General features: G+C 60.9%; 54 protein-coding genes (2 of these 54 only partly in view). 29 read left to right on the top strand and 25 right to left on the bottom strand.

The features are described from left to right. The 8 genes from J2W17_RS24645 to J2W17_RS24610 form a co-directional block, all read right to left on the bottom strand. On the bottom strand, positions 1-652 hold the 5' portion of the coding sequence (locus J2W17_RS24645) for a transporter substrate-binding domain-containing protein (protein WP_307340770.1). The gene continues 131 nt to the left of window position 1, outside the view; only the first 652 of its 783 coding nucleotides appear in the window; it begins with the start codon at positions 650-652; its stop codon lies beyond the left edge, outside the window. 316 nt (positions 653-968) lie between these two features. After that, positions 969-2,657: an ATP-dependent DNA ligase gene (locus tag J2W17_RS24640; RefSeq protein ID WP_307340767.1), complete on the bottom strand. Its 1,689-nt coding sequence runs from the start codon at positions 2,655-2,657 to the stop codon at positions 969-971. Further along, positions 2,654-3,691, bottom strand: coding sequence for a ligase-associated DNA damage response exonuclease (locus tag J2W17_RS24635; protein WP_307340765.1), 1,038 nt, complete (start codon positions 3,689-3,691; stop codon positions 2,654-2,656). The genes J2W17_RS24640 and J2W17_RS24635 overlap by 4 nt, the downstream gene beginning before the upstream one ends. Positions 3,692-3,882: 191 nt before the next feature. Then, positions 3,883-6,333, bottom strand: coding sequence for a penicillin acylase family protein (locus J2W17_RS24630; protein ID WP_307340762.1), 2,451 nt, complete (start codon positions 6,331-6,333; stop codon positions 3,883-3,885). Positions 6,334-6,598: 265 nt separating this feature from the next. Continuing rightward, on the bottom strand, positions 6,599-6,808 hold the full coding sequence (locus J2W17_RS24625; protein ID WP_064676164.1) for an SEC-C metal-binding domain-containing protein: 210 nt from the start codon (positions 6,806-6,808) through the stop codon (positions 6,599-6,601). Next, positions 6,805-7,299, bottom strand: a complete 495-nt coding sequence (locus J2W17_RS24620) for an LEA type 2 family protein (protein WP_307340755.1) — start codon at positions 7,297-7,299, stop codon at positions 6,805-6,807. The genes J2W17_RS24625 and J2W17_RS24620 overlap by 4 nt, the downstream gene beginning before the upstream one ends. A 34-nt stretch (positions 7,300-7,333) precedes the next feature. Beyond that, positions 7,334-7,810 carry a YchJ family protein gene (locus J2W17_RS24615; RefSeq protein ID WP_307340753.1) on the bottom strand — a complete coding sequence of 159 codons (477 nt, stop codon included), beginning with the start codon at positions 7,808-7,810 and terminating at the stop codon, positions 7,334-7,336. A gap of 4 nt (positions 7,811-7,814) precedes the next feature. Further along, on the bottom strand, positions 7,815-8,312 hold the full coding sequence (locus tag J2W17_RS24610) for a DUF6231 family protein (protein WP_307340751.1): 498 nt from the start codon (positions 8,310-8,312) through the stop codon (positions 7,815-7,817). 191 nt (positions 8,313-8,503) lie between these two features. On the opposite strand from J2W17_RS24610, the gene J2W17_RS24605 reads away from it, so the two are divergent. From J2W17_RS24605 to J2W17_RS24590, 4 genes are all read left to right on the top strand, one after another. Next, on the top strand, positions 8,504-9,199 hold the full coding sequence (locus J2W17_RS24605) for an OmpA family protein (RefSeq protein WP_307340748.1): 696 nt from the start codon (positions 8,504-8,506) through the stop codon (positions 9,197-9,199). A 90-nt stretch (positions 9,200-9,289) separates the two neighbouring features. After that, positions 9,290-10,003: an OmpA family protein gene (locus J2W17_RS24600; RefSeq protein ID WP_307340745.1), complete on the top strand. Its 714-nt coding sequence runs from the start codon at positions 9,290-9,292 to the stop codon at positions 10,001-10,003. A 145-nt stretch (positions 10,004-10,148) separates the two neighbouring features. After that, on the top strand, positions 10,149-10,427 hold the full coding sequence (locus J2W17_RS24595) for a DUF1145 domain-containing protein (RefSeq protein ID WP_307340742.1): 279 nt from the start codon (positions 10,149-10,151) through the stop codon (positions 10,425-10,427). Further along, positions 10,420-11,178 (top strand): collagen-like triple helix repeat-containing protein, encoded by a 759-nt coding sequence (locus J2W17_RS24590; protein WP_307340739.1) that lies wholly within the window; start codon positions 10,420-10,422, stop codon positions 11,176-11,178. Before J2W17_RS24595 ends, J2W17_RS24590 begins: the two co-directional genes overlap by 8 nt. Positions 11,179-11,268: 90 nt before the next feature. Here the strand turns inward: J2W17_RS24590 and J2W17_RS24585 are convergent, their stop codons facing one another. After that, positions 11,269-11,733, bottom strand: a complete 465-nt coding sequence (locus J2W17_RS24585; RefSeq protein WP_307340736.1) for a CopD family protein — start codon at positions 11,731-11,733, stop codon at positions 11,269-11,271. A gap of 99 nt (positions 11,734-11,832) precedes the next feature. On the opposite strand from J2W17_RS24585, the gene dinG reads away from it, so the two are divergent. From dinG to pdxH, 5 genes are all read left to right on the top strand, one after another. Further along, positions 11,833-13,977, top strand: a complete 2,145-nt coding sequence (gene dinG, locus J2W17_RS24580) for an ATP-dependent DNA helicase DinG (RefSeq protein ID WP_307340733.1) — start codon at positions 11,833-11,835, stop codon at positions 13,975-13,977. A gap of 95 nt (positions 13,978-14,072) precedes the next feature. Further along, positions 14,073-16,583, top strand: coding sequence for a beta-agarase (locus J2W17_RS24575; protein WP_307340730.1), 2,511 nt, complete (start codon positions 14,073-14,075; stop codon positions 16,581-16,583). A 237-nt stretch (positions 16,584-16,820) separates the two neighbouring features. Next, entirely contained in the window at positions 16,821-17,966 is a 1,146-nt protein-coding gene (locus J2W17_RS24570; RefSeq protein ID WP_307340728.1) for a serine hydrolase domain-containing protein, read from the top strand. A gap of 119 nt (positions 17,967-18,085) precedes the next feature. Further along, positions 18,086-19,177: an OmpA family protein gene (locus J2W17_RS24565; protein WP_307340726.1), complete on the top strand. Its 1,092-nt coding sequence runs from the start codon at positions 18,086-18,088 to the stop codon at positions 19,175-19,177. A gap of 24 nt (positions 19,178-19,201) precedes the next feature. After that, positions 19,202-19,849: a pyridoxamine 5'-phosphate oxidase gene (gene pdxH / locus J2W17_RS24560; protein WP_307340724.1), complete on the top strand. Its 648-nt coding sequence runs from the start codon at positions 19,202-19,204 to the stop codon at positions 19,847-19,849. A 5-nt stretch (positions 19,850-19,854) separates the two neighbouring features. On the opposite strand, the gene J2W17_RS24555 is transcribed toward pdxH, so the two are convergent. Continuing rightward, positions 19,855-20,091 (bottom strand): hypothetical protein, encoded by a 237-nt coding sequence (locus J2W17_RS24555; protein WP_307340722.1) that lies wholly within the window; start codon positions 20,089-20,091, stop codon positions 19,855-19,857. Between the two features lie 169 nt (positions 20,092-20,260). Here J2W17_RS24555 and J2W17_RS24550 point away from each other — a divergent pair, with 169 nt between their 5' ends. Next, positions 20,261-20,725: an outer membrane lipoprotein gene (locus tag J2W17_RS24550; RefSeq protein WP_064676178.1), complete on the top strand. Its 465-nt coding sequence runs from the start codon at positions 20,261-20,263 to the stop codon at positions 20,723-20,725. A 74-nt stretch (positions 20,726-20,799) separates the two neighbouring features. On the opposite strand, the gene nhaA is transcribed toward J2W17_RS24550, so the two are convergent. Then, the gene (gene nhaA, locus J2W17_RS24545; RefSeq protein WP_307340714.1) at positions 20,800-21,987 is read right to left on the bottom strand and encodes a Na+/H+ antiporter NhaA; all 1,188 of its coding nucleotides are present in this window, start codon (positions 21,985-21,987) and stop codon (positions 20,800-20,802) included. Between the two features lie 238 nt (positions 21,988-22,225). Here nhaA and J2W17_RS24540 point away from each other — a divergent pair, with 238 nt between their 5' ends. Further along, positions 22,226-23,320 carry a PLP-dependent cysteine synthase family protein gene (locus J2W17_RS24540; RefSeq protein ID WP_307340711.1) on the top strand — a complete coding sequence of 365 codons (1,095 nt, stop codon included), beginning with the start codon at positions 22,226-22,228 and terminating at the stop codon, positions 23,318-23,320. A gap of 134 nt (positions 23,321-23,454) precedes the next feature. On the opposite strand, the gene J2W17_RS24535 is transcribed toward J2W17_RS24540, so the two are convergent. Next, on the bottom strand, positions 23,455-25,068 hold the full coding sequence (locus tag J2W17_RS24535) for an NAD(P)/FAD-dependent oxidoreductase (protein ID WP_307340707.1): 1,614 nt from the start codon (positions 25,066-25,068) through the stop codon (positions 23,455-23,457). A gap of 95 nt (positions 25,069-25,163) precedes the next feature. Further along, positions 25,164-25,829 (bottom strand): COG3650 family protein, encoded by a 666-nt coding sequence (locus J2W17_RS24530; protein WP_307340706.1) that lies wholly within the window; start codon positions 25,827-25,829, stop codon positions 25,164-25,166. Positions 25,830-26,043: 214 nt separating this feature from the next. Here J2W17_RS24530 and J2W17_RS24525 point away from each other — a divergent pair, with 214 nt between their 5' ends. Next, complete coding sequence (locus J2W17_RS24525; protein WP_307340703.1) at positions 26,044-26,373, top strand: hypothetical protein; 330 nt, start codon at positions 26,044-26,046, stop codon at positions 26,371-26,373. 35 nt (positions 26,374-26,408) lie between these two features. Here the strand turns inward: J2W17_RS24525 and J2W17_RS24520 are convergent, their stop codons facing one another. After that, positions 26,409-27,008: a short chain dehydrogenase gene (locus tag J2W17_RS24520; RefSeq protein WP_307340700.1), complete on the bottom strand. Its 600-nt coding sequence runs from the start codon at positions 27,006-27,008 to the stop codon at positions 26,409-26,411. A gap of 104 nt (positions 27,009-27,112) precedes the next feature. Here J2W17_RS24520 and J2W17_RS24515 point away from each other — a divergent pair, with 104 nt between their 5' ends. Then, the gene (locus J2W17_RS24515; protein ID WP_307340696.1) at positions 27,113-28,021 is read left to right on the top strand and encodes a LysR family transcriptional regulator; all 909 of its coding nucleotides are present in this window, start codon (positions 27,113-27,115) and stop codon (positions 28,019-28,021) included. A 186-nt stretch (positions 28,022-28,207) separates the two neighbouring features. On the opposite strand, the gene J2W17_RS24510 is transcribed toward J2W17_RS24515, so the two are convergent. The 5 genes from J2W17_RS24510 to J2W17_RS24490 all read right to left on the bottom strand — a co-directional run bounded on the left by J2W17_RS24510 (position 28,208) and on the right by J2W17_RS24490 (position 33,210). After that, positions 28,208-28,909, bottom strand: coding sequence for an ABC transporter ATP-binding protein (locus J2W17_RS24510; RefSeq protein ID WP_064676186.1), 702 nt, complete (start codon positions 28,907-28,909; stop codon positions 28,208-28,210). Then, positions 28,910-29,677 (bottom strand): high-affinity branched-chain amino acid ABC transporter ATP-binding protein LivG, encoded by a 768-nt coding sequence (gene livG, locus J2W17_RS24505; RefSeq protein ID WP_064676187.1) that lies wholly within the window; start codon positions 29,675-29,677, stop codon positions 28,910-28,912. After that, complete coding sequence (locus J2W17_RS24500) at positions 29,674-30,930, bottom strand: high-affinity branched-chain amino acid ABC transporter permease LivM (RefSeq protein ID WP_307340688.1); 1,257 nt, start codon at positions 30,928-30,930, stop codon at positions 29,674-29,676. The genes livG and J2W17_RS24500 overlap by 4 nt, the downstream gene beginning before the upstream one ends. Then, on the bottom strand, positions 30,927-31,850 hold the full coding sequence (gene livH / locus J2W17_RS24495) for a high-affinity branched-chain amino acid ABC transporter permease LivH (RefSeq protein WP_307340685.1): 924 nt from the start codon (positions 31,848-31,850) through the stop codon (positions 30,927-30,929). The genes J2W17_RS24500 and livH overlap by 4 nt, the downstream gene beginning before the upstream one ends. 232 nt (positions 31,851-32,082) lie before the next feature. Further along, positions 32,083-33,210, bottom strand: coding sequence for a branched-chain amino acid ABC transporter substrate-binding protein (locus J2W17_RS24490; protein WP_307340682.1), 1,128 nt, complete (start codon positions 33,208-33,210; stop codon positions 32,083-32,085). A 339-nt stretch (positions 33,211-33,549) separates the two neighbouring features. Between J2W17_RS24490 and J2W17_RS24485 the strand changes: the two genes are divergently transcribed. The 3 genes from J2W17_RS24485 to J2W17_RS24475 all read left to right on the top strand — a co-directional run bounded on the left by J2W17_RS24485 (position 33,550) and on the right by J2W17_RS24475 (position 36,511). Beyond that, entirely contained in the window at positions 33,550-33,855 is a 306-nt protein-coding gene (locus tag J2W17_RS24485) for a DUF2288 domain-containing protein (protein ID WP_307340679.1), read from the top strand. 228 nt (positions 33,856-34,083) lie between these two features. Then, positions 34,084-34,980 carry an NAD(P)-dependent oxidoreductase gene (locus tag J2W17_RS24480; protein WP_307341021.1) on the top strand — a complete coding sequence of 299 codons (897 nt, stop codon included), beginning with the start codon at positions 34,084-34,086 and terminating at the stop codon, positions 34,978-34,980. Positions 34,981-35,161: 181 nt separating this feature from the next. Beyond that, complete coding sequence (locus J2W17_RS24475; RefSeq protein ID WP_307340676.1) at positions 35,162-36,511, top strand: spinster family MFS transporter; 1,350 nt, start codon at positions 35,162-35,164, stop codon at positions 36,509-36,511. A 193-nt stretch (positions 36,512-36,704) separates the two neighbouring features. Here the strand turns inward: J2W17_RS24475 and rapA are convergent, their stop codons facing one another. Continuing rightward, a complete protein-coding gene (gene rapA / locus J2W17_RS24470) occupies positions 36,705-39,551 on the bottom strand; it encodes an RNA polymerase-associated protein RapA (RefSeq protein WP_307340673.1) in 2,847 nt (948 codons plus the stop codon). Between the two features lie 216 nt (positions 39,552-39,767). Between rapA and J2W17_RS24465 the strand changes: the two genes are divergently transcribed. The 3 genes from J2W17_RS24465 to ccoM all read left to right on the top strand — a co-directional run bounded on the left by J2W17_RS24465 (position 39,768) and on the right by ccoM (position 40,600). After that, positions 39,768-40,109 (top strand): aspartate-semialdehyde dehydrogenase, encoded by a 342-nt coding sequence (locus J2W17_RS24465; protein ID WP_307340670.1) that lies wholly within the window; start codon positions 39,768-39,770, stop codon positions 40,107-40,109. Positions 40,110-40,127: 18 nt separating this feature from the next. Then, entirely contained in the window at positions 40,128-40,343 is a 216-nt protein-coding gene (locus J2W17_RS24460; protein ID WP_307341034.1) for a hypothetical protein, read from the top strand. 143 nt (positions 40,344-40,486) lie between these two features. Continuing rightward, positions 40,487-40,600, top strand: coding sequence for a cytochrome c oxidase subunit CcoM (ccoM, locus tag J2W17_RS24455; RefSeq protein WP_307340669.1), 114 nt, complete (start codon positions 40,487-40,489; stop codon positions 40,598-40,600). A 260-nt stretch (positions 40,601-40,860) separates the two neighbouring features. On the opposite strand, the gene J2W17_RS24450 is transcribed toward ccoM, so the two are convergent. Both J2W17_RS24450 and J2W17_RS24445 read right to left on the bottom strand, forming a co-directional pair. Further along, on the bottom strand, positions 40,861-42,336 hold the full coding sequence (locus J2W17_RS24450; RefSeq protein WP_307340665.1) for an inorganic phosphate transporter: 1,476 nt from the start codon (positions 42,334-42,336) through the stop codon (positions 40,861-40,863). Positions 42,337-42,714: 378 nt separating this feature from the next. Then, complete coding sequence (locus J2W17_RS24445) at positions 42,715-42,915, bottom strand: hypothetical protein (RefSeq protein ID WP_064676198.1); 201 nt, start codon at positions 42,913-42,915, stop codon at positions 42,715-42,717. Between the two features lie 644 nt (positions 42,916-43,559). On the opposite strand from J2W17_RS24445, the gene pcaR reads away from it, so the two are divergent. The 10 genes from pcaR (at position 43,560) to pcaC (ending at position 53,076) form a co-directional block, all read left to right on the top strand. Next, positions 43,560-44,402, top strand: a complete 843-nt coding sequence (pcaR, locus tag J2W17_RS24440; protein ID WP_307340660.1) for a pca regulon transcriptional regulator PcaR — start codon at positions 43,560-43,562, stop codon at positions 44,400-44,402. A gap of 394 nt (positions 44,403-44,796) precedes the next feature. Continuing rightward, the gene (locus tag J2W17_RS24435) at positions 44,797-45,654 is read left to right on the top strand and encodes a CoA transferase subunit A (protein WP_007947285.1); all 858 of its coding nucleotides are present in this window, start codon (positions 44,797-44,799) and stop codon (positions 45,652-45,654) included. Next, on the top strand, positions 45,654-46,433 hold the full coding sequence (locus J2W17_RS24430; RefSeq protein ID WP_150767097.1) for a CoA-transferase subunit beta: 780 nt from the start codon (positions 45,654-45,656) through the stop codon (positions 46,431-46,433). The genes J2W17_RS24435 and J2W17_RS24430 overlap by 1 nt, the downstream gene beginning before the upstream one ends. Beyond that, complete coding sequence (pcaF, locus tag J2W17_RS24425) at positions 46,430-47,635, top strand: 3-oxoadipyl-CoA thiolase (protein ID WP_307340655.1); 1,206 nt, start codon at positions 46,430-46,432, stop codon at positions 47,633-47,635. Before J2W17_RS24430 ends, pcaF begins: the two co-directional genes overlap by 4 nt. A gap of 36 nt (positions 47,636-47,671) precedes the next feature. Next, positions 47,672-48,376, top strand: coding sequence for a protocatechuate 3,4-dioxygenase subunit beta (pcaH, locus tag J2W17_RS24420; RefSeq protein ID WP_150797549.1), 705 nt, complete (start codon positions 47,672-47,674; stop codon positions 48,374-48,376). A gap of 1 nt (position 48,377) precedes the next feature. Next, entirely contained in the window at positions 48,378-48,944 is a 567-nt protein-coding gene (pcaG, locus tag J2W17_RS24415) for a protocatechuate 3,4-dioxygenase subunit alpha (RefSeq protein ID WP_307340650.1), read from the top strand. Between the two features lie 210 nt (positions 48,945-49,154). Next, entirely contained in the window at positions 49,155-50,459 is a 1,305-nt protein-coding gene (locus J2W17_RS24410; protein WP_307340648.1) for an MFS family transporter, read from the top strand. A 46-nt stretch (positions 50,460-50,505) separates the two neighbouring features. Beyond that, complete coding sequence (locus tag J2W17_RS24405; RefSeq protein WP_307340645.1) at positions 50,506-51,870, top strand: 3-carboxy-cis,cis-muconate cycloisomerase; 1,365 nt, start codon at positions 50,506-50,508, stop codon at positions 51,868-51,870. An 11-nt stretch (positions 51,871-51,881) separates the two neighbouring features. Then, complete coding sequence (gene pcaD / locus J2W17_RS24400; protein WP_307340642.1) at positions 51,882-52,673, top strand: 3-oxoadipate enol-lactonase; 792 nt, start codon at positions 51,882-51,884, stop codon at positions 52,671-52,673. Between the two features lie 10 nt (positions 52,674-52,683). Next, the gene (gene pcaC / locus J2W17_RS24395) at positions 52,684-53,076 is read left to right on the top strand and encodes a 4-carboxymuconolactone decarboxylase (protein WP_307340639.1); all 393 of its coding nucleotides are present in this window, start codon (positions 52,684-52,686) and stop codon (positions 53,074-53,076) included. A gap of 335 nt (positions 53,077-53,411) precedes the next feature. On the opposite strand, the gene J2W17_RS24390 is transcribed toward pcaC, so the two are convergent. The 3 genes from J2W17_RS24390 to emhB all read right to left on the bottom strand — a co-directional run. Then, on the bottom strand, positions 53,412-54,671 hold the full coding sequence (locus J2W17_RS24390; RefSeq protein WP_307340636.1) for an OprD family porin: 1,260 nt from the start codon (positions 54,669-54,671) through the stop codon (positions 53,412-53,414). Positions 54,672-55,052: 381 nt separating this feature from the next. Continuing rightward, complete coding sequence (gene emhC / locus J2W17_RS24385) at positions 55,053-56,513, bottom strand: efflux RND transporter outer membrane subunit EmhC (RefSeq protein ID WP_307340632.1); 1,461 nt, start codon at positions 56,511-56,513, stop codon at positions 55,053-55,055. Then, positions 56,513-56,841, bottom strand: partial view of an efflux RND transporter permease subunit EmhB gene (gene emhB, locus J2W17_RS24380; protein ID WP_307340628.1) — the 3' portion only. 2,833 nt of this gene lie beyond the right edge of the window; only the last 329 of its 3,162 coding nucleotides appear in the window; the start codon falls outside the window, past its right edge; the stop codon is at positions 56,513-56,515. The genes emhC and emhB overlap by 1 nt, the downstream gene beginning before the upstream one ends.

Genomic DNA, 56,841 nt, shown 5'->3' with positions numbered 1-56,841 from the left:
CGATCGCTGTTTTGGCTGGCAACAATTCGCTGTCAACCGGCTTGCTGACTTCGTAATCGGTGCCTTTTGGCGACTTCAGGAAGCCCAGTTCAGCTTGCAGCATGTCCTGGATAGCGCCGTCGAGACGGCCGGACATCAGGTCCGAATACACTTGGTCCTGGTTCTGATAAGCCTGGGTTTTCACCCCGGCCTTGTCCAGAACGGCCTTGGCATAGGCTTCCTGAATGGTGCCTTGCTCATAGCCGATGGTCTTGCCCTTCAGCGAAGCGACATCTTCGCTCAGGCCGGAACCTTTCTTGAATACATAGGCGGTTGGGCCGGAGAACAGCTCTTCGGAGAAGTCGATGACTTTTTCGCGAGCCGGGGTGACGGTCATCGAAGAGATCACACCGTCGAATTTATTAGCCTTCAGGCCCGGAATCATGCCGTCGAAATCGCTTTCGACCCATTTGCACTTGACCTTCAACTCGGCGCAGATGGCGTTGCCCAGATCAATGTCGAAGCCCACCAGGCTACCGTCCGCCGCTTTTGACTCGAACGGTGCATAGGAAGGGTCAACGCCAAAGCGCAATTCCTTGTATTCCTTGGCCAGCGTGGAGCCAGCTGCCATGCACAACGCCAGTGCAGAAAGGGTCAGCAATGCTTTTTTCATTCTTCAATCCCTAAAAACCAATATGAGCGCTTGTGGCGCAGAATTATTGTTACTGGAAAGCGTAAGACCCTATGGAAGTAGCAATTTCCGAACCAGAGTCCCGAACAAGCGTTTAAAAGGTAGCTCAAGAAATGTCGGGGAGGGATTTATGCACTAAAACGGGCGCCGGGAAAAGGCTGCACCAAGGGTGTTCATGGCTTGCTCTTCGTAGGAGCTGGCTTGCCAGCGAAAAACGTTAACGATGACAGGTTGTTGCTGGATTAACGCGGTGCTTTCAAGTGCTTCGCTGGCAAGCCAGCTCCTACAGGGGACCGCGTCAACTCAGTAGATCCTGCAGGGTGCCGAGGTGGTCCGCTTCTTCGACGGTCTTGTCCTGCCGCCAGCGCAACATCCGTGGAAACCGCACGGCAATGCCACTTTTATGACGCTTGGACAGGGCAATCCCCTCAAACCCCAACTCGAACACCAGGCTCGGTTTCACGCTGCTCACCGGCCCGAACTTCTCTATCGTGGTCTTGCGCACGATGCTGTCGACCTGGCGCATTTCTTCATCCGTCAGTCCCGAATAAGCCTTGGCGAAGGGCACCAGCGTGCGTTCGCTGGCATCGGCTGGGCCGTCCCAGACGGCGAAGGTGTAATCGCTGTAGAGACTGGCCCGGCGGCCATGGCCGCGCTGGGCATAGATCAGCACGGCATCGACGCTGAACGGGTCGACTTTCCATTTCCACCAGACGCCCATGTCCTTGGTCCGACCGACCCCATATAACGCATCCCGGGCCTTGAGCATCATGCCCTCGACACCCAGGCTGCGGGAGGCTTCCCGTTGCCGGGCGAGGTCGAACCAGTCTTCTCCCGTGAGCACGGGCGACGGCAGCAGGACGGGGTTGGCGCAGGCGCTGATCACCTGTTCCAGCTGAGTGCGACGTGTGACCTGAGGGTGATTGCGCCAATCTTCGCCTTGCCATTCCAGCAAGTCATAGGCGAGAACGACCACCGGCACCTCGTCGAGGATTTTCTTGCCGAGGGTCTTGCGACCGATCCGCTGTTGCAGCAGGGCGAACGGTTGCACCGCGGGTGCGGCTGGCGCCTGTGGATCGAAGGCGTCCTCGGTGCCTGGGCGTGCGCTTTTCCAGGCAACGATCTCGCCGTCGATCACCGTGCCGTCAGGCAGGCCGTGTGCCAGGTTCTCGAGTTCGGGAAAGCGCTCGGTGACCAATTCTTCACCACGGGACCAGATCCAGAGTCGACCGTCGCGCTTGACCACCTGGGCACGGATGCCATCCCATTTCCATTCCACTTGCCAGTGGCTGGCGGGTCCGAGCAGGGCTTCGAACTGTTCGACCGGCTGTGCCAGCGCATGGGCCAAAAAAAACGGATAGGGCTGGCCACCCCGTTGGGCGTGCTCATCGGCCGATTCGGCGGCGATCAGCTTCAAGTAGCTGGCCGCACTCGGACGGTGGGACAGGTCGGTATACCCCACCAGCCGCTGCGCCACGCGCTTGCTATCGAGGTGCGCCATGGAGGCCAGGGCCCGGGTCACCAGCAACTTGGAGACGCCGACCCGGAAGCTGCCAGTGATCAGTTTGATGCAGAGCATCAGGCTTGGGCGGTCCAGTTGCGACCAGAGTCCGGGAAGCCGTTCGGCGAGCACTTCCGGTGGCGCGCCACGCAGTGTCAACAATTTGTCTTCAATCCACACCGCCAATCCGTCTGTTGAGCTGTGGGACGTTTCTGGCAACACCAGCGAGATGGTTTCCGCCAGATCGCCGACGGCCTGATAACTTTCCTCGAACAGCCACACCGACAGACCGGAAAACGCCACCGCCACTTCGCGCAGGATACGCACCGGCACCAATTGCCTGGGGCGTCCACCGGACAAAAAGTAAACCGCCCAGGCTGCATCTTCCGGTGCAGCTTCAGCAAAATAATGTTGCATCGCCGCCAGTTTGGCGTTGCTCGATGTGGTGGCGTCGAGCTCGGCGTACAACAGGGCGAAGTCCTTCATGTCAGCACCTCGGCGATGTCCGGCTCCTCGATGACCGGGTTTTCTTCCTCGTCGTCGCCGTACTCGGTATTGAAGCTTTGCGCATCGAGTCCTAGCTCGCGCAGGTGGCGCACCAATACCCCGACCGAGCCGTGGGTGACCATGACCCGTTCGGCACCGGTTTGCTCGATGGCCCACAGCAGGCCGGGCCAGTCGGCGTGGTCGGACAAGACAAAGCCGCGGTCCACGCCGCGCCGCCGACGAGTACCGCGCAAGCGCATCCAACCGCTGGCAAAGCCGTCACTGTAGTCACCGAAGCGGCGCATCCAGGTGCTGCCGCCGGCAGACGGCGGGGCCAGCACCAACGCCTTGCGCATCATGGGGTCGCTCTTTTTCACCTCGCCGGCGTAGATCGTTGGCGGTAGATAAACACCGCTCTCGCGATACACCCGGTTCAATGGCTCTACCGCACCATGCACCAGTATGGGGCCAAGACTGGCGTCGATACCGTGGAGAATCCGTTGCGCCTTGCCGAAGGAGTAACAGAACAGCACGCTGGCCTTGTCGGCGGCGGCGTTGGCTTGCCACCACTGATTGATCTCGGCAAACACCTGCGCCTGGGGTTGCCAGCGATAGATCGGCAGGCCGAAGGTCGATTCGGTGATGAAGGTGTCGCAGCGTACGGGTTCGAACGGGGCGCAGGTGCCGTCAGGCTCGATCTTGTAATCCCCCGAGGCAACCCAGACTTCGCCGCCATATTCCAGCCGTACCTGGGCCGAACCGAGCACATGCCCTGCGGGGTGAAAACTCAGGGTCACGCCGTGGTGAGTCAGGGGCAGGCCGTAAGGCAGGGTTTGCAGATTGATATCCACCCCCAGGCGCGCGCGCAGGATGCCTTCGCCGGGAGCCGCCGCCAGATAGTGCTGGTTGCCGCCTTTGGCATGGTCGCCGTGGGCGTGGGTGATGACCGCCCGTTCGACCGGACGCCAGGGGTCGATGTAGAAATCCCCGGCGGGGCAGTACAGACCTTCGGGGCGGGCGATAACAAGGTCCATATTTGTTACCAAAAATGGGGGATTTGTTAGCTATGAGGTTGGCGCGAGGCGAGAAGTTCTATCGGGATTTAGTGGGCAAGTGACATTCCAATGTGGGAGCGGGCTTGCTCGCGAAAGCGGTGTGTCAGTCGACATCATTGGTGAATGTCGGACCGCATTCGCGAGCAAGCCCGCTCCCACATGGGATAGGGTTATTTACCCGGCGTCAGGGTCAACCGCTTGCTCCCATACACCTTGTCAAAGTTCTGCGGCTGCATCGGCAAGCTCATGTACTGGCCCTTGAGCCACGGATCGATGCTGTCCAGGTAATTGGGGCTCGCCGGGTTGCCGGACTGGCCTGTGCTGTTCTGCCCCATCAGCGGTTCGGCCTGGCCGAAGTCGACGATCAGGCGCACGGTCGGTGCCAGGGTGGTATTGAAATCCTGGCCCCAGGTGAACGCCGCCGTGTTGAGGGTGGTGTGATCGCCTCCAGCCGGCAGTGGGCCGCGCACGGTCTGGCCGCTGGCATTCTTCCATTCGTAGCGGTGCAATTTGCCCCACTGCCATGCTTTGTGATCGCCACCCAGCAGACTGTCGCCTGCGTTGATAGCTGCCGCGAGACTGCGAGCGAGGATCGCCGGTTTGTCTTCTTTGTGTGGCGTGCGAACGTCATCCCAGAATGGACTGTCCTCACGGCCCAACAGATGATCGGCCTGGGCGGCGTAGGACAACTTGCCATTGGCGATCAAGGCTTTCCACGCCGCGCTGCTGTCCGGGCCCAGTTCGTCGAGGAAGATCTGCCCGGTGCTTTCCTGGAGGAACAGTTCGTAGATCGCCGCGTCGGCGGAGCCGGGGCTGAGCTTGCCGTCGAATGCCATCAAGCGGGTGTACGCTTCGCGCGCCTTGCCCCGATCGGCCTCCGGCAGCGCGTCGATGGCTTGCTTGAGCGGTTGGGCCATGCCGGGCGCCTGGAACATTTTCTTCAGCTTGGCGGCGAAGGTGGTGGTCTGATCGTATTGCATGGCAATCGCGCTGCGGACATCGTGTTTGCCCGCGCCAGCCAGTTCGGCCATGCGTTCGCCGCGTTCCGGTGCCGCCCAGGAATTGGACAGTTGCATGCCGTAGCCGTGGGGAATGACTCGCTGGTTGGCGGTGCCGAGCCAGCCTTGGGCCGGGTCCTGGTCGTAGGGGTGCAGCATCGGATCCGCGTAACCGTCCCAATCGTAACGGCCTTCCCAGCCCGGGGAGGGCAGCAGGCCTTCGCCTTCGCGACGGTTCGGGTAGCGGCCGGTCACCTGCCAGCCAATATTGCGGGCGTCGGCAAAGACCAGGTTCAGCGTTATGGCGCGGATCTCCCGGCTGGCATCCGAGGCTTTTTCGACGTTCTGCGCCCGGGACAGGTCGAAAAACGCATCCAGGGTCTTGTCGTCGGTGAAGCTCGGCGTCTGCAAGGCCAGGCCGAAGCCGTTGGCCAGCGCGGAGCCTTGGGCGCTGTTGAGCAGCGGGCCATGGCGGGTTTCGTACACCGCCTCGCGAATCGAACGCTGGCCTTTGACGAAATAGCTCTCGTTGCGCACGATCACCGGCTGCCATTTGCCGCCGACCTCGTAGGCAAGACCATTGCCCTGGCGTTTGATTTTTTCCAGAAACAGATCCTGGTTATCGCCCATGACCGAGGCCATGCTCCAGGCCACCTTGCCGTTGTAACCGCCCAGCACCATCGGCAAGCCGGCGAGGGTGACGCCGGAAGCCTGATACTTGGGCGCGCGAATCTGTACGTAACTGAACAACGACGGCACGCCCAGCGATCCGTGGCTGTCGCTGGCCAGCAGGCTTTTACCGCTGCGGCTGCGTTGGGGGGCGATCGCCCAGTTGTTCGATGAAGTGGCGCCCAGCAGGTTCAGTTCGGACAGTTGGTGGGTGGCCTTGCTGATGTCAGCCAGGCCGGGAACCTGCCCGTTGAGCTTGATACCCTGCAGTTTTTCGGCTTCGGCCACCGGCAGTTTTTCATCGGGGGCGGAGGGTGTCAGCCAAGGCAGTTTGTCGGTGCTGACGGTCTGCGCCAGCATCAGCGAGGCAATTTCTTCCGGCAGGTTGGCCGATTGGCTGAAATTCAACAGGCAGAACATCAGCGCCGAGTCTTCCGGCTTCCAGTATTCCGGTTTGTAGCCGGTGGCGGCGAGGTCCGCCGGCAGCTTGTCGCGGTAGCGGAACAGGTAGGCGTTGACGCCACGGGCATAGACTTCGAAAAAGCGCTTGAGCCGCGGCGAAGACGCTTTGTAGAGCTCATCGGCGCTTTTCTTCAGATTGACCGCGCGCATGTAGCGGTCGGCGTCCAGCAGGTCCGGCCCGGACATCTCCGCCAGACGGCCCTGGGCCAGCAGGCGCAGGGTCACCATTTGAGCAACGCGGTCCGTGGCGTGTACATAACCGAGGGAAAACAGTGCGTCATGGAAACTGTTGCTTTCGATCAACGGCACGCCCATGGCATTGCGCCGCACCGAAACGTTCTGCGCCAGTCCTTTGAGCGGCTGTACTCCAACGGTCGGCGGGAGGGTGTCCCGGGTGTTTGTGGTCTGACAACCGGTCAGGCCCAAGACACCGGCCACTGCTGCGGCAACGCCGAACCGGGGAAGAAAATGTGAGAGGGCTGGCGAGGCCATGGCAAAGCTCCTGCGGGGGGTAGCGTCATTAAAGGCGCTACGTTAGTGAGCAGGAGGTGGGCGCGCAAGCAGCTTGTTTCAGGATTTATCTGCCAAACGCAAAGTGAGCAGCCCGCGGGATGTTGGCGTTCACTGAAGATCCCCTGTAGGAGCTGGCTTGCCAGCGAAGCGATCTGTCAGTCAACACCTCTACCGACTGTGCCAGCGTCTTCGCCGGCAAGCCGGCTCCTACACGGGATTGGCGGCGTTCACCGATCCGCTGTTCTCAAGCCCCGTGGCACTTCTTGAATTTCTTGCCGTTGCCGCAGGGGCAAGGGTCGTTGCGGCCAACGTCTTTCAGGGCGTTACGCACTGGTTCCTGGTGGGCGTGGCCGCAGTTCGGGCCGTGGACATGACCATGGTCGTGATCATGGTGCTCGTGATGGTCATGATCGTGGTTGCAGTCTGGGCCATGAACATGGGGTTGCTGGGTCATCGAAGTTGCTCCGGAATTAAATCGGCGGGGATTATCACGCCATTGCGCGCCAGGTGCACGTAGTGCGCGATGAATAAACCGGTTTCCATTTCACCTTCCAGTCGATAGGGGATGGGCTGATCGGGTTTCTTCAGCAATTTCACCACGTCCCGGACCTTGGGCCACAGGTTGGTGCGGATCGGCACCTTGAAGTACGCGCTGCGCTTGGGACCGACCGTAAACCAGTGTTCGTGCTCGCCTTCGGTCAGTAGCATGTCGCCCAGGTGAATCCGGTACTCGAGGCCGCGCACCGTCAGATCGCTGTCATTGCGGTTGTCGACGCGAAAGTACAGGAGGAATCGTTGCTGCATCAGTTTGGCCTGGACGACTTCGACCTTGACCAGATGCACCTCTGGCTCCGGTCCGTCGTCGCTGAACCATGACACGCAGCCGCCGAGCCCCGAAAACAGGAGCAGCGTAAATAGATAAAGTACGAGTCGTCGGGTGATCATGGTCGTGTTCTCCCTTGAACTCCAGTCTAGCCCCTCAAGTAGCGAAATACCCCGCGCAACACTTCTTGAACTTCTGCCCGCTGGCGCACGGGCAGGTATCGTTGCGCCCCGCCTTGAGTTGCACGGTGGGATCGATGAAGTACCAGCGGCCGGCGTTCTGCACGAACGACGAGCGTTCGCGGTGGCTGTGTTCGCCGCCGCCATCGTGCCAGCGCGCCGTGAAGGTGACGAATGCATGTTCCGGCTGGCCGCCCAGGACCTCGGCGCTTTCCACGTCCAGGCCCAGCCAGGTGCTTCGGGCGCTCCAGTCGCTGATGGACTGCCGATCAAGGCCTGCCTGTTGCGCGGGCAGGGTCGTCGCCACCAGGTAATCGATCAGGCCCAGCACATAGGCGCTGTAGCGCGAACGCATCAAGGCTTCGGCACAGGGCGCCGGATGCCCGGCATGGTAATGACCGCAGCAGGCATCAAGCAGGGTGCCGCTGCCGCAGGGGCAAATGGATGTACTCATTGCTTTACCACCAATATTTCCCGAAGTTTTCCGGATTGGCCCAAAACCTCGAATTGAGCCAGTCGGGGACTTGTTTGTAGTCCAGCAGATCATAAGTGAACAGGGTCAGCACCTGCTCGTCACGCTGGAAGCGTTCGCTGGCTTGCAGGGCCAGGGAGAAGAAGTCGGTCTCTTGCCAGCCGCTGGCCGGCAAGTCCGCCAGCACCGCGATGCGGCTGGCGTTGAGGTTGCGTATCCCGCCCAACAGGTTCAGGCCATCGCGCTTGGGCAAATGTTCCAGGCAATCGACCACCAGCGCCAGGTCAAACCGGCGAGCCGCCAGTTCGTCCGGCAAAGGGCCGGGGGCCGCATGGGCCACGCAGGTGTCCGGGTGGGCGAGCTTGAACGCTTCAAGCGCGGGGAATTCGCTGGCGCCAATCAGCAACAGACGCGCCGGGGCGTAACGATCGAGCAATGCGGCCAGCGCCTGCTGGGGCGTGCGCGGAGAAATACCTGCAATCATCGGAGATCCTCAATCAGAGCGCCAAGACTAGCCTGCCCGCACGTCCATATATAGAGCCTGATAGGGTCAAAAGCGTCGATCAGCCGCGAACACGGGAGAAAACTGCACCGGCCTATTGCTGGCGGAGATTAAAAGGGGGGTCTTTACTCCCTAGAATCGGTCTTCAAGCCGATCCCTCAGGAGATAACTAGATGAGCATAGTTCGGACAGCATTACCCTTGGTTCTGCTAACCAGTGTGTTGACTGGTTGCGCAGGTTTGCAGAAAACCGACTGGCCGACCTGTGCGGCGGTCGGTGGTGTCGTCGGTGCGGGTCTCGGCGCAACCGAGAGTTCGGCATGGGCAGGCTATGGCGCGCTGCTGATCGGCGGCACGGCTGCGGCCTATTGCTGGGTTCACGGTGATGGCGACGAAGACGGCGATGGTGTGCCGGACAGCCGCGACAAGTGCCCGGGTACGCCTCGAGGCGTGCAGGTCGATGCCGACGGTTGCCCGCCACCGGTGCCTGCACCAGTGGTTGAAGAGGCCGTTGTTGTCAAGGAAGAAGTCATCGTTATCCGCGATGTTCATTTCCAGTTCGACAAAGCCACCCTGACCCCTTCCGATAAAGAGGTACTGAACACGATCGCCACTCGCCTGAAACAGGAGGCCTCCACTGCCCAACTGACCGTCACCGGTCATACCGACAGCGTCGGCAGTGATGCCTACAACCAGAAACTGTCGGATCGTCGTGCGCATTCGGTGGTCGAATACCTGATTTCCCAAGGGGTACCGCGCAGCAGCTTCGTGTCCGTGGCCGGTGCCGGTGAAAGCCAGCCGGTGGCCGATAACAAAACCGCTGACGGCCGTGCACAGAACCGTCGCACCGAGATCAAAATCAACCGCTAGACCCCTCGCATTCCGCGGCTTGTGCAGTCGCGGATGCGGGTCTTTACTCCTGTGTAACCGGCATCGGCCGGTAACACAGGAGTTTTCACCATGAGTGTTCTCACAAGGACCGTCTTGCCGGTTCTGCTGCTTGGCAGCGTGTTGACCGGTTGCGCTACTCACAGCGATGGCACCGCCCCCTTGAATCAACGAACCTGGCCAATCTGCAGTGTGATCGGCGGGCTGGTGGGTGGTGGCCTGGGCGCTCTGCAAAGTAGCGGTTGGGCGGCCGGTGGAGCGGCGCTCGGTATCCTCACCGGTGGTTTGATCTGTTATGCCCAGGATGGCGACGAAGACGAAGATGGTGTTTTCGATCGACGCGATCGCTGTCCTGATACGCCGGCCAATACGCCCGTCGAGCATCACGGTTGCCCGTTGCCCCAGTATCCGGCCAGCGTGAAACCCGTTGAACCGGTTCGCGCCGAAGTCATCGTCCTCAGAGACGACGTGCTGTTCGCCTTCAACCATTGGGACCTGACACCTTCCGCGCAGAGCAAGCTGGATTCGCTGATGAGCAAACTGCAGGGCGCCGATGTGGTGAGCATCAAGGTGATCGGTCATACCGACAGCAAAGGCTCGGAAGCCTACAACCAGGCACTGTCGGAACGTCGTGCCAGTGCCGTGGCGGACTATCTGTTGAGCCGGGGCCTGGCGGCAAACAAACTCACCAGCGAAGGCCGTGGCGAGCTTGAGCCGGTGGCCGATAACGAAACAGACGCAGGGCGCGCGCAAAACCGTCGCGTGGAGTTGCACATCAATCGCTGAGGCCCGTAACAGAGCCGTCGGACAGCCATCACGGAGTCCGGCGGCCATTGGGCACCTTCATGAAGAATTTTCCGTTGCCCTCTGGCTTATCCCGCGTGGAAGCCGTTACTGTGCGTGCAAAGAATAATTCTCAACGGGGGCGCGTATGAAGGTGTTCTGGTGGTTGGGGAAGCTGTTGACCCTGCTCTTCTGGCTGGTGGTGCTGGTCAACCTGCTCATGCCGTTTGTCTATCCGCTGCACCTGTTGGTCAATGTGGCTGGCAGCCTGCTGGCAGGCCTTCATCTGCTGGAGGCGGTGTTCTGCTTTCGCAGCCTCAGAGGGCGCGCCCACCCTTGGCGTGATCGCCTGAAAATCCTCTTTTTCGGTGTCTACCACCTGCAAACCATCCCGGCTCCTGCCGTATCGAAGGCTTCCCATGCGTAAACTCTGTCTGCTCGCCGCACTCGTCAGCCCACTGGCTTGCGCTCAGGTGGTAAGCGTTGAAACCAACTCACTGATGCGCTTGCCCAACACCGCCAGCACCTTGCACCTGGAACGCCTGGAAGTGGCCGATTACGGCACCTTGCTGATCCCCTCGAACGTGACGCAAGTGACGGTCGATCAACTTCACCTGGGGCGTGAAGCGCGGATCGCGATCGTACCCGGCGAACAGGCGCTGGCGCTTAACGTCAGCCGTGCCCAATTGGCCGAAGGCAGCCAGATTACCGCTCGCGGTGCGCCCGGGACCTACCTCAAGGCTGCCCGTTCCGGGCGTAACCTGACTTTACATATCAAGGCGCTGAATGCGCCGCAATTGTCGGTAGATGCTCGCGGCGGCGCCGGCGCACCGGGTTTTGTCGGGCTGGATGGGGCCAACGGGCAGGCGCCGGGGTGCACCTGGGGCCAGGCGGGTCGCGGAGCCGATGGCAGCAATGGCGCCGACGGCCAGCCGGGGGCTCCCGGTGCGCTGGTCCGGCTGGAAGTGCCGCGCGATTATCCGGCGGAACAGATCAAGGTCCAGGTCGCCGGCGGTGCCGGTGGTCTGGCTGGCCCTGGTGGCAAGCCGGGGGCGGGTGGCAAGGCCAAGGGCTGCCTGGTGTATGAGGCCGATGGCGGCAAGGGCGGGCATCCTGGGGCTGATGGTCAGCCGGGGCCTGCGGGGGCGGAAGGTTCGGTGACGGTCCAGCGGTTGTAATCCGTTCCTGAGATGTGTGTCGTCTGATCGGTTGTCATCGCGGGCAAGTCGGATCGCCGCATCGCACGCGATGACGTCAGACCAGCCACCTCAAAACATCGGCCGCGCCGCAGCAATCGCCACCAACACCAACCCGACGATCAGATTGATCCCCACCAACCGGCGAATCCTTCCCAGCACCGCAGCCCCCGTCGGCCAATCCTGCGCCGTTACCGCAACGCGCAACTCGGGCAACATCAACGCCTGAATCCGGATAAACAACGCAGTCATCACCACATACAATCCCATCATCACCTGCACATAACGTGGCGCGGTTTCAAACCCGGCGTATTGCAGATGGATCATGCCCACGCCACTGATAGGCAAAAGCACCACCGCCACCCAGACCCAGCGGAAAAACCCTTGAAACACTTCAACCCACAGTTTCAACCGGGCCGGACCTTCCAGTGCCTTCATCGCGGCGGGGCGCAAGACCATCCAGGCGAAAAACATGCCGCCGACCCAAACCAGGGCGGACAGGACATGCAGGGTATAAACGATGCCAAAAGGTGTCATTGAGGTACTCCGTTCTGCGCGGGATTAATTAGCGGGGTATGATAGCGACCGAACCGAACCACTGAAAATTTATCCAGCGTTTTTTGCGCCCGACAATTCATGATCAGCACCGAACTCAAAACCACGATCCAGGGCGCCTATTCGCGTTTTCTCGAAGCCAAGAGCCTCAAGCCGCGCTACGGACAACGCCTGATGATCGCCGAAATTGCCAAGGTCCTCGGTGCCATCGACACCGACGACGAAGGCCGGCGCAGTGGCGACCCCGCGATTGTCGCGGTGGAAGCCGGCACCGGTACAGGTAAAACCGTGGCCTACAGCCTCGCGGCCATCCCCACGGCCAAGGCTGCCGGCAAACGCCTGGTGATCGCCACGGCCACCGTGGCCCTGCAAGAGCAGATCGTCTACAAGGATCTGCCCGACCTGATGCGCAACAGCGGTCTGAATTTCAGCTTTGCCCTGGCCAAGGGGCGCGGGCGCTACATGTGCCTGTCCAAGCTCGACATGCTGCTGCAGGAAGGCCAGGCGCAAACCGCCACGGCGCAGCTGTTCGAAGAAGAAGGCTTCAAGATCGAGGTCGACGAAGCCAGCCAGAAGCTGTTCACCAGCATGATCGAGAAGCTCGCCGGAAATAAATGGGACGGCGACCGCGACAGTTGGTCAACCGCCCTGGAAGACGCCGACTGGGCGCGCCTGACCACCGATCACAGCCAGTGCACCAACCGCCATTGCCCCAACTTCGGCCAGTGCGCCTTCTACAAGGCCCGCGAAGGCATGGGCAAGGTCGACGTGATCGTCACCAACCACGACATGGTGCTGGCCGACCTGGCCCTGGGCGGCGGCGCCGTGTTGCCGGACCCGCGCGACACCATCTACGTATTCGACGAAGGCCATCACCTGCCGGACAAGGCCATCGGCCATTTCGCCCACTACACGCGCCTGCGCTCCACCGCCGACTGGCTGGAAACCACCGCCAAGAACCTGACCAAATTGCTGGCCCAGCACCCGTTGCCCGGGGATCTGGGCAAGTTGATCGAACAGGTGCCGGAGCTGGCGCGGGAGATCAAGACCCAGCAGCAGTTCATGTTCACCGCCTGCGAACAGGTCGCCGATTTCAAACCGGGCGAAGACGTGGAAGGCCGCGAACGGCCGCGCCACCGTTTCGTCGGTGGGGTGATTCCCGAGCACATGCGTGAGATGGGCATCGAGCTGAAGAAAGCCTTTGCCCGTCTGACCGACCTGTTCACCCGTCTGACCGAACTGCTCAAGGAAGGCATGGACGGCGAGGTCAACATCGGCATCGCCAGCAACCAGGCCGAAGAGTGGTATCCGCTGTTCGGCAGCCTGTTGTCCCGTTCTTCGGGCAACTGGGAGCTGTGGACCGCCTTCACCGTCGAGGACCCGGAAGACAATCCGCCCATGGCCCGGTGGCTGACCCTGGCTGAAAGCGGTTCGCTGTTCGACATCGAGGTCAACGCCAGCCCGATTCTTGCGGCCGAAATGCTCCGACGCAATCTGTGGAACGTGGCGTACGGCGCGCTGGTGACTTCCGCGACCCTGACCGCCCTCGGAACATTCGACCGCTTCCGCATGCGCGCCGGGCTGCCGAAAAAAGCCGTCACCGCCGTGGTCCCGAGCCCGTTTCACCACGCTGATGCCGGCGTTCTCCGGGTGCCGGACCTGAAGGCCGATCCGCGTGACGCACCGGCCCACACCGCGGCGATCATCCGTGACTTGCCGGCGCTGGTGGAAGGTTCCCGGGGCACGCTGGTGCTGTTCTCCTCGCGCAAACAGATGCAGGACGTGTTCGACGGCCTGGATCGCGACTGGCGCAAACAAGTGTTCATTCAAGGCAACCTGTCGAAACAGGAAACCCTGAACAAGCACAAGGCGCGGGTCGACGGTGGGGATTCCAGCGTGCTGTTCGGCCTGGCGAGCTTTGCCGAGGGGGTCGACTTGCCCGGTGCGTATTGCGAACACGTGGTGATCGCCAAGATTCCGTTCTCGGTACCCGATGACCCGGTCGAAGCGGCCCTGGCCGAATGGATCGAGGCTCGGGGCGGCAATCCGTTCATGGAAATCTCGGTGCCGGATGCCTCGCTGAAACTGGTCCAGGCCTGTGGTCGCTTGCTGCGGACCGAAGAGGATCGCGGCACCATCACCTTGCTCGATCGGCGCCTGGTCACCCAGCGCTACGGCAAGGCGATCCTCAATGCGTTGCCACCTTTCCGGCGCGAAATTTCCTAAACACCGGTGGGCAATTTTGCCCGCCGCGTTGTCTATCTCTCTACCATCGCTTTTCCATTGGCCCATTAAGGGTCGTTAGGGAGAATTTCGTTCTCATGATTCGCCGCTCGTTGCCTGCCGTTTTTGCCCTGATGTTTGCAGCCCCTGTACTGGCGGCGCCTGCTGGCCAACAGACGCTGTTTAACTTTGTGCGCCCCGCCGATGTGGTCCAGGTGGCGACTCAGGATGCCAGCCTGCCGCAATCCAACGCCGAACAAACCGCCGAAGGCGAGGTGTTGCGCCGGGTGACGTTCAACCCGGCAGTCCAACCGACCTTGCGCCTGAGCCCGCAAACCGGTGCCTGGGACTGGTCGCAGTCGGGTTTCATGAGCCTGCGGATTCAAAGCGCGATGAATTGGGCCGTGACCCTGAACGTGAAAATCCAGAGCAACGACGGCAAGACCCTGGTCAGTCGCGTCGATTTGCCTGCTGGCCCTGCGCAAACCTTGCTGGTGCCGCTGCAGCCGTTTACGCCGTTGAGCCTGGGGATGAAAGCCGGGCCGCCGATGCCGATGACCTTTGACGGTCAGCGCGTATTGCTGGCCAGCAGCGCGGGAGAGTTGGAACGCAGCCAGGTGGTGTCGGTGACCTTGTCGATGGATCAGCCGAAAGTCGCCCAGAGCATCCTGCTCGAGCGGTTCGGCGTGCAGGAAAGCGAGGCGGTGACCAAAGCGGCTTATGGCGGCCTGGTGGACGCTTATGGGCAATCCACCCGAGCCAAATGGCCCGAGAAAATCAGCAACGATGAACAACTGAAAAGCGCTGCGGCCAAGGAGCAGCAACAACTGAAAACCTGGCTCGCCGAGCATCAGAAAGCCCCGTTGGACAGGTTTGGAGGCTGGGAAAAAGGTCCGGCCTTCAAGGCCAGTGGCTTTTTCCGCACAGAGAAACGTGACGGTCGCTGGTATCTGGTGACCCCGGAAGGCCATCCGTTCTACTCGCTAGGTGTCAACAGCGTGACGCCGGACGTCAATCGGACCTACATCGCCGGTCGAGAATGGATGTTCGAATCCCTGCCTAAGCCCGACGAAGTGCTGGCCAACCACTATGGTGAAGGCGATAACCGCGGCGGCAATGGTGCCGATCAGGGCCGTGGTTATAACGCCGGTCGCTGGTACGACTTCTATGGGGCCAATCTGCAGCGCCTGTATGGCGAACCTTGCGCCCTGGGCAGCGATACCAAGGCCGGGGTTGCCGAGGCGGCCAAGGCCGACGCGCTCGAGGCGACGGTCGACAAGGCCGCTGAACAACCCGTTGCCCCGGCTTCCGAGTCCAAGGCCGGTGTAGCCGAGGCGGCCAAGTCAGACGCCGTGGCGACAGTCGTACAACCCGCTGAACAGACGGCCGCCGAGCCCTGCAAAGCCGTGATAAATGAACAGCAATGGGCCAACCAGGCGCTGGACCGCCTCCAGGCCTGGGGTTTCAACACCGTGGGTAACTGGAGTGCTCCGGTACTGGCCAACGCCGACCGTGTGCCGTACACCTTGCCACTGTCGATCGTCGGCGATTACGCCAGTATCAGCACCGGCAATGATTGGTGGGGTGGCATGCCCGATCCGTTCGATCCGCGGTTCGCCATGGCCACCGAACGTGCCGTGGCCATCGCAACCCGCGACCATCGCGACGATCCATGGCTGATCGGCTATTTCGCCGATAACGAACTGGCCTGGGCCGGTCCCGGCGACGACCCGAAAGCCCGTTACGCCCTGGCCTATGGCACCTTGAAAATGACCACCGACGTGCCAGCCAAACGCGCGTTCCTCAAGCAGCTGCGGGACAAATACCGCAACCAGGCAGGCCTGTCCAAAGCCTGGGGCATTGAGCTGCCGGCCTGGGAGTTGATGGAAGACCCGGGCTTCGTACCGCCACTGCCGAGCGCCGAGCACCCGGAAATCGAAGCCGACTTCAAGTATTTCCAGAAGGTCTTCGCCGACACCTACTTCAAGACCATTTCCGATTCGCTGAAGTGGCATGCGCCGAATCAGCTGTTGCTGGGCGGCCGCTTCGCCGTCAGCACCCCGGAAGCCGTAGCGTCCTGCGGCCAGTATTGCGACGTGCTGAGCTTCAACATGTACACCCTGCAACCGCAGGATGGCTATGACTTCGCCGTGTTGCGCAGTCTGGACAAGCCGGTGCTGATCACCGAATTCAACGTCGGCTCCACGGACCGCGGACCGTTCTGGGGTGGCGTGACGCAATTGGCCAAAGAAGAAGACCGTGGGCCGGCCTATGCGAACTTCCTCAAACAGGCGATGAAGGAACCGTCGATTGTCGGGGTGCATTGGTTCCAATACCTCGATCAACCGGTGACCGGGCGTCTGCAGGACGGTGAGAACGGTCACTTTGGTCTGGTGGGCATCACCGATCTGCCGTTCCAGGGGTTCGTCGACACTGTGCGCAAGAGTAACCTGGCGATTGTCGATCAATTGGGTAAAGAGGCGGGGAAGGTCACGGCGGAAACGGAGAAAGTCAGCCAGGATGTCGAGGGCGGCAGGCAGGGTGATGCCGGCAAGGGGCCGGAGCAGGGCGCCGGTCAGGCGGGTGGGCATTCCGGGGATGGACACTGAGTCCTGATACACCGCGTTACTCGTTTTTCGCTGGCGAGCCAGCGCCTACAGGGGATCTTGGTGTGACTCAGATCCAATGTGGGAGCGTGCTTGCTCGCGAAGGCGTCCGGTAGGACGCCATGAATTTCTGATCCATGCCATGGACAGCGACCGCCCGGCCCGCCCCTGTTCCCAAAAGCCTCAATGGCTGGAACAATGCGGGCCACTTTGTAGTGCGTTTATCCAGGGGAGTTGCGGGTGCTGATTCAGGGTTATTACGATCTCAAGTTCGAAGCGGTGCGTGAAGGGTTCACGGCGTTGTTCGACGATCCCCAGGAACGTGGCGGCGCGTTGTGCATCCAGGTCGGCGGCGAGACCGTGGTCGATCTCTGGGCGGGCAGCGCCGACAAGGATGGTGCCGAAGCCTGGCACAGCGACACCCTGGCCAACCTGTTCTCCTGCACCAAGACCTTTACCGCCGTGACCGCCCTGCAACTGGTCGCTGAAGGCAAGCTGCAACTGGATGCTCCGGTTGCCCGCTACTGGCCCGAGTTCGCCGCCGCCGGCAAAGGGGCCGTGACCCTGCGCCAGTTGCTCTGTCACCAGGCCGGTCTGCCAGCGCTGCGTGAGCCGTTGGCGCCCGAAGCGCTGTACGACTGGCAAACCATGGTCGATGCCCTGGCCGCCGAATCGCCCTGGTGGACGCCGGGGGAAGGTCACGGTTACGCCGCGATCACCTATGGCTGGCTGGTCGGCGAGCTACTGCGGCGTGCCGACGGTCGTGGGCCGGGCGAGTCCATCGTGGCGCGCGTTGCCAAGCCGTTGGGGCTGGATTTCCATGTCGGCCTGGCGGACGAAGAATTTCACCGCGTGGCGCACATCGCCCGCGGCAAGGGTAACGTCGGCGACGCCGCGGCCCAGCGTCTGCTGCAAGTGACGATGCGCGAACCGACGGCCATGAGCACGCGGGCGTTCACCAACCCGCCGTCGATCATGACCAGCACCAACAAACCGGAATGGCGCCGCATGCAACAGCCGGCCGCCAATGGCCACGGCAACGCCCGCAGCCTGGCCGGGTTCTACGCCGGTCTGCTCGACGGCAGCCTGCTGGAAAGCGAAATGCTCGACGAGCTGACTCGCGAACACAGCCTTGGCGAAGACAAGACTTTACTGACCCGGACCCGTTTCGGCCTGGGTTGCATGCTTGATCAGCCGGACGTCGCCAACGCGACCTACGGCCTCGGCCCTCGCGCCTTCGGCCATCCGGGGGCGGGCGGTTCCATCGGTTTTGCCGATCCGGAATACGACGTAGCCTTCGGTTTTGTGACAAACACCCTGGGACCTTACGTCTTGATGGATCCACGGGCGCAAAAGCTGGCACGGGTACTGGCCACTTGTCTGTAAAACCTGCTTAAGGGTTCCAGGGCCGGAACCCAAAGGCCTTTATGTTTTCAAAGCGTCTGTTTATCCGGGTTTTTTTTAACCGGCCTTATTTTTTCATTTCTTCATTTTGTGGAAATCCAATGTCATCAAATAAAACGTTCGCCTTGGCCCTGTGCTTCGCCATCACCGGTTGTGCACAAACTCCACAAAATGACTCGGATGGCAGCAGCTGGTGGTCGTTCGGCTCGTCCGACAAAGTCGCCACCAAAGATTCGGCATCAGCACCGGCCCCTCTGAAGCCTGCCGCAACCGCGCCGGTGGCCAAGGCTGAAAGCTCCAATCCATGGTACTGGCCATTTGGCTCCGAAGAGGTGCTGGATAAAAAGCCAGAGGTAAAACCTGAAGCCAAACCTGTCGAAGTGGCCAAGGCACAGGCCGATGCAGGGGGCAAATGGTGGTGGCCATTCGGTGGCAAGGATCAAAGCACCGCCAAAGCCGTGCCGATGCCTGATCCAAAAGTCACTCAGGCCTGGCTTGACGACTACGAGCCACGCCTGCGCGCGGCGATCAAGGACAGCAATCTGCAACTGGAGCGTCGTGAAAACGTGCTGGTGGTCACCGCGCCGGTAGAAGGTTCGTTCAACCCTGACCGTCCGGCGATGCTGCTGCCGGTCACCCTCGGTCCCTTCACCCGCGTTGCAAAAATCCTCGAAGTCGATCCCAAGACTGCCGTGCTGGTGCTCGGTCACAGCGATAGCTCGGGCGCGGCACCGGCCAACGTGAAACTGAGCCAGGAGCGTGCCCAGTCCGTGGCCGCGATCTTCCGTCTCAGCGGCTTGCAGCGTGATCGCCTGATGCTGCGCGGCATGGGCGGCGAAGCCCCGCGTGCTGCCAACGACAGCAATGAAGGCCGTGCCCTGAACCGTCGCGTGGAACTGCTGGTGACCCCGCAGAACACCATGGTGGCGCTGCTAAGCAAATACAACATGCCGGCGCCGGCGCCAGTGCGCCTGGTAGCTGCCCAGGACGTCAAGCCTGTGGTCGCGCCGGTTACCCCTGCACCCGCGGCGAAGAAAGCGGCAGTCCCTGCAGCGAAGAAGGCACCGGCCAAGAAAGCTGCCAAGGCGCCAGCCAGGAAAACACCGGCCAAGACTCCGGCGAAGAAGACCGCGCCGGCCAAAGCCGCAGCCGCCGACAAGAAAGTCGCCGCTGCCGATGCTGCAAAAAAGTGATTCGTTAACCAAAAGGAATGCGCCATGACCAAGGGCCTGGCTGATATGCGTCGCGACTACACCCGGGACGGCCTGACCGAGGCGCAAGCCCCGGCCGAGCCGTTTGCGCTGTTCCATCAGTGGTTCGCCGACGCGGTGAAAACCGAACAGGCGCCGGTGGAATCCAACGCCATGACCCTGGCCACCGTCGATCAGGACGGTAGGCCGCATTGCCGCATTCTGCTGCTCAAGGGGCTGGACGAGCAGGGCTTCACCTTCTTCACCAACTACGACAGCGCCAAGGGGCAGCACCTGGCGGCGAACCCCTTCGCCGCCATGACCTTTTTCTGGCCGGCCCTGGAGCGCCAGGTGCGCATCGAAGGGCGGGTGGAGAAGGTCACGCCCCAGGAGTCCGACGCCTACTACCAAGTCCGGCCGCTGGGCAGCCGGCTCGGTGCCTGGGCTTCACCGCAAAGTCGGGTGATTGCTGGTCGTGACGAATTGCAAGCCTTGCTCAAGAACACCGAGCAACGCTTCAGCGACACTCAGCCGCACTGTCCCGAGCATTGGGGTGGGTATCGCCTGTTGCCTGAGCGCATCGAATTCTGGCAGGGCCGTCCGAGCCGTCTGCACGATCGCCTCAACTACCGTTTGCAGGACGCCGACTGGATTCTTGAACGCCTGGCACCCTGAGCAGTCTACCGACCGGGATAGCCTGCCGCAGCGGCTTCCAGCCACTGGGGCAGGTCCCGACGCTTGATCTTCTGCGCCCGGGCGTTAGCCAATTCCTGAAGCATGAAGGCTTTTTTATGCTCGTCGCTGCCCGCCAGGGCCAACGCCAGGTCGCGGTCCATCCAGCGTTTGATCCGCACGTACAGCCACCAGTGGAAGTACAGACCGGCAACAGTGGTGACGACAATGATGAAGTAATCCATGACAATCCTTGAATCAGCGGGGCAGGCCCCTGAATTTGCCGCTAGTGTGTGGTGAGTTCGCGACGGCGACTGTACCGGAACTGAATGAAACCAATTTTATCCGGGCGATGCCGTGACAGGCGTCAAGCTGCGGAGTTTAATGATTACCTGTCTTTTTGGAGTTGATGCTATGCGTAAGTCTGTTCTGTTGGTTGCTTCCTTTTCCACCATGGCGATGTTGCTCACTGGCTGCCAATCGAACCTGACCGGTGACTCTTACTCCCGTGACGAAGCGCGTCGTGTACAGACGATTCGCATGGGCACCATTGAAGCATTGCGTCCGGTAAAAATCGAAGGCACCAAGACCCCGATCGGCGGCGCAGCAGGCGCAGTCGTGGGTGGTGTCGGCGGTAGTGCCATCGGCGGTGGTCGCGGCAGCATTGTCGCCGCCGTGATCGGCGCAGTGGCGGGCGGTCTGCTCGGTTCCGCTACCGAAGAAGGCCTGACCCGCACTCAGGGCGTGGAAATCACCGTCCGTGAAGACGACGGCAGCATGCGCGCCTACGTGCAACAGGTTCAGGAAAACGAAGTGTTCCGCGTCGGTGAACGTGTGCGAATTGCCACGGTGGATGGTACGAGCCGCGTTTCGCACTAAGCCGGACGAGGCAAAAGAAAACCCCGATCAGGTGACTGGTCGGGGTTTTTTGTTTTGGGCGTTTTTTGTATGCGCTAAGCCGCTCGCGGGGCGTGCTTGCGACTCGCCATCGCCGTCACCGCATATCCGATCACCGCCGCCAGTATCGACCCCGTCAGAATCCCCATCCGATCCATCCCGGCGTATTCACTGGCACCCGGCACAAACGCCAGGGAGCCGACAAACAAACTCATGGTAAAACCGATGCCGCAGAGGATCGCCACGCCCATCACCTGGCCCCAGTTGGCGCCTTGGGGCAGGGTGGCGATGCCGATTTTCACCGCCAGCCAGGTCAGGCCGAACACCCCAAGCATCTTGCCCAGCAACAGGCCGACTGCAATGCCCATCGGTACATCGTGGGTGAAGCTTTCAACGGTGACGCCGGTCAGGGACAGGCCGGCGTTGGCGAAGGCGAAGAGAGGCAGGATGCCGTAGGCCACCCAGGGATGCAGGGCGTGCTCCAGGGTCAGCAGCGGCGAAGGTTCGGCATTTTTTGTGCGAAGCGGAATGCAGAAAGCCAGGGTCACGCCCGCCAGGGTTGCGTGGACGCCACTCTTGAGCACGCAGACCCACAGGATCAGACCGATGATCATGTACGGCCCGAGCTTGACCACGCCGAGCCGGTTCATCGCGATCAGCGCCACGATGCAGGCTGCCGCCAGCGCCAGTGACAGGGTCGACAACGCGCCTGAATAGAAGATCGCGATGACGATGATGGCGCCGAGGTCGTCAATGATCGCCAGGGTCATCAGGAACAGTTTCAGCGACACCGGCACCCGCTTGCCCAGCAGGGCGAGCACGCCAAGGGCGAAGGCGATGTCGGTGGCCATCGGAATGGCCCAGCCACTGAGGGCCGGCGGGTTATCCCGGTTGAGGAACCAGTAGATCAGCGCCGGTACCACCATGCCACCAATGGCGGCGGCGCCGGGCAGGACGATCTGTGATGGCCGGGACAGCTGGCCGTCGAGCACTTCACGCTTCACTTCCAGGCCGATCAGCAGGAAGAACATGGCCATCAGGCCGTCGTTGATCCATAGCAGCAAGGGCTTGGCGATTTTCAGCGCGCCGATCTGGGCGACCACGGGGGTGTCCAGCAGGCCGTTGTAGAGCCATGACAGCGGGGAGTTGTTGATGATCAAAGCCAGGGCCGCAGCGGCGATCAATAACAGACCGCTGGCAGCTTCCAACTGAAAGAAACGCGTGAAAGTGCTACGCAGAGGCAAGGTCGCTCTCCATCGATGAATTCAAAAGGTGGCACACCCTAACCCGTACCGTTAGTTGTTAAAACAAAAGTTATATTCTTTTTTGTTATATAGCGTTGCAGGGCTAATGGGTAATACGGTGCTGAGCCTAGCAGTTGCCAGGTGTATTGAACCTCAGCTGTATCTGTGCGTGATGTAGGATTCTTCCTAAGCTTGTCATTTGAGCCTTGAAAGAGGCCGACTGAACGAGAAAACCACCATGAGCGACAACCGACAGTGGGCCCGTGAAGCCATCCGGATCATCGAAGCCGATTTCCAGCGCAGTGCCGACACCCATCTGATCCCGTTGCCGCTGCCGGGTTTGCCAGGCATCGAGCTGTATTTCAAGGACGAGTCCAGCCATCCCACCGGCAGCCTGAAACACCGGTTGGCGCGCTCGTTGTTCCTCTATGCGCTATGTAATGGCTGGCTCAAACCCGGTGCACCGGTGATCGAGGCGTCCAGTGGTTCGACGGCGATTTCCGAAGCGTACTTCGCCCGCTTGCTGGGCTTGCCCTTCATTGCGGTGATGCCCGCGAGCACCTCCATAGAGAAGATCGAGCAGATCGGCTTCTACGGCGGCAAGAGTCACCTGGTCAACGATCCGACGCAGATTTATGCCGAATCCGAATGCCTGGCGCGCGAGCACGACGGGCATTTCATCGACCAATTCACCTACGCCGAGCGCGCTACCGATTGGCGGGCCAACAACAACATCGCCGAATCGATTTTCCAGCAGATGCGTTTCGAACGACACCCCGAACCGAGCTGGCTGATCTCCAGTCCCGGTACGGGTGGCACCACGGCGACCCTCGGTCGTTACGTGCGTTATCGTCAGCATCGCACCCGCGTGCTGTGCGCCGATGCCGAGCGTTCGGTGTTCTTTGATTATTACCTGACGGGCGACGCCAGCCTGCGCCTGGATCACGGTTCGCGGATTGAAGGCATCGGTCGGCCCCGGGTGGAAGCGTCGTTTTTACCCAAGGTGATCGATGCGATGGTCAAGGTGCCGGATGCCCTGTCGCTGGCGGCCATGCATTACCTGGCGCAGCGGTTGGGGCGGCGAGTTGGCGGATCGAGCGGGACCAACCTGATTGGCGCCTTGATGGCGGCGCGGCAGATGGTAGAGGCGGGGGAGTCGGGGTCGATCGTGGCGATTTTGTGTGATGGCGGCGAGCGTTATGCGACCACCTATTACGATCAGGATTGGCTCAAGGCCCAGGGGTATGAGTTGAGTGGTTTGATGGCTGCGGTGGCGACGAGTGTCGAGCGCGGCGAGCCGCTGCCGGACACCATACTCCGCGCCAATATCTGAGTCCCTGCAAACACTGATGACCCTGTAGGAGCGAGCTTGCTCGCGATGGACGTTAACGATAACGCGTTTTTTCTGAATAAACGCGGCGCCTTTGAGACCATCGCGAGCAAGCTCGCTCCTACAGGGGGCGAGCGTTAGTTCTCGAGGCCGAGGATATCCCGCGCCACCGCCTCCGCAATCCGAATCCCATCGACACCCGCCGACAGAATCCCGCCCGCATAACCCGCGCCTTCACCCGCCGGAAACAGGCCCTTCACGTTCAAACTCTGCATCGACTCGTTACGGGTAATCCGCAGCGGCGATGAAGTTCGCGTTTCAATCCCGGTCAATACCGCGTCGTGCAGCGAGTAGCCACGGATCTGCTTCTCGAACGCCGGCAAGGCTTCGCGGATGGCTTCGATGGCAAACGCCGGCAAGGCCAGCGCCAGATCACCCAAGGCGACCCCCGGCTTGTAGGACGGCTCGACACTGCCCAGCTCGGTGGAGGGTTTGCCGGCGATGAAGTCGCCAACCAGTTGCGCCGGCGCTTCGTAGTTGCTGCCGCCCAGCACATAGGCATGGGATTCCAGGCGTTCCTGCAACTCGATCCCGGCCAGCGGGCCACCCGGATAATCAACTTCCGGGGTGATGCCAACAACGATCCCGGAGTTGGCGTTGCGTTCGTTGCGCGAGTACTGGCTCATGCCGTTGGTAACCACCCGACCCGGCTCGGACGTCGCCGCCACCACGGTACCCCCCGGGCACATGCAGAAGCTGTAGACCGAACGGCCGTTGCTGGCGTGGTGTACCAGTTTGTAGTCGGCGGCACCGAGTTTCGGGTGGCCGGCGTACTTGCCCAGGCGCGCACGGTCGATCAGCGATTGAGGATGTTCGATGCGGAAACCCACCGAGAACGGCTTGGCTTCCATGAACACGCCACGGGCGTGAAGCATGCGGAACGTATCCCGGGCGCTGTGGCCGAGCGCGAGAATCACGTGTTTCGAATGGATCTGCTCGCCGCCGTTGAGTTCGACGCCGACCAGTTGGCCATCCTCGATCAAGACCTCGGTGACACGCTGCTGGAAGCGCACTTCGCCGCCGAGGGCGCGAATTTGCTCACGCATGTTTTCCACGACACCGGTCAGGCGGAATGTGCCGATGTGCGGTTTGCTGACGTAGAGGATTTCTTCCGGCGCGCCGGCCTTGACGAACTCGTGCAGGACTTTGCGCCCGATGAACTTCGGGTCCTTGATCTGGCTGTAGAGCTTGCCATCGGAGAACGTTCCCGCGCCGCCCTCGCCGAACTGCACGTTGGACTCGGGGTTGAGCACGTTCTTGCGCCACAGGCCCCAGGTATCCTTGGTGCGTTGCCGCACTTCGGTGCCGCGCTCGAGGATGATCGGCTTGAACCCCATCTGCGCCAGCAGCAGCCCGGCAAAAATCCCGCACGGCCCGAAACCGACGACGATCGGGCGTTGCTGCAGATCGGCCGGCGCCTGGCCAACCGGCTTGTAGCTGACATCCGGCGCCACGTTGACGTTACGGTCATCGGCGAAGGTGTGCAGCACCGCCGCCTCGTCGCGAACGTTGAGGTCGATGGTGTAGATGAAGCACAGTTCGGAAGACTTTTTGCGTGCATCGTAGCTGCGCTTGAACAAGGTGAAATCGAGCAGGTCATCACTGGCGATCCCCAGGCGCTGCACGATGGCAGGGCGCAGGTCTTCATCGGGATGGTCGATCGGCAACTTGAGTTCGGTGATTCGTAACATGACGGGATCCGGTTCGCGGGGCGCACAACTGCGCCAAGGCGTATGAAACCGGCGATTATAAGCCCCAAAGGCGCATTCCCGTGAGGCTTAAACGATCAGTCGTCCCGGGATCCGCCGAAATACCCGCAGCCGCGCTGAACCTTGCCGTCGATGCGCAGTTCGGCGCTCATGTGCTGGACACTGCCGGTCTTGCTGTCGACACAACGTTGCGGCGCGACCCACAATTCAATGTGCTGGTTATTGGCTTCGCTGCTGAGGTTGAAGCGACCATCGCCCAGTTGTTCTTCAACGTACGGCAACGCCAACGGCTTCTGACCGACGCGGTCGATGATCATGCCTTTGGCGCTGACCTTCACGTTCCATTCGGGACCGTGGCCGGCAGCGCGCAGAATCGATTTCTTGAAGTCGGGATCATCGCAGGCGGTGCCCGAGCGTTCGACGCGGTACAACTGCTGCAGATCGAGTCGGTGATCGGCGCCATCGGCAACGATACGGCCACGCACGTCGGCGAACAATTTGCCCCGGGAATCGGCCAGCGTGGCGGCCTCTTGCAGGACGCTGGTGCCGCCGGCGTCGTTGACCACGTAACTGCGTTGCTCATTGCACGGCTGGAACAACAGCTTGCCGTCGGCCGCCGTCAGTTGGCCCTGCATGCGGGTTTGCCCGGCGAGGGAGGTGCTTTCACCAGGGCCATCGAGCAGTTGGCAGGCGGCGAACAGTGGGAGCATGGCGATAAGCAGCAAGGAACGGGCAACACGCATTTTCGGGTCTCCTGACAAGTGCCGCCACGTTACTCAGCCTGACCGTTCATCACAACCCATGAATTGGCCTTGTCGAGGGGTCGATGCCGGTGCAAGTAACATCCAGCGGTATTTCTGACTTTAGAACACAAGCTGTTTGGACTTAATATTCAGCCTTTACTGTCGGGAGAAACTTATGCCTGGATCAGGAAGGCTGCTACTCGGGGCATTGGCAATGACTGCAGCACTGCCGTGTCTGGCGGCAGACATCTCGTTTTCATCCGTCAACGACTTCACGCAGATGAGCCTGCAACTCAGGACGGCAGACAATGCAAACCCACAGTCCATCGGGCTTGATGTCACGCTGGCGCCGGAAGCACAACGCCGCTTGGCGCAGGTGACGCGTCAGGCGATGCATCAACCCTTGCGGCTGGTCATTAACGGCGTACTGGTGTCGACTGCGACGATACAATCGGTGGTCGAAGGCCCGGGGCTGATGATATCCGTACCGCGCGACATTGCCCGCGATCTGGTCCCCACGCTGCTGGAACCTTCGACACCCTAGCGCGACGCTGAGCCAGCGCCGCACATTGGTTTTATTCAGCCGACGTGAAAAGTTTGACCGGTCTGCAAGCCTTCCACGCTTTTGGCGTAGGCCAGTGCCACATCCGCTGCCGGAACCGGCTTGTAGCCGCGGAAGTACGGTGCGTACTTGCCCATGGCCTCTTCCAATACATTAGGACTCACCGAGTTGACACGCAGGCCGCGAGGCAACTCGATCGCAGCGGCTCGGACGAAGCTGTCGATAGCGCCATTGACCAGCGCTGCCGAGGCGCCGCTGCGGATCGGGTCGTGGCTGAGCACCCCGGTGGTAAAGGTGAAAGACGCGCCATCGTTGGCGAATTCACGGCCGATCAGCAGCAGGTTGACCTGGCCCATCAGTTTGTCTTTGAGGCCCAGGGCAAAGCTGTCTTCGGTCATTTCGCCCAAGGGGGCGAAGGTCACGTTTCCCGCGGCGCACACCAATGCATCGAACTTGCCGGTTTGCTCGAACAGTCGGCGAATCGAGGTGCTGTCGCTGATATCGACCTGCAAATCACCGCTGTTACGACCAATGCGGATGATTTCGTGCCGCTCGGACAGTTCCTTGTCGACAGCTGAACCGATGGTGCCGCCGGCGCCGATCAATAGAATTCTCATGTGCTGATCCTCGAATGAATTGAACGAGGCCTCAGTCTAGAGTGGTTTTGTCCATTGATAAGCGCGCTAATAGGCAACCTTTGGTTTTCAAATGGAAACAATCCATGAGCGAAATGGATGATCTGGCGGCGTTCGCGGTGTTGATCGAAGCGGGGAGTTTCACCCTGGCGGCGCAGCAGCTGGGCTGCAGCAAGGGGCAGCTGTCCAAGCGCATCAGCCTGTTGGAATCACGGTTTTCCGTGGTTTTGCTGCAACGTACGACTCGCCGCCTCAGTCTGACCGCGGCCGGCGCGGCATTACTGCCCCAAGCCCAGGCGCTCGTAGTCCAGGTGGAGAGGGCGCGTCAGGCGTTGGCGCGATTGAAGGACGATATCGCCGGCCCGGTGCGTATGACGGTTCCGGTATCGCTGGGAGAAACGTTCTTCGATGGCTTGTTGCTGGAATTTTCTCATACCTACCCCGACGTGCAGATCGAGCTCGACCTCAGCAATGCCTATCGCGATTTGTCCCGCGACGGTTTCGATCTCGCGGTTCGCGCCGAGGTGGGCAATGACGAGCGTCTGGTCGCCCGACCGCTGCTGGCCTGGCACGAGATGACCTGCGCGAGCCCGGCCTATCTCGCACAGTATGGCGAACCGTTGACGCCTCAAGCACTTGCTGCACACCGCTGTCTGCTCAACAGTCATTACAGCGGCCGGGAAGAGTGGCTGTATCACCAGCAGCACGAGTTATTACGGGTTCGCGTGTCCGGACCCTTCGCCAGTAACCACTACAGCCTGCTGAAGAAAGCGGCACTGGCCGGTGCCGGCATTGCGCGGTTGCCTTCCTATCTGCTGCAAGCAGAATTGGCTGACGGACGATTGCGCTGGCTGCTGCGCGACTATCAGACCCGCAGGATGCCGATGTATCTGGTACATCCCTATCAGGGCGGTTTGCCCAAACGTACCCAGGTGCTGGCGGATTACCTGATTGATTGGTTCAAGCGCAGCGGCGAGGCGTTGGATCGGCTCTGATGGATCACACAACCCCTGTAGGAGCTGGCTTGCCAGCGAAAGCGGTGGACCAGTCAACATCTTCATTGCCTGTTATGACACCTTCGCTGGCAAGCCAGCTCCTACAGGGGATTTTCGGTGTTCTTGGGAATGGGGCCCGCATAAAAAAAAACGGCCCGAAGGCCGTTTTTTGATTACTGCAAAGGCTTAACCACCCAGGTACGCTTCGCGCACTTTAGGATCGGTCAACAACGCCTCGCCTGTGCCTTGCATCACCACCCGGCCGTTTTCCAGCACGTAGGCGCGGTCTGCAATTTTCAGGGCCTGGTTGGCGTTCTGCTCCACCAGGAACACCGTCACGCCATCCTTGCGCAGCTGTTCGATGATGTCGAAGATCTGCTGGATGATGATCGGCGCCAGACCCAGCGACGGCTCGTCGAGCAGCAGCAACTTGGGCTTGCTCATCAGCGCCCGGCCGATGGCGAGCATTTGCTGTTCGCCGCCGGACATGGTGCCGCCGCGCTGGGCGAAGCGTTCTTTCAGGCGCGGGAAAAGTCCGAGAACCTTGTCCATCTGCTCCTGATAATCACCCTTGTCGGTGAAGAAGCCACCCATGGCGAGGTTTTCTTCCACGGTCAGGCGGGCAAACACCCGACGACCTTCCGGAACGACCGCGATGCTCTTGCGCATGATCTGCGCCGAGGTCTGCCCTACGAGCTCTTCGCCCATGTAGCGGATGCTGCCGCTGTGGGCCTGGGGCGAACCGCAGAGGGTCATCAGCAGGGTCGACTTGCCGGCACCGTTGGCACCGATCAGTGTCACGATTTCGCCTTGGCGGATCTCCACGTTGACGCTGTGCAGGGCCTGGATCTTGCCGTAGAAGGTGGAAACGTTTTCGAATTGCAGCATTTACGCTTCCCCCAGGTAGGCTTTGATCACTTCAGGATTGTCGCGGATCTGTTGCGGCGTGCCGTCGGCCAGGGGCGTGCCCTGGTTGATCACGACGATGTGGTCGGAAATGCTCATGACCAGTTTCATGTCGTGTTCGATCAGCAGCACGGTGACGTTGTGCTCTTCACGCAGCATGCTGATCAGCGCCTTGAGGTCCTCGGTTTCCTTCGGGTTCAAGCCGGCGGCGGGTTCGTCGAGCATGAGGATCCGTGGACGGGTCATCATGCAGCGAGCGATTTCCAGACGACGTTGCTGACCGTAGGCCAGGGTGCCGGCCGGACGGTTGGCGAACGCCGTGAGGTTGACCTTGTCCAGCCAGTACTCGGCGAACTCCATCGCCTCGCGCTCGCTCTTGCGGAACCCCGGGGTCTTGAACAGACCGGCCAGGAAGTTGGTGTTCAGGTGACGGTGCTGGGCGATCAACAGGTTCTCGACCGCCGTCATGTCCTTGAACAGCCGCACGTTCTGGAAGGTACGCACCACGCCTTTGAGGGCGATCTTGTGGCCGGGCAAGCCTTCGATCGCCTGGCCATCGAGCAGGATGCTGCCGCCGCTCGGTTTGTAGAAACCGGTCAGACAGTTGAACACCGTGGTCTTGCCGGCGCCGTTGGGGCCGATCAGCGCCACTACCTGTTTTTCCTTCACGGTCAGGGCCACGCCGTTGACCGCCAGCAAGCCGCCGAAGCGCATGCTCAGATTTTCGACTTTAAGGATTTCGCGGCTCATTTGCGCAGCTCCATGTGAGGACGTTGCATGGGCAGCAGGCCTTGAGGACGCCAGATCATCATCAGCACCATCAAGGCGCCGAACATCAACATGCGGTACTCACTGAACTCACGCATCATTTCAGGCAACAGGATCATCACCACGGCGGCCAGGATCACGCCCAGCTGCGAGCCCATGCCACCCAATACCACAATGGCGAGAATGATCGCCGACTCGATGAAGGTGAAGGACTCCGGCGTTACCAGCCCCTGGCGCGCAGCGAAGAAGCTGCCGGCGAAACCGGCGAAGCTGGCGCCGAGGGTGAAGGCCGACAACTTGATCACCGTAGGATTGAGACCCAGCGCGCGGCAGGCGATTTCATCTTCACGCAGCGCTTCCCACGCGCGACCCAGAGGCATGCGCAGCAGGCGGTTGATGACGAACAGCGCCGCCAGCGCGAGGAACAGCGCGACCAGGTACAGGAAAATCACCTTGTTGATCGAGTTGTAGGCCAGGCCGAAGTACTCGTGGAAGGTCTGCATCCCTTCAGCCGCTTTACGCTCGAAGGTCAGGCCGAAGAACGTTGGCTTCTCGATGTTGCTGATGCCGTTCGGCCCCCCGGTGAGGCCGGTCAGGTTACGCAGGAACAAACGGATGATTTCACCGAAGCCCAGGGTCACGATCGCCAGGTAGTCGCCACGCAGACGCAATACGGGGAAACCGAGCAGGAAGCCAAAGGTGGCCGCCATCAGGCCGGCGATCGGCAGGCAGATCCAGAAGCTCAGGCCGTAGTAATGCGACAGCAGCGCATAGCTGTAGGCGCCGACGGCATAGAAGCCCACGTAACCGAGGTCGAGCAGACCGGCCAGGCCGACCACGATGTTCAGGCCGAGACCGAGCATCACATAAATCAGCACCAGGGTGGCGATATCCACCGCCCCGCGAGAGCCGAAGAACGGCCAGACCAGGGCGCCGGCGATCAACGCGATGATGATCCAGCGTTGGGTGGTCGGCAGGGTCAGGAAGTTACTGGCCTTGGCCGGTATCAGCGGCATGCTGGGCGAGGAACGCCAGGCCGAGCTGATCTGCTGGTCGAATAGCACCCGCAGGAACATCAGTACCGAGCACACGGCGATGGTGATCAACGTCGCGTTGCTGGTGCCATGGACTTCGAGGTTGATGCCGACGATGGTCAACTTCAGCCCGAGTACCGGGTAGGCGACGGCCCACACTAGCAAGGCGCTGAACAACGCCTGTTTAAGATTCCTAGTCATACTTTCTCAACCTCCGGACGGCCCAGCAGGCCGGTTGGCCGGAACAACAACACCAGAACCAGCAGGCCGAACGCCACGACGTCCTTGTACTGGTCGCCGAAGATATCGGCACCGAAAGCTTCCGCCACCCCCAGCACGATCCCGCCGAGCATGGCGCCGGGAATACTGCCGATACCGCCCAGTACCGCAGCGGTGAAGGCTTTGAGGCCGACCAGGAAACCGGCGTTCGGGTTGATCACGCCGTATTGCATGCTCAACAGCACGGCGGCGATGGCTGCCAGTGCGGCACCGATGACGAAGGTCAGGGCGATGATGTTGTTGGTGTTGATGCCCAGGAGGTTGGCCATCTTGATGTCTTCGGCGCAGGCGCGGCAGGCGCGACCCAGGCGAGAGCGGGAGATGAACATCGTCAGGCCGAGCATGGCGACGAAAGTCACCACGAACACCACGATTTGCATGTAGGAAATCAGCACTTCTTGTGCGCCACCTGGCCCGATGGAGAAGTTTCCGGGGATCAGGTTGGGGATGGATTTGTCCTTGGAGTCTTGCGCCAGCAGAACCGTGTTCTGCAGGAAGATCGACATGCCGATGGCGGAAATCAGCGGGATCAGACGGTTGCTGCCGCGCAGGGGGCGGTAGGCGATCCGTTCGATGCTGTAGCCGTAGGCACTGGTGACGACGATGGTCGCGATGAAAGCGGCGGTCATCAACAGCGGAACACTGTCGAGTCCCATCATGGCCAGCCCGGCGATGGCGATGAACGCCACGTACGAACCGATCATGTACACCTCGCCGTGGGCGAAGTTGATCATTCCAATGATGCCGTAAACCATCGTATAGCCGATGGCGATCAGGGCATACGTGCTGCCAATGGTCAGACCATTAACCAGCTGTTGGAAAAAGTGATAGATGTCAGGCATTACAGCGCTCCTAAAAACCTGATACGCATTTCACTGGTGGAGTCATTTTCCCACTCGAGCCCCATGGATCTGCACCCACTTCGAAATCGAGATTGGCCAGCGAACCGCTGATGACGGTTTTGAGATTTTCAGGTGGGGAGGCTGGCGGATCACGCCAGCGCGGCCCAATACATTCGTAAAACAAAGCCCACGGCACGCCGTGGGCTTTGTTGGCAGTCAGTCAGGCAGCGCCTTACTGAGGCTTGGCTTCAGTTTTTGGTTTGCCGAAGTGCCACTCGTAGACCACGAACTTGAAGTCTTTCAGGTCGCCCTTGTCATCGAAGCTCAGGTCGCCGGTCGGCGTCTTGAAGGTGCCTTTGTGGATGGCTTCAGCCACTTTGGCGGTGTCTTCGGACTTGGCAGTCTTGATCGCGTCAGCGATGACGGTCACAGCGGAGTAGGACGGGAACACGAACGGACCGCTCGGGTCTTCCTTCTTGGCTTTGAACGCGTCAGCCAGGGCGATGTTGGCCGGATCCTGGTCGAAGGATTTCGGCAGGGTCACCAGCAGGCCTTCGGAAGCGTCCTTGGCGATCTGCGAAATCGAGTCGTTGCCCACGCCTTCCGGACCCATGAACTTGGCTTTCAGGCCTTTTTCACTGGCTTGACGCAGGATCAGGCCCAGCTCCGGGTGGTAGCCGCCGTAGTAGACGAAGTCGACGTTGGCTTGCTTGAGCTTGGAGATCATCGACGAGAAGTCTTTGTCGCCGGCGTTGATGCCTTCGAACACGGCAACCTTGGTGCCTTTCTTCTCGAGGGTTTGTTTAACAGCGGTGGCGATGCCTTCACCGTATTGCTGTTTGTCGTGCAGAACGGCAACGATCTTCGGCTTTACGAAGTCGGCGATGTAGTTACCGGCGGCAGGGCCCTGGGCGCTGTCCAGACCGATGGTGCGGAACACCATTTTGTAACCACGGGACGTGATGTCCGGGCTGGTGGCCGCCGGGGTGATCATGATCACGCCTTCGTCTTCGTAGATGTCCGAAGCCGGTTGGGTGGAGCTGGAGCACAGGTGGCCGACGACGAACTTGACGCCGTCGTTGACGACTTTGTTCGCTACCGCCACGGCTTGCTTCGGATCACAGGCATCATCGTATTCAACGGCTTGAAGTTGCTTGCCGTCTACGCCGCCCTTGGCGTTGATTTGTTCGATGGCCATCTTGGCGCCACTGAATTGCATGTCGCCGTATTGGGCTACAGGGCCGGTCTTGGGGCCGGCGATGCCGATCTTGATGGTGTCGGCTGCGAACGAATGGCTGGCCACCCCGGCCAGAACCATAGCGGCAAACAGTTTGGAAATCTGCTTAGTAGCCTTAGTCATAGTGCTCCACTCTTACTGTTGTAGTTTTTATAGTCCTGGCGCCGTAGCAGCAGAACCGGGTCAGATATCTTCGATATCCTCCGGAAAATGCCCCCGGCAACTGTACCGGTACAGTGTAGAGCGCCGATTGTCAGCCTGGGAAGCTGGCGCCATGGGGCAAAACCTGAGGGTGTCGCTTAATTGAAAGAAAAAGACAGAATCGCGGCGGGGGTTATAGCTGAAGTATCAGCAATCCTTGGCTTTCCTGCTCATTTCGATCGGTGACTTAATTGCATCCGGGTTTTTCTGCCAGACCACCGACGGTTATGATGACGACGATTTATTTTCCGGACAGGACCCATGACTCAAGAACCTAGCACCCTCTATGCCAAGCTGCTTGGTGAAACCGCATCTATCACCTGGAAGGAGCTGGAACCGTTCTTTGCCAAAGGTGCCCTGTTATGGGTCGATCCTGGCCTGGATCTGATCGTCGCGGCCGAAGCCGTAGCCACCGATGAGGGGGAGAAAGTGGCTGCCTGGCTGGCTGCCGACCAGCTCGCCAAGCTGTCTGAAACGCGGGCGTTGGATCTTTTCGAACGTGATCCCGAGCTGTGGGCGGTGGTCGTTTCGCCGTGGATTCTGATCCAGGAAAGGGCGATGAGCTGATAGCGTGCACATTATTGGTGCGCTGCTTGGCCGGCTGAAAGTGTGTAGGTGAGTAGCGTGATGGCATGTTGCCGTGAAGAAAGGCCACAGAAGGGTCTTGGCGAGGGTGACGTGCGCGTAACGGGAACAGTTTATTGCGTTGCCTTGGGGCTGCTTAATTGTTTCTGATTGTGAGCGCGACCGGTGGTTTTTGGCTGGTTTGGCGATCTTTCATCAATAGGAAGCTGAATAATGGCAACACTACCGCCGCTTGGATTCGCCGGGATCGGCCTGATGGGCTTGCCCCTGTGTCGGCGACTGCTGGCAGCGGGTTATCCATTGACCGTGTGGAATCGCAATCCGGCCAAATGCGCGCCGCTGGTCGAGGCTGGCGCACGACAGGTCGCCACGCCTGCCGAGTTGTGCCAGCACGCGGACGTGGTGATGTTATGCCTGGCGGACACTTCAGTCGTGCGCGAGGTGGTTTTTGGCGCGGCGGGGGTGGCGCAAGGGGCGAAAAGCGGCCAATTGCTGGTGGATTTTTCCAGCCTGGAACCTGCCGCGACGCGGGACATGGCGGCAGCGCTGATCAGCCAGACCGGCATGAGCTGGCTGGACGCCCCGGTGTCCGGTGGCGTGGTCGGCGCGGAGGCCGGCAGTCTGGCGATCATGGTCGGCGGCGAAGCGACGGATCTGGAGCGAGTCAGGCCGCTGCTAATGAGTCTCGGCCAGCGCGTGACCCACATGGGCGCCGTCGGCGCAGGGCAGGTGACCAAGGCGTGCAATCAGATGATTGTCGCCTGCAATGCGTTGGTGATCGCCGAAGTGGTGGCGTTGGCCGAGCGTTCCGGCGTCGATGCCCGCCTGATCGCCGAGGCCCTGGCCGGCGGTTTCGCCGACTCCAGGCCTTTGCAGATACTCGCGCCGCAAATGGCCGAGAGTCGTTTCGAACCGGTGAAATGGCACGTTCGCACCTTGCTCAAGGACCTCGACGCCGCCGTGCAGTTTTCCCGTGAACAGGGTTCGGCCACCCCCATCAGCGGCTTGGCCGCGCAACTGATGCGCCTGCATGGGAGCCAGGGTTTTCTGGAAAAGGATCCGTCAACGCTGGTGCAGTTGTACCGCGAGCCAGACTCAAAGGGCTGACCGCTCGCTGCGATAGTTGAACGAGCATCGGGGCCTTTGGAAATAAATCGTTGCATGGGCCGCGCCTGCTGCCATGGGCAGGTATCAGCTTTACGAATAATTACAGACAGCTTCAGCGGGCCTGACTAGATTGCAGGCTCCGGGACAGTGATGTCCCAATAACAATAAAAGAGACGGACCCATGCAGAACTCGACCCAAGCGGCGAATGCCTGGCGCATTCTGTTCCTGCTGTTCCTGGCCAACCTGTTCAACTTCTTCGACCGCACCATCCCGGCCATCATCATCGAGCCGATCCGCATGGAATGGCACCTCAGCGACTTTCAGCTGGGGATCATCGGCACCGCATTTACCATCGTCTACGCCATCGCCGGCCTGCCTCTGGGGCGGTTGGCCGATACCGGTTCGCGCAGCAAATTGATGGGCTGGGGCCTGGCGGCCTGGAGCGGGCTGACAGCCGTCAACGGGCTGGTGGGCAGCTTCTGGAGTTTCTTGATCGTGCGCATGGGCATCGGCATCGGCGAAGCCAGTTATGCGCCAGCGGCCAATTCGCTGATCGGCGACCTGTTCCCGGCTCACCGCCGCGCGCGGGCGATGGGCATTTTCATGCTCGGCCTGCCGCTGGGCCTGTTGCTGGCGTTCTTCACCATTGGCTGGATGGTCAAGGCATTCGACAGCTGGCGTGCGCCGTTCTTCATCGCGGCGGTGCCGGGGCTGATCCTGGCGGTCTTCATGTTCTTCATCAAGGAGCCCAAACGCGGCGCAGCGGAAAGCGTGCAGGTCTCCCAGGAGCGGGTGGACCGGCCAATCCGGCGCGTACTGGCCGTACCGACCTTCCTGTGGCTGGTGATGGCGGGCCTATGCTTCAACTTCGCGACCTATGCCTGTAACTCGTTCCTGGTGCCGATGCTGCAACGTTATTTCCTGATGCCGTTGCAGGAAGCAGCGGTGGCGACCGGGGTGATCGTCGGCGTCACCGGGTTGTTCGGCCTGACGCTGGGCGGCTGGGTCGCGGACAAGATCCACCAGCGCATCGCCAACGGTCGCCTGCTGTTTGCCGCTTTCAGCCTGATCATCTCGACGGTGTGCACGGCCTGGGCCCTGCATTCGGGCCGGATCGAGATCGGGGTGTTTGTGGCGGTGTTCAGTCTGGGCTGGTTGTTCGCTTATAACTTCTACACCTGCGTATACACCGCCATTCAAGACGTGGTCGAACCGCGCCTGCGGGCAACGGCCATGGCGTTGTTCTTCGCCGGGTTGTATCTGCTCGGCGGTGGGTTGGGGCCGGTGGTAGTGGGCGCTCTGTCCGATCACTTTGCCCACGCCGCCATGCTCTCGGCCGGTGCCGAACAGATGACCGAGGCATTTAAAGCGGTCGGCCTGCATGATGCGATGTACCTGATCCCGGTGGCGTTGTTCTTCACCATGGTGTTTCTGGTCCTGGCTTCGCGGTGTTTTGTGCGTGATGCCAAGCGGATGAAGGATGGGTTGGTGGGGGTGGTTGAGCCTGGGGTTACTGCGGCGACTGCCTGATCGTCTTCGCGAGCAGGCTCGCTCCCACAGTTGATGAGTGGTGTTCACAAATAATGTGTCCACATCAGATCCCCTGTGGGAGCGAGACCGGCTTGCCGGCGAAGAGGCCCTCAAGAACAGCACAACAATCAAGCAGACAAAAAAAGGCCCGCATTGCTGCGGGCCTTTTTTTTTCACCGGTGGAGCAGGGGACTTAACCCGCCACCAGCACCCGGATCGCTTCCAGTCGCAACGCCGCCTTGTCCAGCATGGCCAAGCCTTGCTCGCGCTGTTTGCGCAGGGCAATCAGTTCGCTGTCGCGCACGGTCGGGTTGACTGCTTGCAACGCGGTCAGGCGCGCCAGTTCTTCGTCGGTGTCGGCAGCCAGGCGTCGCTGCGCTTCGGCAACGCGCTCGGCGTGACGCGGGAAGATCTTCTCTTCGCCGGCGTTGATCCGTGGCGTCAGCTGATCGCGCTGGGCCTGGATGAACTTGTTGGCGCTGGCGCGAGGCACGCTTTCCAACTGGTCGTTGAGCGTCTCGAACGAGACCCGGGCCGACAAGTCGTTGCCATTGGGATCAAGCAGGCAGCGCAGGGCGGCCGGGGGCAGGTAACGGCCCAGTTGCAGCGAGCGCGGGGCAACCACTTCGCTGACATAGAGCAGTTCGAGCAACACGGTGCCGGGTTTGAGCGCCTTGTTCTTGATCAGCGCCACGGCGGTGTTGCCCATGGAACCGGCCAGCACCAGGTCCATGCCGCCCTGCACCATCGGGTGTTCCCAGGTGATGAACTGCATGTCTTCGCGAGACAGCGCCTGGTTGCGGTCGTAGGTGATGGTGACGCCTTCGTCGTCGCCCAGCGGGAAGCTGGCGTCGAGCATTTTTTCGCTCGGCTTGAGGATCAGGGCATTTTCCGAGTGGTCTTCGCTGTCGATACCGAAGGCATCGAACAGGGTTTCCATGTAGATCGGCAGGGTGAACTGGTCATCTTGCTCGAGGATGTCCTCGACCAGCGCATCACCTTCGCCGGCGCCACCGGAGTTGAGCTCCAGCAAGCGGTCACGGCCAGTGTGCAACTCGGCTTCCAGGCGCTCACGCTCGGCGCGGGCTTCGTCGATCAGGGCTTGCCACTCACCGTCGTCGGCGTTTTCCAGCAGCGGCAGCAGGCGCGGGCCGAACTGGTGCTGCAAGGCGTTGCCGGTCGGGCAGGTGTTGAGGAAAGCATTCAGTGCTTCGTGATACCACTGGAACAGTCGCTCTTGCGGGCTGGTTTCCAGGTACGGCACGTGCACTTCGATGATGTGCTTCTGGCCGATCCGGTCCAGACGCCCGATGCGCTGTTCCAGCAAGTCCGGGTGGGATGGCAGGTCGAACAGCACCAGATGGTGCGAGAACTGGAAGTTGCGACCTTCACTGCCGATTTCCGAGCAGATCAGCACTTGGGCGCCAAATTCTTCGTCGGCGAAGTAGGCGGCGGCGCGGTCACGTTCGAGGATGTTCATCCCTTCATGGAACACCGTGGCCGGAATGCCGGAACGCACGCGCAGCGCGTCTTCCAGGTCCATGGCGGTTTCGGCGTGGGCGCAGATCACCAGCACTTTGGTGCGCTTGAGCATCTTCAGGGTGTCGATCAGCCATTCGACGCGCGGGTCGAATTTCCACCAGCGCTCTTCTTCATTGGCGTCCGGCAGGGCCTGGAAGCTGACTTCCGGGTACAGCTCGGCGTGATCGCCCAAAGGCAATTCGAGGTATTCGTCCGGGCACGGCAGGGGATACGGGTGCAGTTTGCGTTCAGGGAAACCCTGCACGGCGGCGCGGGTGTTGCGGAACAGCACGCGGCCGGTGCCATGGCGGTCCAGCAGTTCGCGGACCAGGCGGGCGGCGGCTTCGGTATCGCCATCGTTGACTGCGGTCAGCAGGGCTTCGCCTTCATTGCCGAGGAAGCCGTGGATGGTCTTGTGCGCTTCAGGCGACAGGCGCCCTTTGTCCAGCAGTTCCTGAACGGCCTCGGCCACCGGGCGATAGTTTTCGCTCTCGGCGCGGAAGGCCTGCAGGTCATGGAAACGGTTCGGGTCGAGCAGGCGCAGACGGGCAAAGTGGCTGTCCTGGCCCAGTTGTTCCGGGGTTGCGGTGAGCAGCAACACGCCAGGGATCGTTTCGGCAAGCTGCTCGACCAGAGTGTACTCGGGGCTGGCCTTGTCTTCGTGCCATACCAGGTGGTGGGCTTCGTCGACCACCAACAGGTCCCAGCCGGCAGCGAACAGCGCGTCCTGGGCTTTCTCGTCTTCCACCAGCCACTCAAGCGCCACCAGCGCGAGCTGGGTGTCTTCGAACGGGTTGGAGGCATCGCTTTCGATGAAGCGTTCTTCGTCGAACAGCGCGACTTGCAGGTTGAAGCGGCGGCGCATCTCCACCAGCCACTGGTGCTGCAGGTTTTCCGGGACCAGGATCAGCACGCGGTTGGCGCGACCCGAGAGCAGTTGGCGATGGATCACCAGGCCGGCTTCGATGGTCTTGCCCAGGCCCACTTCATCGGCTAGCAGAACCCGCGGCGCAATGCGGTCGGCGACTTCACGGGCGATGTGCAACTGATGCGCGATCGGTTGTGCCCGCACGCCACCCAGGCCCCACAGCGAGGACTGCAATTGGCGGCTGGTGTGTTCCAGGGTGTGATAACGCAGGGAGAACCAGGGCAGCGGGTCGATTTGCCCGGCAAACAGGCGGTCACTGGCCAGACGGAACTGGATGAAGTTCGACAGCTGGGTTTCCGGCAGGGTGACCACTTCGTTCTGTGCATTGAGGCCGTGGTAGACCAACAAGCCGTCAACGTCGTCGACTTCCTGTACGGTCAGTTTCCAGCCTTCGAAGTGAGTGATCGAATCGCCCGGCGAAAACCGCACACGAGTGAGGGGCGCATTCCGTAGCGCGTACTGGCGAGTGTCGCCAGTGGCCGGATAGAGCACGGTCAACAAGCGGCCGTCCTGTGCCAGAACGGTGCCTAAACCCAGCTCGGCTTCGCTGTCACTGATCCAGCGTTGCCCCGGTTGATACTGCTGCGCCATGCTGCCTGACTCCCACCTTGAAAAAGCGGGCTATCTTAACGGAATGAGGGCTTCAGGGCCAAAGGACTCTCATAAAACTGACGGTATTTACCTTAGACTACAAAGGAAGGGAGCAGGCCGGGGCACCTATTCGTGCGAACCGGGTCACAGTTTGCGACCGATGGCTCAAGTGTCCGTCGGCGCGGCCGACAGCCTGCTGACAGGAGACCCATCATTATGCTGCCACCGATGCTTCCCTTGAGTGCGGTTCCGATCACCTCGCAACTCGACCCGGTCCGTCCGCGTCCGGATATCCCGCCTGTGGTGCCGGTGCAGGAAAGCTCCAGCGAAAGCACGATCGACCTCAAGCAACGCGATCCGGAAGAAGCGGCCTTTGCGCTGCGCGAGGAACAACGGCGCAAACAGGAGCGGGAGAAGCGTCGTCGTGAAAGTGATGACAGCGTCGAGGTACACCTGGCGATTCCCGGTACCGAGCTGAACGCCGACGACACCGTGCCGGTCGTGCCGCTGATTGACGACGAGCCGCGCCAGGGTTTGTGGGTGGATATCAAGATTTGAGATGGCGGCTATTCAGGGTTGTCGTCAGACCGCATTATTATGCCAAACCTGCCAAGCGATGCACTGAACGCCATGAGCCAAGACGACAAACTGATTGATCTCAACACCGAACGCGCCAAGCGGGTTCATGACCTCAACGAAAAGCGCCTGAACGAAGTTCGCCAGGCCTTTGAACAGGCCATGCCGTTGGGCAAAGCAAAGAAAAAGCCGAAAAACAAACCAAAGAAGCGTTGATGCACCCTGCATCGGTTGATGCAGGTCAGTTTTCTCCCTCCTTTACGCCCAGTTTCGGGCGACATTGATCCCGGTCAATTTTCTCTACTGCCTGATTGGTTACCTTAGCCCCATCGCAACAGGGCAACTGCAGGAGAGCCGTCATGTTCCTCGACAATGTGGTGATCGCCGGAGTGCTGACCGTTAGCCTCATGGTTCTGTTTTTCGCAGGGTTTGGATTTTTTATCTGGAAAGACTCGCATAAGCGCAAGCCGTAAGCCTTTCTGGATGTAATGAGCACGCAAGGCATTTTGGGCGACTTCGGTCGCCTTTTTTTTTGCCCGTAATTTGGACGGTATGCACCAAACCCTGTGGGAGCGGGCTTGCCCGCGATGGCGATCTATCATTCAGCATTGATGTTGAATGAGATGGCCTCATCGCGGGCAAGCCCGCTTTCACAGGGGTTTGGATGTCAGGGACTGCAGCGATAAAAAAGGCGCGAACCTCACGGAGCGCGCCTTTTTTGTGCCGCTGTGTATCAGCTGCCGAGTGCTTTGGAGGCCAGCCAGAACAGGCCGGCCGACAGCGCCACGGTCGCCGGCAGGGTCAGGACCCAGGCCAGCAGGATGGTTTTGACGGTGCCGCCTTGCAGGCCGCTTTTATTTGCGACCATGGTGCCGGCCACGCCCGAAGACAGGACGTGGGTAGTGGACACCGGCAGGCTGAAGATGTTGGCCATGCCGATCAGGCTCGCAGTCGTGATCTGGGCCGACATGCCCTGGGAGTAAGTCATGCCCTGCTTGCCGATCTTCTCGCCAATGGTCAAGACCACGCGTTTCCAGCCAACCATGGTACCCAGGCCAAGCGCCAGGGCGACCGCCAGAATCACCCAGAACGGCGCGTATTCGGTGGTGGTGGTGAGGTCTTTGCGCAACTTGTCCAGGTCAGCCTTCTCACGGGCCGCGAGGCCAGGCAGTTTGCCGACTTTCTTCGCGGTGTCATCCAGGCACAGCAGGTAGCGACGCACTTCGATGCGGCTTTCCGCCGGCAACGAGCGGTAGTCCTCTACACCCTTGAGTGTGCCAAGCAGGGCGGTGATGGTCGGTTCGGTCTGTTGCGGGTTGCAACGGAATTTCTCCGGCAGATCGCCTTCCACGCTTTTGCCCAGGGCCAGGTATTCACCCAGGGTATCGGCGTTGCGCTTGTAGAACTGGCTCAGGTGCAAGGTCGCGTCGCGAGTCCGTTCGATCTGGTAAGTCGTGCTGCCCAGATCGAGCACGAACTGCGCCGGTACGATACCGATCAACACCAGCATGATCAGGCCGATACCTTTCTGGCCATCGTTGGAGCCGTGCACAAAGCTCACGGCCATTGCCGAAATCACCAGTACCAGGCGGTTCCAGAACGGCGGGTGCTTCTTGTCGTCGATCTTGCGGCGCTGTTCTGGCGTCTTGTGCATCTTCGACAGCGGACGCCACCATTTAAGACCGATCAGAATAAGGGCGGCGACCAGGAAGCCGGCCATCGGCGAGAACACCAGGGAGGCGCCGATGTCGATCGCCTTCTGCCAGTTCACGCCATCGGCCAACGGAATGTCGTTGATCAAGGCATTGGCCAGACCGACACCGAGAATCGAACCGATCAGCGTGTGGGAGCTGGAAGCCGGGATGCCGAAATACCAGGTACCCAGGTTCCAGGTAATGGCGGCGGCAAGCAACGAGAACACCATGGCCAGCCCGTGACCGGTGTTCACATTGATCAACAGCTCCACCGGCAACAAGTGGACGATGGCATAGGCCACGCCAACTCCGCCCAGCAATACGCCGAGAAAATTGAACACACCGGAAAAGAACACCGCCAGATGAGGCGGCATGGCTTTGGTGTAGATAACAGTGGCCACCGCGTTAGCGGTGTCATGAAAGCCGTTGATGAACTCGAAGGCGAGGACAAAGGCCAGGGCGAGCAAGAGGCTCACAAGCACCCACGCATCCAGTCCGCTGAATAAATCGATCATGAAGGTTTTCTGACCCGGTCGTAAGGGGGCGCGATTATGCCAGAAAAGACCGCTAATCGATGCACTTGCTGCTCATCGGTAACATTCTTCAACGAATTAATTTGTAAAAATACCTTCGGGCCCCGGGTTTTAACGGCTTTTACAAGTCATTGAATTTCTTTGGAAAGCCCGCAGGCACAAGGGTTTCTCTCGTAGGACCGAGAGGCTTGAACGCTTATGTGAAAAATCTGAAAGAGGGCCGGACATATGCCATTTACCTCATCCGGTGGGTGAGGCAGCCGCTGCCCGCGGATAACGGGCGCGAAAAGGCAACATCTATACACCCCGCTTGTAACGGGTGCAGACACCAGGCCCTTGAAAGGAATCCGGCCGAGACGGTCACGGCTCTTCGGCTTTGAGTTCCTTTTCCATTTTCTGCAGTTCTTGAGTGAATGCCTGATCCTGAACGGTGGCGCGTTTACGCCAAGGCTTGCGTTCCGGTTCGGGCTGAGCGGCGTAGGTGGTGACTGCCCCGCCGTAAACTTCCTTGTAACGTTGTTCCTGGCGCTCAAGTTCCGCGCGCAGTTCGTCTTTTGTCACAGTGGTACCTGATTGAGATGAGATTAATTCTGGTGAAACGCGCTGCATCAAACCTATTGATCACGCTCGCCAAAAGGACAAAACCCGCGAAGGCATCGTTTTTTGGGCATTGGCGATCAATACTTCCATGTTGCAGGCGGCCACGGCACCAGAGACAAATAGCTGACGTAGCATCAGTTCCTGTTTCAGCAAGCGCCGGGTCGAAGCATATGAAATGAGCGTCTGGCGCTTGCTGCGGGCAGCGGCGATGGGACATCGCGCTACCGGGTGGCGAACCCGGGTAAAAACCGGGCACCACTGAATTGTATTATAGCGGCCGATTCGAAGAACACTATCGTCAACGCGTTAAAAGTGGTTCTCCATGTGTGATTGTTTTGTTGTTCGCAACTTCAGGGCTCTAAGTCAGGTTACAGCGTTGTGTTTCTGGCGCCATTAAGCCGGTCAAGTAAGGACAACTATATTTACCTTTGATGCCTATGACCTGCAAGGGTAGATCCGTTGGTAAATCATCGGGTGCGCAAGGCTATCAGTTGCGATTATCGGTTGGTTGTTCGATAATCGCCCAATGTTGACCTCCATGGCTTGTGCAGGACGCCGGGAGCCGCTTGTAATAGTCGCTGATCCGTGTGGGAAAAGGACCTGATATGAACGATCAAATGCGCAACTCCTTCGCCTCGGTGGCGCCGCCGATCGTTGCATCGCCAGCCAAGCGGATTCAGGCCATGACCGGTGACCCTGATTTCATGACGTCCCTGGCCCGTGGCCTGGCCGTGGTGCAAGCGTTCCAGGAGCGCAAACGGCATCTGACCATCGCACAGATCAGCCATCGCACGGAAATTCCCCGCGCCGCGGTGCGACGTTGCCTGCACACCCTGATCAAGCTCGGCTACGCCACCACTGACGGGCGCACTTATTCGCTGCTGCCCAAAGTGTTGACCCTCGGCCATGCCTACGTGTCCTCGACACCGTTGGCGGTCTCTGCCCAGCCCTACCTGGACCGCATGAGCGAACAACTTCACGAGGCGTGCAACATGGCCACGCTGGAAGGCGATGACATCCTGTATATCGCCCGTTCCGCTACCACCCAACGCCTGATTTCCGTTGATTTGTCTGTGGGCGGACGCTTGCCGGCCTATTGCACGTCCATGGGCAGGATTCTGCTCGCCGCGCTGGACGATACTTCGCTGCGCGAGTACCTCGATCATGCGGAGTTGCAAGCCAAGACCAGTCGTACCTTGCACACTCCCGAGGCGTTGCTCGAGTGTCTGCAGCAAGTGCGGCAGCAAGGTTGGTGCATCGTCGATCAGGAGCTCGAGCAGGGCCTGCGCTCGATCGCCGTTCCGGTGTACGACGCGTCCGGGCAAGTCGTGGCGGCCTTGAATGTCAGTACTCACGCCGGCCGGGTCAGCCGCAATGAGCTGGAGCAGCGTTTCCTGCCGGGGCTGCTGAGCGCCAGCCGTGACCTCAGTGCACAGCTCTTTGCCTAAGTTGTTCGATAACCGCACACAGGCGCAGTTGTCGAATTGACGCTCCTTCCCCAGGATAACTAATGTCGCGGCAGCGTCAGCCACTTCGAGCAGGTGCTGACGGCGCTGGTGATTCCACCGCACTCGCGACGACGGCGTGTCAGTCGACCTCAATCCCGGATACCAGTGCGCCTTCGCGAGCAGGTTCGCTCACACAGTTTGATCGCTGTGGGAAGCCTGCTCGCGAAGCTTTTGGCGATAGGTAGCCAGACAACAATATGTGCGATAAACGAACACTCAGTCGATTATCGGATTGTCTGGCGTTTTTCAGGGGCTTACTCTTCAGTCATTCCGGCGCGGCGCATCGCGCCTTTTTCGACCACTGTCGGTTCACAACAATACGGGAGCCTGCCCCATGGCTGAAATCCTTTCCCTGCACGACGCGGTGAAGCAATTCGTAAACGACGGCGATACCGTCGCGCTCGAAGGCTTCACCCACCTGATTCCTACCGCGGCGGGTCACGAAATCATTCGCCAGGGCAAGAAAGACCTGACCCTGGTGCGGATGACTCCTGACTTGATCTACGATCAGTTGATCGGTGCCGGTTGTGCTCGCAAGCTGATCTTCTCCTGGGGCGGTAACCCGGGTGTCGGTTCCCTGCACCGTCTGCGCGATGCAGTCGAGAAGCAGTGGCCGCACGCGCTGGAAATCGAAGAACACAGCCACGCCGACCTGGCCAATGCCTACGTCGCTGGCGCCTCGGGACTACCGTTTGCGGTGCTGCGCGCCTACGCCGGCTCCGACCTGCCGAAGGTCAACCCGCTGATCAAGACCGTCACCTGCCCATTCACCGGCGAAGTGCTGGCGGCGGTGCCATCGGTGCGTCCGGACATCACCGTGATTCACGCGCAAAAGGCCGACCGTAAAGGCAACGTGCTGCTGTGGGGCATCCTCGGCGTGCAAAAAGAAGCCGCGCTGGCGGCCAAGCGTTGCATCGTCACAGTCGAAGAAATCGTCGACGACCTCAATGCACCGATGAATTCCTGTGTACTGCCAACCTGGGCCCTGAGCGCGGTCTGCCACGTGCCTGGTGGCGCACATCCGTCCTACGCTCACGGTTACAACGAGCGCGACAACCGTTTCTATCAGGCTTGGGACCCGATTGCCCGCGACCGTGAAACCTTCACCGCGTGGATCAACGAGTACATCCATGGCTGCGCTGACTTCAGCGAGTTCCAGGCCAAGCTGGCCGCTGCTTCGGAGGCGAAGTAATGACTTACACCACCAATGAAATGATGACCGTCGCCGCCGCCCGCCGTTTGAAGAACGGTTCGGTATGCTTCGTGGGCATCGGCCTGCCGTCGAAAGCCGCCAACCTGGCACGTCTGACGTCCTCGCCAGATGTAGTCCTTATCTACGAATCGGGTCCGATCGGTGCCAAGCCGAGCGTTCTGCCGCTGTCGATCGGTGACGGTGAACTGGCGGAAACCGCCGACACCGTGGTTCCGACCGGTGAGATTTTTCGCTACTGGCTGCAGGGCGGGCGCATTGACGTCGGTTTCCTCGGCGCTGCGCAAGTCGACCGTTTCGGCAACATCAATACCACGGTCGTCGGCGACTACCATGCGCCGAAAGTCCGTCTGCCGGGTGCCGGTGGCGCGCCGGAGATCGCCGGTTCCGCCAAGAGCGTGTTGATCATCCTCAAGCAGTCGGCGCGTTCCTTTGTCGACAAGCTCGACTTCATTACCTCGGTCGGTCATGGCGAAGGCGGTGATTCACGCAAGCGTCTCGGTCTGCCGGGCGCCGGTCCGGTCGGCATCATTACCGACCTGTGCATCATGGAACCGGAAGCCGGCACCCATGAATTCGTGGTCACCGCACTGCACCCGGGCGTGACCCGCGAGCAAGTGACCGCAGCCACGGGTTGGGCGATTCGTTTCGCCGAACACGTTGAAAACACCGCCGAGCCGACCGACGTAGAGCTAAAGGCACTGCGCGACCTGGAAGCCCGCACCGCCGCGGCCCACGGCCAAGCACCCGGAGAAGCATGATGCGTGACGTTTATATCTGCGACGCGATTCGTACCCCTATCGGCCGTTTCGGCGGTGGCCTGTCGGCAGTTCGCGCCGACGACCTGGCTGCCGTGCCGATCAAGGCGCTGATGGAGCGCAACCCGTCGGTGGACTGGAGTGCGGTAGACGAGGTGTTCCTCGGCTGCGCCAACCAGGCCGGTGAAGACAACCGCAACGTGGCCCGCATGGCGCTGCTGCTGGCGGGCCTGCCGGAAAGCATTCCGGGCGTGACCCTCAACCGCCTCTGCGCTTCGGGCATGGATGCCATCGGCACTGCATTCCGCGCCATTGCCAGTGGCGAGATGGAGCTGGCGATTGCCGGTGGCGTCGAGTCTATGTCCCGCGCACCGTTCGTGATGGGCAAGGCCGATGCGGCGTTCTCGCGCAACATGAAGCTGGAAGACACCACCATCGGCTGGCGTTTCATCAACCCGTTGATGAAGGCCCAATACGGCGTGGATGCAATGCCGCAGACTGCCGACAACGTCGCCGACGATTACCAGGTTTCCCGCGAGGATCAGGACGCTTTCGCACTGCGCAGCCAGCAAAAGACCGCCGCCGCGCAAGCTGCAGGTTTTTTCGCCGAAGAAATCGTCGAAGTGCGCATTGCCCACAAGAAGGGTGAAACGGTCGTCAGCCAGGACGAGCATCCTCGCGCCGACACCACCCTGGAAACCCTCGCCAGGCTGAAACCGGTCAACGGTCCCGACAAAACCGTTACCGCAGGCAATGCCTCGGGTGTGAACGACGGTGCGGCCGCGTTGATTCTGGCCTCCGGCGACGCGGTGAAGAAACACGGCCTGACGGCGCGTGCCAAAGTATTGGGCATGTCCAGCGCCGGTGTCGCCCCTCGGGTCATGGGCATCGGCCCGGTGCCGGCGGTGCGCAAACTGACCGAGCGTCTGGGCCTGGCGGTCAGCGATTTCGACGTGATCGAACTCAACGAAGCCTTTGCCAGCCAGGGTCTGGCGGTATTGCGCGAACTGGGGCTGGCGGACGACGCGGCGCAGGTCAATCCGAACGGTGGTGCCATTGCCCTGGGCCATCCGTTGGGCATGAGCGGTGCGCGCCTGGTGCTGACCGCGCTGCATCAGCTGGAAAAGACCGGTGGCAAGAAAGGCCTGGCGACCATGTGCGTCGGCGTCGGCCAGGGTCTGGCGCTGGCCATCGAACGCGTCTGACACGTCGCCTGGATAACAAGAACTGAGGAATGCTCCATGACTGACAAGCCTGGTTACCGCCGCCCGCAGGCGGGCACCCAGCCGGACTACCTGCACCCGGCCTACCAATCCACCAACCGTCGCTCGCCGTCCAAGCCGCTAGTGTTCTTGCCTCACTCGCTGTCGGAAATTACCGGTCCGACGGTCGGCGCCGAGCGCATCAACGAAAAGGACAACGACCTGACGGCTCAACACCAGGGCGAACCGCAGGGCGAGCGGATCATCATCCACGGTCGCGTACTGGATGAAGATGGCTTGCCGGTGCCGGGGATCCTGGTGGAGATCTGGCAGGCCAACGCCGCCGGTCGCTACAACCACGATCGCGACCTGCACGATGCGCCGCTGGACCCGAACTTCACCGGTACCGGTCGCACCGTGACCGACGCCGATGGCTGGTACCAGTTCCAGACCATCAAGCCCGGCGCCTACCCGTGGGGTAACCACCACAACGCCTGGCGCCCGGCGCACATCCACTTTTCGCTGTTCGGGCCGAGCATCCTGACGCGGCTGGTCACCCAGATGTATTTCCCCGGTGACCCGTTGCTGGCGTATGACCCGATCTACAACTGCGTGCCGGATACCAGCGCCAAAGAGCGCCTGATCGCCAGTTTCGACCTGGAAAAAACCATCCCTTCCTACGCCCTCGGTTATCGCTGGGACATCGTCCTGCGCGGCCGCGAAGCCACGCCGATGGAGAAATAAGATGACGCTGAATGCGACCACGTCCCACACCGTCGGACCTTACTACCACATTGGCCTGACCTGGCTGAACCGCGAAGACCTGACCGTCGAACAAACCCTCGGCGAGCGCGTGGCGATCACCGGTCAGGTCATCGATGGCAACGGCGATGTCGTCAATGACGCGATGCTGGAAGTCTGGCAGGCCAATGCCGCCGGCAAGTACGACCACCCCGAAGACGATCAGGACAAGCCCCTCGACCCGAACTTCGAAGGCTTTGGCCGGGTGCCGGTGGATGCCGACGGGCGGTTCCGCTTCACCACGATCAAGCCCGGCACGGTGCAAGGCCTGAAAGGCACGACCCAGGCGCCACACCTGGTGGTACTGGTGTTCGCCCGTGGCCTGGTCAAGCACTTGCTGACGCGAATCTACTTTGATGGCGAGCCGGCCAATGTCGCTGATTCGCTGCTTGAATGCGTGCCTGCCGAGCGCCGCGACACCTTGCTGGCGAAGAAGGATGGCGCGGGTGTTTATCAGTGGAACGTGATTTTGCAAGGGACTGATAAGGAGACGGTGTTCTTCGACTATTGAGAGAACACCATCAATCCCTGTGGGAGCGAGCTTGCTCGCGAAAAGCGGCGTGTCAGTTGACATCAAAGTTGCCTGACACGACGCCTTCGTCGGAACGCCGCCCGGAGCAAGCCCGCTCCCACAGGGGTTATGTATTGCCAATGCTTCTGTGGAACGGGACTGTTGCAAAGTGTGTCTAGACTCTCACAGTCCCCAAAGAGTGAATACCCCATGACTACCCCCACCGCTATTCCAGCGCACTACACCGGTGAAGAGCGCAGCAAACGGATCTTTGCGATTGTCGGTGCCTCGTCGGGCAACCTCGTCGAATGGTTCGACTTCTACGTCTACGCCTTTTGTGCAATCTATTTCGCGCCAGCGTTCTTTCCGTCCGACAACCCCACGGTACAGTTGGTCAACACCGCTGGCGTATTCGCCGCCGGGTTCCTGATGCGGCCTATCGGTGGCTGGATCTTCGGCCGGGTCGCGGACAAGCACGGGCGCAAGAATTCGATGTTGATCTCGATTCTGATGATGTGCTTCGGATCGTTGCTCATCGCATGCCTGCCGACCTACAAGGACATCGGCGTCTGGGCGCCGATCATGCTGCTGTTCGCCCGCTTGCTGCAGGGCTTGTCGGTAGGCGGTGAATACGGCACCACGGCGACCTACATGAGCGAAGTCGCCCTCAGGGGCCAGCGCGGTTTCTTCGCCTCTTTCCAGTACGTGACACTGATCGGTGGACAGTTGCTGGCGGTGTTGCTGGTGGTGATCCTGCAACAGTTTCTCACTGAAGACGACCTGCGCGCCTACGGCTGGCGGATCCCGTTCGTGGTCGGTGCGGCGGCGGCATTGATTTCGCTGTTCCTGCGTCGTTCGCTCAAGGAAACCACCAGCAAGGAAATGCGCGACAACAAGGATGCCGGCAGCATCCGGGCGCTGTTCCGCGACCACAAGGCCGCGTTCATTACCGTGCTGGGCTACACCGCCGGTGGCTCGCTGATTTTCTACACCTTCACCACGTATATGCAGAAGTACCTGGTGAACACCGCCGGCATGCACGCCAAGACGGCCAGCTACATCATGACCGGCGCGCTGTTCCTGTATATGTGCATGCAGCCGTTTTTCGGCATGCTCGCGGACAAGATCGGCCGTCGTAAGTCGATGCTCTGGTTCGGCGCCCTGGGTACCTTGTGCACCGTGCCGATCCTGTTGAGCCTGAAAAGCAATACCAGTCCGTTCCTGGCCTTTGTGCTGATTACCCTGGCATTGGCGATCGTCAGTTTCTACACCTCGATCAGCGGCCTGGTGAAAGCCGAGATGTTTCCGCCGGAAGTTCGGGCATTGGGTGTCGGCCTGGCGTATGCCGTGGCGAATGCGATCTTTGGGGGTTCGGCGGAGTATGTGGCCTTGAGCCTCAAAGCCGTGGGCATGGAAAACTCCTTCTACTGGTACGTGACGGTGATGATGGCGGTGGCGTTCCTGTTCAGCCTGCGTCTGCCGAAGCAGCCGAAATATTTGGAACACGATCTTTGATTTTTTACCCGTGGGCCTGACCGGCCCACGCCTCCAGGGACTGTCTATGAACCAGCGACCGGGCAATCAGTTGTTCGATGCTTATTTCACTGCCCGCGACATGCGTGAAGTGTTCTGCGATCAGGGCCGGGTTCAGGCCATGCTCGATTTCGAAGCGGCACTGGCCCGGGCCGAGGCGCGGGTCGGGTTGATTCCGTCGACGGCGGTCGCACCGATCGAAGCGGCTTGTCGGGCGGAGCACTACGACTTCATTGCCTTGGGTGAGGCGATTGCCACGGCGGGTAATTCGGCCATTCCGCTGGTCAAGGCGCTGGGCAAGCAGATCGCGAAGAATGATGCCGACGCCGAGCGCTTTGTACACTTGGGCGCGACCAGTCAGGACGTGATGGACACCGGCCTGGTGCTGCAACTGCGCCGCGCGCTGACCTTGATTGAAAGCGACCTGGCGCAACTGGGGGAAACCCTCGCGACCCAGGCCCTGCGTTACGTGGCAACGCCGCTGGCGGGACGCACCTGGTTGCAACATGCGACGCCGGTCACCCTCGGCATGAAGATCGCCGGTTGGCTCGGCGCCGTGACCCGCAGCCGCCAGCGTCTGCAAGAACTCAAGCCGCGCCTGCTGGTGCTGCAATTCGGTGGTGCCTCCGGGACACTGGCGGCCCTGGGCGAACAAGCATTGCCGATTGCCGAGGCGCTGGCAGCACAATTGCAACTGAGCTTGCCCGAACAACCCTGGCACACCCAGCGCGATCGCCTGGTGGAATTCGCTTCGGTACTGGGTCTGATCGCCGGCAGCCTCGGCAAATTCGGTCGCGACATCAGCCTGTTGATGCAGACCGAAGCGGCCGAAGTCTTCGAGCCGTCGGCGCCGGGCAAGGGCGGTTCCTCGACCATGCCGCACAAACGCAACCCGGTAGGCGCAGCAGTGCTGATCGGTGCCGCGACCCGGGTGCCGGGCCTGTTGTCGACTCTGTTCAGCGCCATGCCTCAGGAACACGAGCGCAGCCTGGGCCTGTGGCATGCCGAGTGGGAAACCCTGCCGGACATTTGCTGCCTGGTATCCGGTGCGCTGCAGCAGGCGCTGTTGCTGGCCGACGGGCTGGAAGTGGATGCCGATCGCATGGCCCGCAACCTCGACCTGACCCAAGGCCTGGTGCTGGCCGAAGCGGTGAGCATCGTCCTCGCGCAACGGGTTGGCCGCGACACTGCGCATCATCTGCTCGAACAATGCTGCAAGCGCGCCGTGGCGGAACAGCGTCATCTGCGCACGGTACTTGGCGAGGAACCGCAAGTGATCGCCGAGCTGTCTGCCGTTGAACTCGATCGTCTGCTGGACCCTGCCCATTACCTCGGTCAGGCCCGTACCTGGGTCGAGCGAGCGGTGGCCGAACATTCTGCATTGACTGCCTGAAGGAGACTGCCGTGGCATTCGTACAACTCGCCGAGGGCGAACTGAACTACCAACTCGATGGGCCGGCCGATGCGCCGGTGCTGGTGCTGTCCAACTCGTTGGGCACCGACCTGCATATGTGGGACGCGCAGATTGCGGCGTTCACCGAACACTTCCGGGTGCTGCGTTTCGATACCCGTGGCCATGGCAAGTCCCTGGTGACGCCGGGACCCTACAGCATCGAGCAACTGGGCCATGACGTGCTGGCACTGCTGGATGCCTTGCACATCGAGCGCGCGCATTTTTGCGGTCTGTCCATGGGCGGCTTGATCGGCCAGTGGTTGGGGATCAACGCCGGCCAGCGACTGAACAAACTGGTGGTGTGCAATACCGCGGCGAAAATCGGCGATCCATCGGTGTGGAATCCGCGGATCGAAACCGTGCTGCGTGACGGCGCGGCGGCCATGGTCGCGCTACGCGATGCGTCGATTGCACGCTGGTTCACCGCAGATTTCTCCGAAGCCAATCCCGAAGCGGCGAAGAAGATCACGGACATGCTCGCAGCCACCTCGCCTGAAGGCTATGCGGCCAACTGCGCCGCCGTGCGCGATGCCGATTTCCGCGAACAGCTGTCTTCGATAAAGGTGCCGTTGCTGGTCATTGCCGGCACCGAAGATGCGGTCACGCCGCCGTCGGGCGGGCATTTCATCCAAGCGCATGTGCAGGGCGCCGAATACGCCGAGTTCCATGCTGCGCATTTGTCCAACGTCCAGGCCGGCGCTGCGTTCAGCGATCGGGTACTGGCGTTCCTGTCAGCTGATTGAGGGGATGGTCGTGGACGAAAAACAACGTTATGACGAGGGCATGAAAGTCCGTCGCGCGGTATTGGGTGACGCTCACGTCGACCGCAGCCTGACCACCCTGACCGAGTTCAACTCGGAGTTCCAGGAGATGATCACCCGCCATGCCTGGGGCGACATCTGGACCCGCCCGGGGCTGCCGCGCCACACCCGCAGCCTGATCACCATCGCCATGCTGATCGGCATGAACCGCGAGGGTGAGCTTAAACTGCACCTGCGAGCCGCCGCCAACAACGGCGTGACCCGTGGCGAGATCAAGGAAGTGATCATGCAGAGCGCGATCTACTGTGGCATTCCGGCGGCGAATGCGACGTTCCACCTGGCGGAGTCGGTGTGGGATGAGTTGGGGGTTGAGTCGCGGGAGTGATCCTGGCGATTTGCGGTGCCTGAGCTGGCCCCTTCGCGAGCGGGCTCGCTCCCACAGTGATCCGGTGTGAACGCCAACGTTGTATTCACCGAAGCTCCCCTGTAGGAGCTGGCTTGCCAGCGAAAGCGTTCTTTCAGTCAACAACTCTGCTGAATGTGCCGCCGCCTTCGCGGGCAAGCCCGCTCCCACAGTGGTCCAGTGTGAACGCCAATTTTGTGTTCACCGAAGCTCCCCTGTAGGAGCTGGCTTGCCAGCGAAAGCGTTCTATCAGTCAACATCTCTGTTGAATGTGCCGCCGCCTTCGCGGGCAAGCCCGCTCCCACAGTAATTCGTGTTTACAACAGGTTGATCGGGTAGCTGACAATCAACCGGTTCTCGTCGAACTCGTTATTGCTGAAATCCCGGCGAATGGTCGAGTTGCGCCATTTGACGCTCAAGTCCTTGAACGTTCCGCTTTGCAGGGTGTAAGCCAGTTCTGATTCGCGCCCCCATTCCTTGCCATCGGTAACGGTGCCGGTGTGCACATTGTCACCGCTGATGTAGCGGTTCATCAGGGTCAGGCCCGGTATACCGACGGCAACGAAGTTGTAGTCGTGCCGCACCTGCCAGGACTTCTCCTTGGCGTTGTCATAGCTGGCGTTATAGCTGTCGTTGGCCAGGGTGCCGCCGCTGGTGCCGTTGACCCGCATCCAGGCATTGTCGCCGGTCAGTTTTTGCAGGCCGACGTAGAAGGTGTGGCCGCCATACTTGGCGGAGAACAGGCCGGACCAGGTCTTGTTGTCCAGCTCACCGGCCCGGGCGCTGCCGTCATCCTTGCCGTAGAAGAAGCCGAGGTTGGCGCCCAGGGTCCAGTCGCCGATGGGCTGGCTGTGGGTCACATTCAGGTATTGCTGGCTGTAGATGTCCTTGAGTTCGGCATTCCACAGACCGACCTGGGTGCGCTTTTCGTTAAACAGGTATTCGCCCCCCTGGAAGTTGAAACGGTCGGAGGTGAATGCCGCCTGGCCAGTCATCGACATGTCGCCCATGCTGCTGTCGTCGCGGGGGCTGTTGGCGCGGAACTGGCCGCCGTAGAGGGTCAGGCCGGAGATTTCCTTCGAAGTGATCTGGCCGCCACGGAAGGTTTGCGGCAGGGAGCGACCGTCGTCGGAGCGCAGGATCGGCAGCACCGGCATCCATTCGCCGACCTTCACTTCGGTCTGCGACAGTTTGGCCTTGAACGCCACGTTGGTGCGCCCGAAGTTGTGCGCCGGGCGACCGTCGCTGTCCAGCGGCAGTAATTGCGTGCCACCTGTACCTCTACCGCCGTCGAGTTTCACCGAGTACAACCCCAGCACATCCATGCCGAACCCGACGGTGCCCTGGGTGAACCCGGACCTGGCATCGAGGATAAAGCTTTGCGTCCACTCTTCAGCCTTGCCCTGAGCCCGGGTCGGGTTGGTGAAGTTGCGGTTGATGTAAAAGTTGCGCAGGTTCAGGTTGATCTTGGCCCCTTCGACAAAACCCGATTCCTCGGCCACGGCGGGCAGCGCCGCACCGGTCAGCGCGATGGCGATCAAGCTGGGGAAAAAATACTGCGCGGTGGAAGGCGTCATGGGCTCGGGTCTCTCTAATTCTTGGGGATGAAGCGTGGCGATGCCGCAACCTGGGGGATGCAGTCAAAAGATTCGAATTCGGAAACGGAGCGGGGTCAGCCGGAGAGGGCAGGGCGCTGGGACATGGTGTCGAACCTGTTGTTATTGGTGTTGTGGGGGGAATGGTGCTATGAATGGACTAGATAGTTCAAATAGGCGAAGCGGGTTTTGGGCGATAATCGAACGCAAGATTGACTGAAGTTTATGTGTTGCTTGCACTGGCCCCTTCGCGGGCTTGTCGGATCGCCGCACCGCCGCGAAGGGGCCAGTATGGCCAACACAACTTTCCTGCAGACAACAAAAAGCCCACCAAAAGGCGGGCTCCAAGTTTTTACCGCGCGATCAGAACAACTTCAACTTCGGCGCTTCTTCTTTATGCGGCTCGACCCTGGCGGTCTGCTCGTTCCAGCCACCCCCCAGTGCCTTGTACAAATTCACCGCACTGGTCAGCTGAGCCAGGCGGTCGGTGATCAGCGCCTGTTGGGCACTGAACAGCTGACGCTGGGCATCGAGGAAGGTCAGGTTGCTGTCGACGCCAATGCGATAACGACGCTCGGCCAGACGGTAGTAATCCTGGTTGGCAGTGACGAAATCACGCTGGGCCTGCAATTGCTCGGTGTAGGTCTGGCGCGCGGCCAGGCCATCGGCGACTTCCTGGAAGGCCGTTTGAATGGACTTCTCGTAGTTCGCCACGCCGATGTCTTTCTGGATTTTCGAGTAATCCAGGCTGGCGCGCAGGCTGCCGGCGTTGAAGATCGGCAGATTGATCTGCGGCTGGAACAGCCAGGTGCCCGAACCGCCCTTGAACAGGCCGGACAGGTCCGGGCTCAGGGAGCCGGCATTGGCGGTCAGGCTGATGCTCGGGAAGAACGCAGCCCGGGCCGCGCCGATGTTGGCATTGGCGGCCTTGAGGTTGTATTCGGCCTGGAGGATGTCCGGACGACGTTGCAGCAAGTCCGACGGCAGGCCAGGCGGTACCTCGCTCAACAGGTCGTCGGACAGCGGTTTGGCGGCTTGCAGGTTGGCCGGGATACCGGTGCCGAGCAGCAATACCAGGCTGTTTTCATCCTGTGCGACCTGGCGGGTGTACCGGGCCAGTTGTGCCCGGGCGTTTTCCACCGAGGTACGCGACTGGGCCAGGTCCAGGGCCGAGGCCACACCGACTTCGTTGCTGCGCGCGGTGAGCTTCAGGCTCTCCTCGAACGCACCGAGGGTGTCCTGGGTCAACTTGCGCAGTTCTTTGTCCGCCTGCCAGGTCAGGTAGGCATTGGCCACGTTGGCCACCAGACTGATCTGCGTGCTGCGGCGGCCTTCTTCGGTAGCGAAGTACTGCTGCAGCGCTTCTTCGCTCAGGCTGCGAACCCGACCGAACAGGTCCAGTTCATAAGCACTGATGCCGACCGTGGCCGAGTAGGAACTGGTGATGCCCGCTTCGCCGGTCTGCGAGGCCCGTGCCGGGAGCCGCTGGCGGCTGCCGGTGCCGTTGGCCGACACCGCCGGGAACAGATCCGCGCGCTGGATGCGGTACTGGGCCGCGAAGGCATCGATATTCAACGCCGCGACCCGCAGGTCGCGGTTGTTTTCCAGGGCGACCTGGATCAGCTGCTGCAGGGCCGGGTCATGGAAAAACTGCTTCCAGCCCTGTTCGGCGGCGGCCTGGGCCGGCGCCTGGGCCGGCGAGTACGCCGGGCCCTGCGGATACTGGCCGGCCACCGGCGCTTCAGGCCGCTGATAATCCGGTATCAGTGAGCAACCGCTCAGCACCAGGGCCGCGATTGCGATGGAGAGTAGCGACTTGCTCATTAGCCAGCCTCTTTAGAAGGTTCGAGAGCGTCATCCTGGTCAGCGGTTTTGCGCTGCCCCATGGCCGACACGGTGACGAAAAACAGCGGGACCCAGAAGATCGCCAGGATCGTGGCCGTGAGCATACCGCCAATTACCCCGGTACCGATCGCATGTTGGCTACCTGAACCTGCGCCCGTGGAAATGGCCAGTGGAACCACACCGAGGACGAAGGCGAGCGAGGTCATGACGATCGGTCGCAAGCGCATCCGGCAGGCTTCGATCGCGGCATCGCGCAGGCTACGCCCCTGTTCATGCAGCTCCTTGGCGAATTCGACGATCAGGATGG

Source organism: Pseudomonas lini, assembly GCF_030812475.1.
Classification (GTDB): Bacteria; Pseudomonadota; Gammaproteobacteria; order Pseudomonadales; family Pseudomonadaceae; genus Aquipseudomonas; species Aquipseudomonas lini_A.
The sequence above is the reverse complement of the archived record's forward strand: the minus strand, read 5'-3'. Positions and strand labels throughout refer to the sequence as shown.

Excerpts from the sequence above, each read along its gene's own strand:
- J2W17_RS24640 (WP_307340767.1), bottom strand. The coding sequence starts at position 2,657 with ATGAAGGACTTCGCCCTGTTGTACGCCGAGCTCGACGCCACCACATCG.
- J2W17_RS24635 (WP_307340765.1), bottom strand. The coding sequence starts at position 3,691 with ATGGACCTTGTTATCGCCCGCCCCGAAGGTCTGTACTGCCCCGCCGGG.
- J2W17_RS24630 (WP_307340762.1), bottom strand. The coding sequence starts at position 6,333 with ATGGCCTCGCCAGCCCTCTCACATTTTCTTCCCCGGTTCGGCGTTGCC.
- J2W17_RS24625 (WP_064676164.1), bottom strand. The coding sequence starts at position 6,808 with ATGACCCAGCAACCCCATGTTCATGGCCCAGACTGCAACCACGATCAT.
- J2W17_RS24620 (WP_307340755.1), bottom strand. The coding sequence starts at position 7,299 with ATGATCACCCGACGACTCGTACTTTATCTATTTACGCTGCTCCTGTTT.
- J2W17_RS24615 (WP_307340753.1), bottom strand. The coding sequence starts at position 7,810 with ATGAGTACATCCATTTGCCCCTGCGGCAGCGGCACCCTGCTTGATGCC.
- J2W17_RS24610 (WP_307340751.1), bottom strand. The coding sequence starts at position 8,312 with ATGATTGCAGGTATTTCTCCGCGCACGCCCCAGCAGGCGCTGGCCGCA.
- J2W17_RS24605 (WP_307340748.1), top strand. The coding sequence starts at position 8,504 with ATGAGCATAGTTCGGACAGCATTACCCTTGGTTCTGCTAACCAGTGTG.
- J2W17_RS24600 (WP_307340745.1), top strand. The coding sequence starts at position 9,290 with ATGAGTGTTCTCACAAGGACCGTCTTGCCGGTTCTGCTGCTTGGCAGC.
- J2W17_RS24595 (WP_307340742.1), top strand. The coding sequence starts at position 10,149 with ATGAAGGTGTTCTGGTGGTTGGGGAAGCTGTTGACCCTGCTCTTCTGG.
- J2W17_RS24590 (WP_307340739.1), top strand. The coding sequence starts at position 10,420 with ATGCGTAAACTCTGTCTGCTCGCCGCACTCGTCAGCCCACTGGCTTGC.
- J2W17_RS24585 (WP_307340736.1), bottom strand. The coding sequence starts at position 11,733 with ATGACACCTTTTGGCATCGTTTATACCCTGCATGTCCTGTCCGCCCTG.
- dinG (WP_307340733.1), top strand. The coding sequence starts at position 11,833 with ATGATCAGCACCGAACTCAAAACCACGATCCAGGGCGCCTATTCGCGT.
- J2W17_RS24575 (WP_307340730.1), top strand. The coding sequence starts at position 14,073 with ATGATTCGCCGCTCGTTGCCTGCCGTTTTTGCCCTGATGTTTGCAGCC.
- J2W17_RS24565 (WP_307340726.1), top strand. The coding sequence starts at position 18,086 with ATGTCATCAAATAAAACGTTCGCCTTGGCCCTGTGCTTCGCCATCACC.
- pdxH (WP_307340724.1), top strand. The coding sequence starts at position 19,202 with ATGACCAAGGGCCTGGCTGATATGCGTCGCGACTACACCCGGGACGGC.
- J2W17_RS24555 (WP_307340722.1), bottom strand. The coding sequence starts at position 20,091 with ATGGATTACTTCATCATTGTCGTCACCACTGTTGCCGGTCTGTACTTC.
- J2W17_RS24550 (WP_064676178.1), top strand. The coding sequence starts at position 20,261 with ATGCGTAAGTCTGTTCTGTTGGTTGCTTCCTTTTCCACCATGGCGATG.
- J2W17_RS24540 (WP_307340711.1), top strand. The coding sequence starts at position 22,226 with ATGAGCGACAACCGACAGTGGGCCCGTGAAGCCATCCGGATCATCGAA.
- J2W17_RS24535 (WP_307340707.1), bottom strand. The coding sequence starts at position 25,068 with ATGTTACGAATCACCGAACTCAAGTTGCCGATCGACCATCCCGATGAA.
- J2W17_RS24530 (WP_307340706.1), bottom strand. The coding sequence starts at position 25,829 with ATGCGTGTTGCCCGTTCCTTGCTGCTTATCGCCATGCTCCCACTGTTC.
- J2W17_RS24525 (WP_307340703.1), top strand. The coding sequence starts at position 26,044 with ATGACTGCAGCACTGCCGTGTCTGGCGGCAGACATCTCGTTTTCATCC.
- J2W17_RS24520 (WP_307340700.1), bottom strand. The coding sequence starts at position 27,008 with ATGAGAATTCTATTGATCGGCGCCGGCGGCACCATCGGTTCAGCTGTC.
- J2W17_RS24515 (WP_307340696.1), top strand. The coding sequence starts at position 27,113 with ATGAGCGAAATGGATGATCTGGCGGCGTTCGCGGTGTTGATCGAAGCG.
- J2W17_RS24510 (WP_064676186.1), bottom strand. The coding sequence starts at position 28,909 with ATGCTGCAATTCGAAAACGTTTCCACCTTCTACGGCAAGATCCAGGCC.
- livG (WP_064676187.1), bottom strand. The coding sequence starts at position 29,677 with ATGAGCCGCGAAATCCTTAAAGTCGAAAATCTGAGCATGCGCTTCGGC.
- J2W17_RS24500 (WP_307340688.1), bottom strand. The coding sequence starts at position 30,930 with ATGACTAGGAATCTTAAACAGGCGTTGTTCAGCGCCTTGCTAGTGTGG.
- livH (WP_307340685.1), bottom strand. The coding sequence starts at position 31,850 with ATGCCTGACATCTATCACTTTTTCCAACAGCTGGTTAATGGTCTGACC.
- J2W17_RS24490 (WP_307340682.1), bottom strand. The coding sequence starts at position 33,210 with ATGACTAAGGCTACTAAGCAGATTTCCAAACTGTTTGCCGCTATGGTT.
- J2W17_RS24485 (WP_307340679.1), top strand. The coding sequence starts at position 33,550 with ATGACTCAAGAACCTAGCACCCTCTATGCCAAGCTGCTTGGTGAAACC.
- J2W17_RS24475 (WP_307340676.1), top strand. The coding sequence starts at position 35,162 with ATGCAGAACTCGACCCAAGCGGCGAATGCCTGGCGCATTCTGTTCCTG.
- rapA (WP_307340673.1), bottom strand. The coding sequence starts at position 39,551 with ATGGCGCAGCAGTATCAACCGGGGCAACGCTGGATCAGTGACAGCGAA.
- J2W17_RS24465 (WP_307340670.1), top strand. The coding sequence starts at position 39,768 with ATGCTGCCACCGATGCTTCCCTTGAGTGCGGTTCCGATCACCTCGCAA.
- ccoM (WP_307340669.1), top strand. The coding sequence starts at position 40,487 with ATGTTCCTCGACAATGTGGTGATCGCCGGAGTGCTGACCGTTAGCCTC.
- J2W17_RS24450 (WP_307340665.1), bottom strand. The coding sequence starts at position 42,336 with ATGATCGATTTATTCAGCGGACTGGATGCGTGGGTGCTTGTGAGCCTC.
- pcaR (WP_307340660.1), top strand. The coding sequence starts at position 43,560 with ATGAACGATCAAATGCGCAACTCCTTCGCCTCGGTGGCGCCGCCGATC.
- J2W17_RS24435 (WP_007947285.1), top strand. The coding sequence starts at position 44,797 with ATGGCTGAAATCCTTTCCCTGCACGACGCGGTGAAGCAATTCGTAAAC.
- J2W17_RS24430 (WP_150767097.1), top strand. The coding sequence starts at position 45,654 with ATGACTTACACCACCAATGAAATGATGACCGTCGCCGCCGCCCGCCGT.
- pcaF (WP_307340655.1), top strand. The coding sequence starts at position 46,430 with ATGATGCGTGACGTTTATATCTGCGACGCGATTCGTACCCCTATCGGC.
- pcaH (WP_150797549.1), top strand. The coding sequence starts at position 47,672 with ATGACTGACAAGCCTGGTTACCGCCGCCCGCAGGCGGGCACCCAGCCG.
- pcaG (WP_307340650.1), top strand. The coding sequence starts at position 48,378 with ATGACGCTGAATGCGACCACGTCCCACACCGTCGGACCTTACTACCAC.
- J2W17_RS24410 (WP_307340648.1), top strand. The coding sequence starts at position 49,155 with ATGACTACCCCCACCGCTATTCCAGCGCACTACACCGGTGAAGAGCGC.
- J2W17_RS24405 (WP_307340645.1), top strand. The coding sequence starts at position 50,506 with ATGAACCAGCGACCGGGCAATCAGTTGTTCGATGCTTATTTCACTGCC.
- J2W17_RS24390 (WP_307340636.1), bottom strand. The coding sequence starts at position 54,671 with ATGACGCCTTCCACCGCGCAGTATTTTTTCCCCAGCTTGATCGCCATC.
- emhC (WP_307340632.1), bottom strand. The coding sequence starts at position 56,513 with ATGAGCAAGTCGCTACTCTCCATCGCAATCGCGGCCCTGGTGCTGAGC.